This is a genomic window from Streptomyces sp. NPDC085524 (genome assembly GCF_044541755.1).
Taxonomy (GTDB): domain Bacteria; phylum Actinomycetota; class Actinomycetes; order Streptomycetales; family Streptomycetaceae; genus Streptomyces.
The window spans coordinates 277,027-334,240 of sequence record NZ_JBITTH010000007.1; the positions used below are offsets into that span (position 1 = coordinate 277,027).

The window sequence follows — 57,214 nt, forward strand, 5'->3', positions numbered from 1 at the left end:
CTGGCGGTGGGGGCCGTGGGCCTCGGCTGCATGCCGATGAGCTGGGCGTACGCGCCTTCGCGGCGGCGGGGGCAGGAATCGCTGGCCGCCGTGCACACCGCGCTCGACCTGGGGTCGAACCTGCTGGACACCGCCGACGTGTACGGGCCCTTCACCAATGAGCTGCTGCTCGGGCGGGTGCTGCGGGAGCGCCGCGCCGAGGCCTTCGTCTCGGCGAAGGTGGGGCTGCGGGCGGGCGATCAGCACGTGGTGGCCGACGGGCGGCCGGGGTATCTGCGGCGGGCCTGCGACGCCTCGCTGCGGCGGCTGCGGACCGACGTCATAGACCTCTACCAGCTGCACCGGGTGGATCCGGAGGTGCCCGTGGAGGAGACCTGGGGGGCGATGGCCGAGCTGGTGGGCGCGGGGAAGGTGCGTGCGCTGGGGTTCTGCGCGCTGGGTGCGGGGGCCGGGCCGGGGGCGGGGCGGCGCGGGGACCGGGCGTACGGGACGACGCTGGCTCATCTGGAGCGGGCACAGCAGGTGTTCCCGGTGAGCGCGGTGCAGGCGGAGCTGTCGGTGTGGTCGCCGCAGGCCGCGTGGCAGCTCCTGCCGTGGTGTGCGGCGCGGGGGGTGGGGTTCCTGGCGGCGATGCCGCTGGGCAGCGGGTTCCTCACCGGGACGCTGACACCGGGCGAGGGTTTCGAGTCGCAGGACGTGCGGGCCAGGCATCCGCGGTTCACGGCGCACGCGATGGCGTCGAACCAGGGGCTGGTGGCGGGCCTGCGGCGGGTGGCGCTGCGGCACGGGGCGGAGGTCACCGCGGCGCAGGTGGCGCTGGCGTGGGTGCTGGCGCAGGGGCCGCAGGTGGTGCCGGTGCCGGGGGCGGACCGGTCGCACTGGGCGGCGGAGAACGCGCTGGCGGCGGAGGTCCGGCTCTCGGCGGAGGACCTGGCCGAGATCGCGGCCCTGCCGGCGGCGGTGGGAGCCTGGGACTGACCGGTCCGGAGTCGGCCCGACAACCACTCGATCGAGTGTACGAAGGGTGGAACCCGGGGTACGGCCGGAGCTGTTGAGACAGGTGTAGGGCACGAGTGGTGCACGGGAGGGGAGCAGGGCGATGCGGTACGGATCGGGGATGTACGGGGGCGGGGGCGCGCGGCGCCGGAGTGTGCTGGCGGCGGTGGCGGCGGCCGGGTGCGGCGCCCTGCTGGCGGCCGGGTGCTCGCCTCCGGGCGGTGCCGTGGCCGGGCCGAGCGGCTCCCCACCGGGCGCGACCGCCGCGAGCCCGGGGTCGCCGGGCCCGTCGGGGAGCCCGTCCGGGTCGCCGGCGGTCTCCGGCCCCCCGGCGAAGGGGTCGGTGACGGTGTCCGGCGAGATCGCCAAGGGCCTGGAGGCTCCGTGGGGCGTGGCCCCGCTGCCCGGCGGTGACCTGCTCGTGGCCTCGCGGGACAAGGGGACGATCAGCAGGGTCGCGGTGGGCTCGGGCACGGTGACGGAGATCGGCGAGGTGCCGGGGGTGGCGCCGGGCGGAGAGGGCGGACTGCTGGGCCTCGCGCTGTCGCCGTCCTTCGCCTCGGACCGGCTGGTGTACGCGTACTTCACGACCGAGTCCGACAACCGCATCGCCCGGATGCGCTATGACGAGCACAGACCGCCCGGCCAGCAGCTGGGTGCTCCGGACACGGTGTTCCGGGGCATCCCCAAGGGCTCGATCCACAACGGCGGCCGGATCGCGTTCGGCCCGGACAAGATGCTCTATGCGGGGACGGGCGAGACCGGTGACACCGGGCTCGCGCAGGACAAGAAGTCGCTGGGCGGCAAGATCCTGCGGATGACGCCGGACGGGGATCCGGTGCACGGGAATCCCGAACCCGATTCGGTCGTGTACTCCTACGGGCACCGCAATGTGCAGGGTCTCGCCTGGGACAAGGACAAGCGGCTGTGGGCCGCCGAGTTCGGGCAGAACACGTGGGACGAGCTCAATCTCATCGAGCCCGGCGCGAACTACGGCTGGCCCGAGGCGGAGGGGAAGGCGGGCCGGCCGGGCATGCGGGATCCGGTGGCGGTCTGGCGGACCGACGAGGCCTCGCCGAGCGGGATCGCCTGGGCCCAGGGCTCCATATGGATGGCCGGGCTGAAGGGCGAGCGGCTGTGGCGGATTCCCCTGGCCGGTGCGGAACCGATCGCGGCGCCCGAGGCGTTCCTCGAGGGGAAGTACGGCCGGCTGCGCACGGTGGTGGCGCTCGGCGGGGACAGACTGCTGCTGGTCACGAGCGAGACGGATGGGCGGGGGTCGCCGGAAGCGGGCGACGACAGGATCCTGACACTGACGGTGCAGTAGCCGGTCCGGGCCCGGGCCCGGCCTGGCGGGGAAGGCACGGTGGGCACGGTGTTCAACATGATCGAGGAGCTGTTCAATCCGGGCCGCAGGCACACGGACGAGGAGAAGAAGCGGCTGGAGCTGTCCCGGGTCGACGCCAGCGACGGCGACCCGGGACGGGGCCCGATAGACCTGGACTCCGGCAAGGTGCTCATACGCCTCGAAGAGGAGCCTCCGGCCCCGCGCTGACGGGCACGGGCGGGGCGAAGAGCCTCAGCCGGTGGGCGAGGGCGGCGGCCTCGCCCCGGCCGGCGACGCCCAGCTTGGCCAGGATGTTCGAGACGTGCACGCTCGCCGTCTTCGGGGAGATGAACAGCTCCTCCGCGATCTTGCGGTTGGTGCTGCCGGCAGCCACCAGGCGCAGTACGTCCCGTTCGCGGCTGGTCAGGCCGAGCGCCTCGGCCGGGTCTGTCCGGGGTGCGGGGGTCGCCGGGTGCGCGTCGGCTGCGGTGAGGGGGAGCCGGGCGCGCTGTGCGAGCAGGGCCAGGTCCTCGCGCAGCCGGCGTGAGCCGAGCCGTTCGGCGGTGGCATAGGCCTCGCGGAGCAGGGCGGTCACGGACTCCCGGTCGCCGCCGGCGGCCAGCATGGCCTCGGCGAGCCGGTGGCGGGCGCGGGCCAGCAGGTACGGGCGGTCCAGCGGGCGGACGGCCTCCTCGACGGCGGTCCAGTCGGCGACGGTGTCCCGGGCCTCGGCCCGCAGCAGCTCGGCGCGGACGTACTCGGCGTGGGCACACCAGACCGGGGCCGGAGTCGACAGCTGACGGGCGGCCTGCCGCAGGACGTCCAGGGCGGCCTCCCGGCCGGCTTCGGCTGCGGGGAGTCCCCGGGCGTCGGCCTCCGCTGTGGCGGAGGCGAGCAGCACCGGCCAGGCGTAGCGGTGCTGCCCGAGCGGGAACCCGTAGGCGACGGCGGCGGCCGTCTCGGCGCGGACGTCGTCGATCCGGCCCTCCCCCGCGGCCACGCCGACCGCGAGGCGGTACAGCGGTATCCGGTGCTGGGGCTGCATGTCGTGGGTGCCGAAATGGGCATGGGCGGCAGCCAGCTGCTGGGCGGCCTCGGTCAACTCGCCCCGCGCCAGCGCCAGATAGGCCAGCCGGGAGGCGGCGGAGCCGCGCGGGGCGGCGCTCTGCCCGACGAGCAGGGTGCGCAGGGCGGCCTCGGTGGCCTCGTCCCAGCGGCCGAGGCTGTACAGGCTCTCCGCCATGTTGCCGCGCACCCAGGCCTCGGTGTCCAGCAGCCGGGACTTCCGGACCAGTTCGGCCCCTTGTTCGGCCAGTTCCACGGCTTCGCGGGACCGGCCCATTCCTTCCAGCTGAGAGGTGAGATTGATATGCGCACGTCCCGCGAGCACGATGAGGCCGAGTTCGGTGGCCCGTTCCCTGACCGCGTGGATCTCGGCCAGGCCCCGTTCGGGGTCGCCGGAGTCGGTGAGCAGGCTGCCGACGGTGATCCGGGCGTTGAGCTCGATGTCCTCGGCGCCGACCATCCGCGCGTACTCGACGGCCCGTTCGGCGGCGACGATGTTGCCGGGGCCGGGGTCGTGGAGCATGCCCCAGCCCGCGGCCCGGACGAGGACCTCGGCGTGCACCTGGGACGGGGGCAGCCCCTGCACCAGCTCCTGGGCCTTGGCGATCTCGTCCCATCCGTCGCCCCGCCCGAGGCTCGCGACGAGCCGGGAGCGCTCGGTCCAGAACCAGGCGGCCCGCAGCGGGTCGTGACCGTCGTCCAGCATGCGCACGGCCGTCTTGCAGAACTTCAGGGCCCGTTCGCGTTCACCGCCGTAGCGGGCCGCCACCGTCGCCTCGGCCAGCAGGTCGAGGCGCTGGAGCGGGGTGTCCGGGTCGCAGCCGCACGGCGGGTACACGTCGGTGTAGTCCGCGGGGCGGAGCTCCTCCCGGAGCGCCTCGGGGACGCTGTCCCACAGGTCCATGGCGCGCTCCAGCAGGCGCAGCTGCTCGGAGTAGGCGTGCCGGCGGCGGGCGGCCACGGAGGCGGACAGCACGGCCGGCAGCGCCTTGGAGGGGTCGTTGGCGTGGTACCAGTAGCTGGCCAGCCGGATGACCCGCTCCTCCGCGCGGATCAGGGAGCCGTCGGCCTCCAGGGCCTCGGCGTAGCGGCGGTTGACGCGGGCGCGCTCACCGGGCAGCAGGTCGTCGCTGACGGCTTCCCGGACCAGCGAGTGGCGGAAGCGGTAGCCGTCGCCGTCGGGGGTGGCGAGCAGGATGTTGGCGCCGACGGCGGCCCGCAGCGCGTCGATCAGCGCGTCCTCCCCCAGCCCGGCGACGGCGCGCAGCAGCGGGTACTCGACGGTGGATCCGCCTTCGGCGACGATGCGGACCACGCGCTGGGCCTCGTCGGGAAGGACCTCGACGCGGACGAGGAGGAGGTCGCGCAGGGATTCGGTGAGCCCGGCACGGCATCCGTTCTCCCGGGAGGCGACGAGTTCCTCGACGAAGAAGGCGTTGCCGTCGGACCGGTCGAAGACGGAGTCGACGAAGTCCTCGTCGGGCTGAGAGGCGAGGATGCCCTCGAGCTGGCGGCGGACCTCGGCGCGGTTGAAGCGGGGCAGTTCGATGCGCTGGACGGTGCGGAGCCGGTCCAGTTCGGCGAGGAGCGGGCGCAGCGGGTGACGACGGTGGACGTCGTCCGCACGGTAGGTGGCGACGACGACGAGCCGGCCGCCGGCGAGGGTGCGGAAGAGGTAGGAGAGCAGGTGCCGGGTGGAGGTGTCCGCCCAGTGCAGGTCTTCCAGGACGAGGACGACGGTGCGGTCGGCGGCGAGCCGTTCCAGCATCCGTGCCGTCAGTTCGAAGAGCCGGGCGGTGCTCTCCTCGTCGTGCGGGCCGCGCGGGGTGTCGCCGAGTTCGGGGAGGATCCGGGCGAGTTCGTCCTCCTGGCCGGCGGCCGCGGCGGCGAGCTCCTCGGGGAGTGCGCGGTGCAGGCTGCGCAGGGCAGTCGAAAACGGGGCGAAGGGAAGTCCCTCCGCCCCGATCTCCACGCAGCCCCCGACGGCGACGACGGCGCCGCGGCGGGCGGCCTCGCAGAGGAACTCCTCCGTGAGGCGGGTCTTGCCGACCCCTGCCTCTCCCCCGATGAGCATCGCCTGCGGCTCATGGCCGGCGGCTCGCGTCAGTGCGTCGGTGAGTACGGCCAGTTCGTCGGCTCGGCCGACGAACACCGGGCTGACAGATCTGGTCTCCACGTCGCCGAGCATGGCACATGCGTACGGCCCGGCGGCACTCGATTTCGTTGCGCTCCTCATCACGTGTCAGTCCACGGGTGTCGCGTCGTGGGTCACGCGGCGCGGGCGAAGCGGCTCCGGTGTGCGCTCACCGCCCCTTCGGCTTCCCCGCTTCGGGAGGCGGCGCGCCGCGCCTTCCTGGCCTCCCGGATCAGGCGGTACTCGTCGGCCTCGCGGATGAGGTCGGCGCGGCGGGCGGTGGCGATCTCGTACTCGAACATCTCGTACTCCCTGGTTGCTTTTCCCGGTCACCTCGTTCGGTGTGATCCGAGTTTCGCGTCCCAGGGGGTACCGGCACATCGGTCGCATGCCGCATCCGGGAGGGGCAGGGGGCCTTAGTCCCGGACCTGAGCGCCCTCGGCCGGGCCGAGGGCGCCTAAGGCGGTGCTTAGCCGGCGGCGGGGGGTGCCTAGCCCGCCGCCGGCGCCGGGATGGTGAGGAGGAGGTCGAAGTACATGAGGACGAAGAGCAGGACGCCGATGGCACCCAGGGCGACGCCCGCCCAGGAGACGGACCGGACCCAGGCGGGGAGGGTGCGCTGGGGGGAGCCGAGGGCGGGCAGGGCCAGCACGAGGATCCCGATGATCAGCGCGAGAGCGGAGAAGATGCCGTTCACCAGGGCGGTGGTGTGCCACGGGTCGACGAACTGGGCGGCGATCTGCGCGTTGACGTCGGCGGCCTGGCTCAGCTTCAGCTGGCTGGTGACGCGGGCGCGTTCGGCGACTATGCCACCGATCCAGCTTCCGCTGAGGGCAACGGCACCGAGGCCCGCGGCCACGACCGCGGAGGCCGCGGATCCGACGTGGCCCGGCTCCTCGGCGTCTTCCTGCTCGTCGGCGAACTCGTCGTCGGCCAGGTCCGCGTCGGTGAGCTCGGCGGCGGCCGGCTCGATGTCGGCAGGTTCGACGGCGGCGGGCTCGACGGCGGCGGGCTCGACGGCGGGTTCGGCCTTGGTCAGGTCGGCCGGGGTGGTCTCCGCCTCGGGGGCGTCGGGGGTCTTGGTGGTCTCCATGCGGGGCACCGTAGGTGCCTTGTCTGAGAGTTTTCTGAGAATCCGCAGGTCGTGGCCGTTTCGGGCCCCGCGGTCCTCGGGGCCCGTCCGGAAACGGGCCTCAGGCGGACCGGGCCGCGGCCCACTCGTCGGCGAGGACCGACCAGACCTCGGTGCTCTGGCGGACGCCCCGGTGCAGGTGGTTCTCGCGCATCACGCCCTCGCGGGTGAGGCCGAGGCGCTCGGCGACGGCGATGCTCTTCTTGTTCCCGGTGGCGACGTGCCACTCCACGCGGTGCATGCCCCGCCCGTTGAAGGCCCAGTCGATGAGCACCCGGCAGGCGGCGGTGACCAGTCCGCGGCCGGCCGCGGCCGGCTCCAGCCAGCAGCCGACCTCGCAGTTGCCCGCGGCGGCGTCGAAGGCCGGGTAGAGCACTCCGCCGACGAGGGTGTCGTCGACCCAGATGCCGAAGAACCGGGTGCCGTCGTTCGCCGCCTTCTCGGCGTTCGAACGGAGCAGCTCGCGCGCCGAGTCCAGGTCCGTGGCCCGGTCGGGGAAGCCGACGTACTGGCCGATGAATGCGCGGCCGCGGTCGATGTGGGCGAGGAATTCCTCCGCGTGCCACACCTCGAGGGGCCTCAGCTGGGCGTCTTCGGCCAGGTCTATCGCGAACATGAGTGTGGTCCTTACGGCTGGTCAGCTGGACACGGGTACGGAGTCAGCCGGCTCCGCGCTGTCTTCGCTCGGCCGCTGTTCCGGAAGTTTCCCATGCGGGTGCTGCTCCGGGGGCTCGATGCTGATCTTGGGCAGCCGCCGGTCGAGCCAGGCGGGCAGCCACCAGTTCGCGCCGCCGAGCATGTGCATCAGCGCCGGGACGAGGAGGGTGCGCAGCACGAAGGCGTCGAGGGCCACGGCCGCGGCGAGCGCGATGCCGAACATGGCGATGATCCGGTCTCCGCTGAGCACGAAGGCCAGGAAGACGGAGATCATGATGACGGCCGCCGAGTTGATGACCCGGCTCGTCTCGGCGAGGCCGACGCGGACGGCCCGCCTGTTGTCGCCGGTCTCCAGCCACTCCTCGTACATCCGGCTGACGAGGAAGACCTGGTAGTCCATCGACAGTCCGAAGAGGACGGACACCATGATCACGGGCAGGAAGGGTTCGATGGGGCCCGCACTGCCCAGGCCCAGCAGCTCGCTGCCCCAGCCCCACTGGAAGATCGCGACCACGACCCCGAAGGAGGAGGCGACGGCCGCGATGTTCATGGCCGCCGCCTTGAGCGGGATGCCGATGGAGCGGAAGGCCAGCAGCAGGAGGACGCAGCCGAGGGCGACGACCACCGCGACGAAGAGCGGCAGCTTGCCGACGACGACCTCGGCGAAGTCGTCGTAGCCGGCCGTCACGCCGCCGACGTGGGCCTCCATGGAGTTGCCGCGCTCCGCGCGAGGGACCACGTCCTCGCGGATCCGGTCGACGAGCTCGCTCGTGGCCCGGGACTGGGGGGCGGAGTCCGGGACGACCGTGATGACCGCGGTGTCGCCGCTGCGGTTGAAGACGGCGGGGCCGGCGGAGGCGACGCCCTTCGTCCTGCCGAGCGCCTCCGCCAGGTGCTCCACGGCGATCCGGTCGCCGGCCCCGTCGAGGCGGGCGACGACGGCGAGCGGGCCGTTGCTGCCGGAGCCGAAACCGTCCGCCAGCAGGTCGTAGGCCTGCCGGGTGGTGGACCCGGCCGGGTTGTTGCCCTGGTCGGAGGTGCCGAGGTGCAGGGAGAGCGTGGGCAGGGCCAGTACGACCATCACGGCGGCGGCGAGGGTGCCGAGCAGCTTCGGGTGGCGCTCCACGAAGGCGGACCAGCGGACGGCGAAGCCCGTGGTCTGCTCGGGCAGCGGGCCCTCCTCGGCGAGCCGGCGGCGTTCGCGGCGCGACAGGGCGCGCATGCCGATCCAGGAGAGGAGCGCGGGCAGCAGCGTGACCGAGGCGGCGACCGTCAGGACCACCGTCACGGAGGCGGCTATCGCGACGCCGTTCAGGAAGTTCAGCCGCAGGACCAGCATGCCGAGCAGCGCGATGCAGACGGTGGCTCCTGCGAAGACGACGGCCCGGCCGGTGGTGGCCACGGCGCTCTCGGCCGCCTCCCCGACCGGGACCCCGCGGGCGAGCGCCTTGCGGTGCCTGGTGACGATGAAGAGCGCGTAGTCGATGCCGACGCCGAGCCCGATGAGGGTGCCGAGCATCGGCGCGAAGTCCGCGACCGCCATCGCGTGCCCGAGGAGGGTGATCCCGAAATAGGCGGTGCCCACGCTGACGAGGGCGGTCGCGATGGGCAGCAGGCTCGCGGCGAGCGAGCCGAAGGCGAGGAAGAGGACCAGGGCCGCGACGACCACGCCGATGACCTCGGCGAGGTGGGTGGCGGGGGCCTCGGTCAGGCCGATGGCGCGGCCGCCGAGTTCGACCTGGAGGCCGCCGGCCTCGGTGGCCGGGTTCTTCGCCGCGTCGACCACGGCCTTCGCCTGGGCCTTGGGTACGGAGTCGGCCTGCCGGTCGAAGGTCACCACGGCGTACGCGGTGCGCCCGTCGGGGCTGATCTGCGCGGCGCTCTCGGGGCCGGAGCCGTAGGGGCCGGCCACCGACCCGACCCCGGGGAGGCCGGCGATGGTGTCGAGTGCGCGGGTCATGCGCTGCTCGATGTCAGGGGTGCGGGCGTTCTGATGCTCCGGGGCCCGCCACACGACGGTGTCGGTGTCGCCGCCCTGGCCGTGGAAGCCCTCGCGCAGGAGTTCGTGCGCCTTGCCGGACTCGGTGCCGGGGACCTCGTAGTCGTTGGAGAACGCCGATCCCGCGGTCCCGGCGGCCACCGCGGTCGCACCGAGGGCGAGCAGCCAGATGAGGACGGCGAGGAGACGGTGGCGGATGCACCACCGTGCTATTGCTGCCAACGGACGTGCTCCCTGGTGGTTCGGATCTTTACCGGGGACGGCCCGTCGCAAAGAACGCTGGAACTCGTGAAGGCCCGGCTGCGTGTTCGGGGGGTGGCCCCGGGGCGCGCCGAGATGGTCTGCAGGGCAACGATCGCAGCGTTTCGTGATCGTTGGCCCGTTTCGTGTGCATCGTCACAGACGTGCGGGGGCGTCACCGGGGTGCGGGACCGTCAGCGGGGTGCGGGACCGTCAGCGGGGTGCGGGACCGTTCGGTTCGCCGTCGCTTCCGCCGTCGGGTTCGTCCGCGCTCCCGCCGTCGGGTTCGTCGTCGGGTTCGTCGACCCGGTAGCCGGGGATCGAGGGCCAGCGGACCGTCAGGACCACGGCGTCCTCCTCCGCGTACCAGGAGTGGTCGACCCCTCGGCCCCACAGCACGTAGTCACCCTGTTCGGCGAGGACGACGGTCCGGCCGGGGAACTCCAGCCGGAACCGCCCGCTGATCAGGACCAGCAGCGCGGTGCGCTTCTCCGCGGTCGCCCACCGCTCCCGCGCCTCGCCCTTCGGGTGAACACCCCATTTGATCTCCACGTCCTCGCTGTGACGGGGATCGCCGGGGTCCTTGAAGTGGCCGAGGAGCCAGCCCCGGTCCACGGCGGCGTCCGGTCCGGCCTTGCCGGTGTGGATGATCGAGTCGTGGTTCACGGGCCGAGGCTAATGCAGTTGTGCGGTCCGCTCCGACACTGATGATCTGGGGTGATGACCATGGATCACGATGAACTGATGAAGGTGCGGGCCCGCTTCGACGCGGAGATGCGCGAGGGTGCACAGCCGGACGCGGCGCAGGCGCGCGTGGAGCGGGTGGGCCCGGTGGACGCCGCCGGCGCGGTGGTGCGGCAGATCATGCCGGGGCTCGGCTGGAGCGGTGTGCTCTGGTCGGACCTCGACGAGGAGACCGCGGACGCCGCGATCGCGGCCCAGGTGGCGTTCGCCGCGGAGTGCGGGGCGTCGGAGTTCGAGTGGAAGCTGTACGACTACGACCGGCCGGCGGACCTCGGGGACCGGTTGCGGGCGGCCGGCTTCGTGCCGGAGCCTCCCGAGACGCTGATGATCGGGCCGGTCGCCGAGCTCTCGCGGCTGCCGCTGGACCCGCCGGACGGCATCACCCTTCGGGTGGTGACGGACGAGGCGGGGGTGGACCTGATGATGGAGGTCCACGCGCGGGCCTTCGGGACCGAGCGGCCGCGGATCCGCGAGCAGATGCTGGGCCTGCTGCGGGACGAGCCGGAGACCATCGCGGCGGTGCTGGCGATGGCGGGCGACACCCCGGTGAGCTCGGCCCGCATGGAGATGCGGCCAGGCACGTCGTTCGCGGGCCTGTGGGGTGGCGGCACGGTCCCCGAGTGGCGCGGCCGGGGCATCTACCGGCTGCTGGTGGCCCACCGCGCCCGTATCGCGGCCGATCTGGGCATCCCGTACCTCCAGGTGGACGCCTCTGACGACAGCCGCCCGATCCTGGAGCGGCTGGGCTTCTCCCGACTGGGCGTCACGGTGCCGTACGTTCTGGCCGACCCGGCCGCCTGAGCCGCCGCCCGGCGCTTCGGCCGCAGCCCCCTTCCCGGGGCTCCGCCCAGGACCCCGCGCAGCGGCCCGCACCCGACGGGCCGCCGGGGCCGGGCGCGCGGTGTGCGTACGGGAGGGTTCCCCGGGGCGGGGGGCGAGGGGCAAGATCGTCGCATGGAACGAATCGACCCGCCCTTGGCAGGCGGCGAGCGCGAGACGCTGCGGGCCTACCTCGACTACCACCGGGCCACCCTCGCCCGGAAGTGCGAAGGCCTCACCGACGAAGAGCTGCGGCGTGCCTCGATGCCGCCGTCCACCCTGTCCCTGCTGGGGCTCGTCCGGCACATGGCGGAGGTCGAGCGGCACTGGTTCCGGCGGGTGCTGAGCGGTGAGGAGCTGCCGCACGTGTGGTCGGACTCCCACGACTTCCAGGCCGCCTACGACGCCTCCGGCTCCACCCGCGCCGAGGCGTTCGCCGCCTGGGAGGCCGAGATGGCCCACGCGCGCCGCATCGAGGCGGACGCGGAGTCCCTCGACGTGACGGCGTACGTGCCGAGCTGGAAGGAGGAGGCCTCGCTGCGGCTGCTCATGCTCCACCTCATCCACGAGTACGCCCGCCACAACGGCCACGCCGACTTCCTCCGGGAGGCGATCGACGGCACGACGGGGGCTTAGGCCCGCCAGTATCCGAGGGCGTTGACCCGCTGCTTCGGCAGCGCGAGCTCCTTGCGCAGGTACGCCGTCAGGGTGCGGGTCGTCGCCGTGTCGCAGGCCAGCCAGACGTACACCGAGTCCGGGTCCCCGGCCAGCGCCGGGAGCTCGGCCTTGACCCGGTCGACCAGCGCGGCACCGTCCCGCGGCACGCGCCGGACCTCGTGCCGGACCGGGTCCACCCGCAGCGGCAGGTCGGCGTCCGAGGCGTGCTGCGTCTCGAACCAGATGGTCGCCGGGGTCCGCGGGTAGGCGTCCAGCAGGGAGTTGACCGCCGGGAGGGACGCCGGGTCGCCGATGACCAGCAGACACTGCGGGGCGGGCTGCGGGGCGGTGAAGCCGGTGCCCTGCATGGTGGCGTCGATGGTGTCGCCGGGGCGGGCCGTGCGCGCCCAGGCGCTGGCGACCCCGTCGTGCAGGGCGAACTCGAAGCTGAACGTGCCCGCGGCGGGGTCCGGATCGACCAGCGTGTAGGCCCGCTGGTGGGGCCGGCCGGCGCCCTCGAACCAGACCCGTACCCACATCGTCGGGTGCGGGGCCTCCCCGGCCGCGGCCAGCAGCCCGCCGTCCGTGAAGGAGACGCGGCGGTAGTCCGCCGTGACGTCCTCCGCCCCCGTCACCGTGAACGTGAAGTCCTTGCCCTTCATGAGCTTGAGGACCACGCCCTCCCAGCCCTTGCCGCCGGCCATGTCCGAACCCCTCCCCCGACACCTCTATAGTTAGGTCAGCCTAACCTAATTCACGATCGGCTTCGGGGGAGAGTGTGAGCAGCGACAGCGGTGCGTACGAGGTCTTCCGCGACCCCTGGGGCATCCCCCACCTCCGCGCGGACGGCCACCTCCGGCTCGCCTACGCCCAGGGCCGCACCACCGCCTTCGACCGCGCCTGGCAGCTGCAGGTCGAGCGCCACCGCGCCCAGGGCTCCAGCGCCGCCTTCCTCGGCGCCGGGTCCGTTGCCTGGGACCGCTTCGCGCGCCAGTGCCGCCTCGCCGACACCGCCCGGCGGTGCCACGAGGCGCTGGACGCGGAGACCGCCGCCTGGGTGCGCGCCTACGTGGACGGGGTCAACGACGGGCTCGCCGCCGGCGCGGGCCGCGACGGGCGCTTCGCCCGCACCGGCCTGGCCCCGGATCCGTGGGAGCCGTGGGTTCCGCTGGGCATCTGGATCGCCACGCACATCCTGTTCGCCGGCTTCGCCACCAAGCTGTGGCGCGAGCGCGCGGCCCGCGCCCTCGGCGACGAGGCGGCCACCCTGTTCGCCACCGACGGTCCCGGCACCGCCGGCAGCAACGGCTGGCTGGTGCCGGGCGACCGGACCGCGACCGGTTCGGCGATCATCGCGGGCGACCCGCACCGGTTCATCGAGGACCCGGGCGTCTATCAGCAGATACGTCTCTCCTGCCCGGACTACGACGTCCTCGGCCTCGCCGTCCCCGGCGTCCCCGGCCTCGGCCACTTCGGGCACGCCGGCTCCGTCGCCTGGGCCATCACCAACGCGATGGCCGACTACCAGGACCTGTACGCCGAGGAGCTGCGCGGGTCGGGCTCCGCCGTGGAGGCACTGGGCCCGGACGGCGAGTGGGAGCCGGTGCACCGCCACACGGAGACCGTCCGCGTGGCCGGCGGCGGCGACATCGAGGTGGAGGTCCTGGAGACGGCCCGGGGCCCGGTGATCGTCCGGGGGCATGCGGCCGCCGCACCCGGAGCCGGGTCCGACGAGCAGGCGCTCTCACTCCGCTACCCGCCGCGGGTCCGCGAGGACCTCGGGTTCGCCGCCCTCCCCGCCCTGCTGCGGGCGCGGACCGTCGCCGACGTCGACCGGGCCCTCGACGGCTGGGCCGAACCCGTCAACGTCGTCCACGCCGCCGACTCCGAAGGCGGCCTGCTGCACCGGGTCGCGGGCGCCGTCCCGCTACGCGACCCCGCGAACCGGCTGCGCCCCGTCCCCGCGGGCGACCCGCGGCATGCCTGGCAGGGCTGGGCGGAGACCCCCGGCGAGCCGGTGCAGGGCTTCGCCGTGATGGCGAACGCGCGCGGGATCGCCTCCCCGCTCGGCGTGGAGTTCGCTCCCCCGCACCGCGCCAACCGCATCCGCGAGCTGCTCAGCGGCCGGACCCGGTGGTCCCCGAAGGCGATGGCCGACGTACACCGGGACACCTATCTGGGCTCGGCCGCACCGCTGCTCGGCCTGCTGCCCGGCTTCGCGGACCTGACCCCGGCGGCGCGGGCCCTGCGCAGCCGGCTGCTGGCCTGGGACCGGCACATGGACGCCGGCAGCGCCGACGCCACCCTCTTCGCGGCCTTCCGGACCGCGACCGTCCGCCGGCTCGCCGCCGATCCCGTCTTCGCCGGCCTGTGGGGCGCACCCGCCGGACCGGAGGTCTTCCACCCCTGGCTGTACCTGGTCCCCCGGATCGGTTACGCCCTGGAGGGTCTGCTGGCCAGCCCCTTGCTGCCCGGACTGGACCGCGCCGCGCACGTCCGCGCCGCGCTGGAGGAGACGGCGGCGGCCGCCGCCCCCGACACCCCGTGGTCCGAGGTGCACCGCCTGGCCCCCTGGTCGGCGCTGCCGGATCCGCAGGCCGGGTGGCCCGGTCTCGGCGGCGACCACGACTGCGTGAACGCGACCTCCTCGGTCCCCGGCCTCACCGACCTCACCGCCCGCGCCTCGGCGGCCCGTTACGTCTGGGACCTCGCCCGCCGCGAGGACAGCCTCTGGGCGGTCCCGCTGGGCGCGGACGGTGTCACCGGCTCGCCCCACCACCGCGACCAGCTGCCGCTGTGGGCGCGGTGCGAACTCGTCCCCGTCGTCACCGACTGGACCCTTCTCACCAAGGATTCGACATGAGCACCGCCTCCACCCGCCGCCCCGTGTACAGCCGCCCCGTCGAGGGCTTCGGCACGGTCACCATCACCCCCGTCGACCCGGCCGCCGACTCCGCCCTGATCCACGGCTGGGTCACCGAGGACCGGGCCCGCTTCTGGGGCATGCGCGAGGCCAGTCGCGAACTCGTGCAGGAGATCTACGAGGACGTCGACCGGCGTACGACGCACCACGCGTTCCTCGCCCGCCGCGACGGGGTGCCGGTCGCGCTGTTCCAGACGTACGACTGCGCCGAGGACCGGGTGGGAGAGTGCTATGAGGTGCAGCCCGGGGACGTCGGCGTGCACCTGCTGCTCGGCCCGGCGAACGGTGCGGCCGAGCACGGATTCACGGCGGCCCTGATGACGGCCTTCATCGGGTTCGTGTTCTCGGACCCCTCCTGCCGCCGTGCGGTCGCCGAGCCGGACGCCCGCAACGAGAAGGCCGTCTCCCTCCTGGAGCGCACCGGATTCGTGCTCGGACCCGAGATCGAGCTGCCCGAGATCGACCTGCCCGAGGTGTACCTGCCGGCGAAGCGGGCCCGCCTCGCCTTCATGGACGCACCGGCCTGAGTGGCGGTCGTATCGTCACGTCACCCTAACGGGATGCCGATTCCCATTGACCGTGCGTGCCCGCCGCCGGGAAGCTGATCCCCACTCAAACCATCGGCGCTGGGGGGAAATTGACCAGCCAGAACCTGCACATCGGGCCGGACGCGGCCGCCGACCGGTACCGGCTGCTCCGGTCGATCGGGCGCGGCGGGGAGGCCGTGCTCTATCTCGCGGAGATAGAGCTGGCCGGGGGATCCGAGCCCGTGGTCGTCAAGGTGCTCGATTCCAAGACGACCATCACCCCGGACGTCTTCGACCGGATCAGCCAGAAGTGGAACGAGCAGGCGGAGCTGCTGCGGTTCGTTCACCGGCCCGGCGTGGTGGGCGTACGGGAGCACTTCGAGGGCCCGCCGATCCACCGGCCCGGGGAGTCCGGGACGCTGACCGGGCGCGCGCTCGTCCTCGTCATGAACCACGTCGACGGACTCGACCTGCGGGACTGGCGGGCCGAGCGCACCCTCGCGACGGCCGCCGAGCGCCGCGAGGTGATGCGGACCCTGGAGCAGCTGGCCGACGTACTGGACTGGCTGCACTCGGGGAAGGCGACGCCGTCCGGGCGTCAGGTGATCCACGGTGACCTCTCCCCCGGCAACGTGATGGTCGACGCCCACGGGCAGGCCACGCTGGTGGACTTCGGACTCAGCAAGCTGACCGCCGACCACCAGACGGCCGAGGTGTGGTTCACCCCCGGCTACGCGGCGCCCGAGGTCTTCGACGGCAAGCGGACCCCGGGCACGGACCGGTACGCCTTCGGGGCCATCGCGTACTTCCTGCTCAGCGGGGAGTCCCCGCCCCCGACCCCCGAGTTGCTGGCGCGGGCCCTCGTCCAGCTGCCGCAGTTCGCCGTGCTGGACGCGGAGCAGCGGGCGCGGATCGCTTCGATCTACGCCGCCGATCCCGGGCAGCGGCCGGTGAACCTGGCGGGCTGGATGAAGGACATCCGGCACGCGGTGGTGTCCACGACCACATCCACCTCGCAGCGGGCCGTGCAGGACGCGGTCCCGGCGAAGCCGGTGCTGCCGCCCGCTCCGGCGACACCGCCGCAGCCGGCGACGCCTCCCCCGGCCTACACGCCGGCCCAGGCCGCGCCCGCCCAGGCCCCGCCGGCCCAGGCCCCGCCCGCCCAGGCCGCGCCGCCCGAGGTCCCGGCGACGGCCCCGGTGACGGTCCCCGAACCGGTCCGGCCGACCGTCCCGGAGGGGTACGGCCCGCCGCTCGCCCAGGGCCCGACCCACCCGGTGCCCGCGGCGACGCCGGTGCCCGCGCCCGCGCCGCCCGCGCCGCCCGCGAAGAAGCGGCGGACCGGGCTGATCGTGGGCTCGGTGGCGGCCGTGCTGGTCATCGCGGCGGCCGCGGTGGTCGGCGTACAGCTGCTGAACGGCAAGGACAAGGACAAGGGCACCCAGGCCGCGGGCGACACGGCGGGGGCGACCGCACCGGCCACGCCCGGGGCCCCGAGCCCGTCCGCGTCTCCGGCGCCCAGCGCCTCGGCGTCCTCGGGTGAGCCCCTGGAACAGCCCAGCGCCACCGCGTCGAAGCTCCCCAACGGCATCGCGCCGGGTGTCAACGCCGCCGATCTGACCGTCATGAACCCGGTGAACGGGCTGGGTGACTTCACGGTCGGGGCAGCGAAGATCAACACCAAGCAGTACGGTGCCGCGTTCATCGCCGACCTGGGCTGCAACGGCGACGCGATCGCGGAGTTCGACCTCAACCGCGAGTGGAAGTACCTGGACTTCACGGCCGGGATCGACGACGGCTCCACCCACGAGAAGGGCCGGGTCAGCATCTCGCTCGACGGCCAGCCGGCCGCCTTCTCCGAACTCGTCGAGCTCGGCAAGCCGATCACGAAGAGGGTGGAGGTCAACGGCGCCCTGCGCCTGCGCCTCAAGGTGGACGCCGGCTGCGACATGGGCAAGGTGGTCATCGCGGGCCCGCAGCTGACCCGCTGAGACGCGAGCGGCCCCGCACCGGGAATCCGGTGCGGGGCCGCTGTCCGTGCGTGCGGAGCGACTACTCCGAGACGCCCAGGCGCTCCAGGATGAGCTCCTTGACGCGGGCCGCGTCGGCCTGGCCGCGGGTGGTCTTCATGACCGCGCCGACCAGGGCGCCGACGGCGGCGACCTTGCCGCCGCGGATCTTGTCCGCGATGGCCGCGTTGCCCGCGATGGCCTCGTCCACGGCCGCGCCGAGCGCGCCCTCGTCCGAGACGACCTTCAGGCCGCGCTTCTCGACGACCTCGTCGGGGGTGCCCTCGCCGGCGAGGACGCCCTCGATGACCTGGCGGGCCAGCTTGTCGTTGAGCGAGCCGTCGGCGACGAGGGCCGCCACCCGGGCCACCTGGGCCGGGGTGATCGGCAGCTCGTCGACCGAGACGCCCTGCTCGTTGGCGTTGCGGGCCAGCTCGCCCATCCACCACTTGCGGGCGGCGACCGAGTCGGCGCCCTCCTCGATGGTGGCGACGATGGAGTCCACCGCGCCCGCGTTGAGGATCGACTGCATGTCGTGCTCGTTCACGCCCCACTCCTCGCGGAGCCGGTTGCGGCGCACGCGCGGCATCTCGGGCAGACCGGCACGCAGCTCCTCGACCCACTCACGGGCGGGGGCCACCGGGACCAGGTCGGGCTCCGGGAAGTAGCGGTAGTCCTCGGCGTTGTCCTTGATGCGGCCGGCCGTGGTGGAGCCGTCGTCCTCGTGGAAGTGCCGGGTCTCCTGCACGATCGAGCCGCCGGACTGCAGGACGGCCGCGTGGCGCTGGATCTCGAAGCGCGCCGCGCGCTCGACGGAGCGCAGCGAGTTGACGTTCTTCGTCTCCGAGCGGGTGCCGAATTCCTTGGTGCCGTTCGGGCGCAGCGACAGGTTCACGTCGCAGCGCATCTGGCCCTTGTCCATGCGGGCCTCGGAGACGCCGAGCGCCTTGATGACCTCGCGCAGCTCGGCGACGTACGCCTTGGCGACCTCGGGGGCACGCTCGCCCGCGCCCTCGATCGGCTTGGTGACGATCTCGATGAGCGGGATGCCGGCGCGGTTGTAGTCCAGCAGGGAGTGGGACGCGCCGTGGATGCGGCCGGTGGCGCCGCCGACGTGCAGCGACTTGCCGGTGTCCTCCTCCATGTGGGCGCGCTCGATCTCCACGCGGAAGATCTCGCCGTCCTCCAGCTGGACGTCCAGGTAGCCGTTGTAGGCGATGGGCTCGTCGTACTGGGAGGTCTGGAAGTTCTTCGGCATGTCCGGATAGAAGTAGTTCTTCCGGGCGAAGCGGCACCACTCGGCGATCTCGCAGTTCAGCGCGAGACCGATCTTGATGGCGGACTCGATGCCGATCGCGTTGACGACCGGGAGCGCGCCGGGCAGGCCCAGGCAGACCGGGCAGGTCTGCGAGTTGGGCTCGGCGCCCAGCTCGGTCGAGCAGCCGCAGAACATCTTGGTCCTGGTGCCGAGCTCGACATGGACCTCGAGGCCCATGACGGGGTCGTACATCGCGAGCGCCGCGTCGTACGACAGCAGTTCGGTGAAGGTGGTCACGGTGAAACTTTCCCTCTCAGCCCAGCAGGACGTCGTCGTCGCCCAGGCGCTTCAGCTCGCGGTACAGGATCGCGAGGCCGGTGACGATGGCGGCGGCGGACACCACGGCGTCGACCAGCTTCAGCGTGTCGTGCTCGACGCGGGCCTTCTTGACCTGCTTGATCACGCTGATGGCGCCGAAGGCGGTGGTGCCCATCGACAGGTAGGTGCCGGACTTGGACTTCTTGAAGCCCTTGGCCTTGGACAGTGCACTGGAACTCACAGCGACGGAGCCTCCTCGAGCAGCGGGTGGCCCCAGCGCTCGACGAAGGCGGCCTCGACGGCCGCGCCCACCTTGTAGAGGCGGTCGTCCTTCATCGCCGGGGCAATGATCTGCAGACCGACCGGGAGACCGTCCTCCGGGGCCAGGCCGCAGGGGAGCGACATGGCGGAGTTGCCGGCCAGGTTGGTCGGGATGGTGCACAGGTCCGCGAGGTACATGGCGAGCGGGTCGTCGGAGCGCTCGCCGATGGGGAAGGCGGTGGTCGGCGTCGTCGGGGAGACGATCACGTCGACCTTCTCGAAGGACTTCTCGAAGTCCTGCGAGATGAGGGTGCGGACCTTCTGGGCGGAGCCGTAGTACGCGTCGTAGTAGCCGGAGCTGAGCGCGTACGTGCCGAGGATGATGCGGCGCTTGACCTCGTCGCCGAAGCCGGCTTCGCGGGTCAGGGCGGTGACGTCCTCGGCGGACTTCGTGCCGTCGTCGCCGACGCGCAGGCCGTAGCGCATGGCGTCGAAGCGGGCCAGGTTCGAGGAGCACTCGGACGGCGCGATCAGGTAGTACGCGGCCATCGCGAGGTCGAAGGACGGGCAGTCCAGCTCGACGATCTCGGCGCCGAGCTCCTTGAGGAGCTCCACCGACTCGTTGAAGCGCTGGACGACACCGGCCTGGTAGCCCTCGCCGGCGAACTGCTTGACCACGCCGACGCGCATGCCGGCGACGGAGCCGTTGCGCGCCGCCTCGACGACCGGCGGGACCGGGGCGTCGATGGACGTGGAGTCCATCGGGTCGTGGCCGGCGATGACCTCGTGCAGGAGGGCCGCGTCCAGGACCGTACGGGCGCACGGGCCGCCCTGGTCGAGGGAGGACGAGAAGGCCACCATGCCGTAGCGGGAGACGCCGCCGTAGGTGGGCTTGACGCCGACGGTGCCGGTGACGGCGGCGGGCTGGCGGATGGAGCCGCCGGTGTCCGTGCCGATGGCGAGCGGGGCCTGGAAGGCGGCCAGCGCGGCCGCGGAGCCGCCGCCGGAGCCGCCGGGGATCCGGGTGAGGTCCCACGGGTTGCCGGTGGGGCCGTACGCGCTGTTCTCGGTGGAGGACCCCATGGCGAACTCGTCCATGTTGGTCTTGCCGAGGATGACGACGTCGGCTTCCTTCAGCTTGCGCGTCAGGGTGGCGTCGTAGGGCGGGATCCAGCCTTCGAGGATCTTCGAGCCGACGGTGGTCGGGACCCCGACGGTGGTGAAGATGTCCTTGAGGGCGAGCGGGACGCCGGCCAGCGGGCCGAGCTTCTCGCCGCGCTCGCGCTTGGCGTCGACGGCCGCGGCCTGGGCGAGGGCGCCTTCGCGGTCGACGTGCAGGAAGGCGTTGACCTTCTCGTCGGTCGCGTCGATGCGGGCCAGGTGGGCCTCGGTGACCTCGACGGCCGTGAGCTCGCCGGAGGCGATCTTCTCGGCGGTCCGGGCTGCCGTGAGCTTGATGATGTGGTCGGTCATGGCTGTTAGTCCTCCCCCAGGATCTGCGGCACCTTGAAACGCTGCTGCTCCTGGGCGGGAGCACCGGAGAGCGCCTGCTCGGGGGTGAGCGAAGGACGGACCTCGTCCGCGCGCATGACGTTCGTCAGGGGCAGCGGGTGGGAGGTCGGCGGTACGTCTCGGTCGGCGACCTCGGAAACGCGGGCGACCGCGCCGATGATGTCGTCGAGCTGTCCGGCGAAGTGGTCCAGCTCTTCGGCCTTGAGCTCCAGACGTGCCAGCCGAGCGAGGTGGGCGACCTCCTCGCGCGTGATGCCAGGCATGCAGCGATCCTCTGGGGGTGGTGAGTGTGTAGGTTTCGGGCCCAATCCTATGGGGCCCGGCCCCTGACCCGCTAAACGGTTAGCCACGAGTGCCGGGTGCGGTGCCGCTGCGCGGGGCCTTCCGGGCTCCGCCCGGACCCGCGCCTCAATCGCGGGCGGGGCTGGGATCGCCCTGTGGGCCATCCCAGCCCGCGCCGGGCGAGCTGCCCGCAGCAAACTCCAGCCCCGCCGGCGTTTGAGGCGCGGGGGCTCGGGGGCGGAGCCCCCGCAGCGGCGCCGTGCCCGGCGGCTCGGGGGGGCTCAGACGGCGTCGGCCTCGGCGGCGGCAAGTTCGGCCGTGATGTCGGCCGGGCGGCGCCAGCCGCGTTCGCCGCGGGCCAGCAGCCAGGCCGTGGCCTCCTGCGGCGGCATGGCCGCCGCCACCAGCCAGCCCTGGACCGCGTCGCAGCCCAGGTCCCGCAGGCGCTCCCAGGTCTCGTCGTCCTCCACGCCCTCGGCGACCACCAGCAGGCCCAGGGAGTGGGCCAGGTCCACCGTGCAGCGCACGATCTCCGCGTCCTGGGCGTCGACGGCGAGCCGGCCCACGAAGGAGCGGTCGATCTTCAGCTCGCTGACCGGCAGCCGCCGCAGGTGGACCAGGGAGGAGTAGCCGGTGCCGAAGTCGTCCAGGGACATCTTCACGCCGTGGCCGGTCAGCCCCGCCATCGTGTCGGCCGCCCGCTGGGGGTCCTCCAGCAGGACGTGTTCCGTTATTTCCAGCTGGAGACCGCTCGCGGGTACGCCGTGCCGGGCGAGGCGCGCCGCCACCGCACCGGCGAAGCCGGGGGTGTGGACGTCGCGCGGCGAGACGTTGACGGCGACCGGGACCTTCAGGCCCTGCGCGCGCCACCGGGCGACCTGGGCGAGGGCCGTCTCGAGGACGTACTCCGTCAGGTGCGGCATCAGACCGGAGGTCTCGGCGATGGCGATGAACTCGTCGGGGGGTACGCGGCCGCGCTCCGGGTGGACCCAGCGGACCAGGGCCTCGAGCCCCGCCACCTGGCCGTCGAAGCGGACCTTCGGCTGGTAGTGGAGTTCCACTTCGCCGGCGTCCAGGGCGCGGCGCAGATCGCCGAGGAGGCCGAGGCGGTCGGGCGTGTTGCTGTCCCGCTTGGACTCGTACACCTCCACGCCGGTCCGGTCGCGCTTCGCCTGGTACATCGCCACGTCCGCCCGCCGCAGCAGCCCCTCCGCGTCCAGCGCGTGGTCGGGGAAGACGGCGAGGCCGGCGCTGGCCTCCAGGACGAGGGTGAGGCCGTCCAGGTCGAGGGGGGAGCTGAGCTCGGCCACCAGGTGGCGGGCGATCCGCTGGGCGCTGGTGGTGGAGTCGGCCGTCGGGAGCAGGACGGCGAACTCGTCGCCGCCGAGCCGGGCCGCCTCGGCGTCCTCGGGCAGGGCCTGGCGCAGCCGCTCCGCGATCTGGAGGAGGAGCCGGTCGCCGGCGAGGTGGCCGAGGGTGTCGTTGACGGCGCGGAAGCGGTCCAGGTCGATCAGCACGAGGGCCGCCCGGGTGCCCAGACGTTCAGCCTCGTCCAGGGCGGTCCAGGCCCGCTCCAGCAGCCACTGCCGGTTCGGCAGCCCGGTCAGCGGGTCCCGCAGCTGCTCCTCCGCGCGCGCCCGGGCGATCCACAGGGTGGAGTCCAGCGCGATCAGCGGTACGGCGAACAGCGGCAGCAGCACCGGCTGGGTGACGGCGACGGCGCAGATCAGCGGCGCGATGCCGAGCAGCGCGACGGCGACCAGGGCCTGGCGGAGCAGGGCGGTGCGGGCGACGGTGGGCAGGCCGCCGCCGCGCGGGGCGAGCGCGGCCCACAGCAGGATCCGGGTGACGAGCAGGTAGGCGAGGGCGACGAGGATCACCTCGGGGACCGCGTCGAGCCCCCATCCGGTGGGCTTCCAGGGGGTCTCGACGGACGGCCGCTCGCCGAAGGCGGAGAGCACGAGGGCGCCGGCGCCGATGCCGAGGACGTCCACCGCGCCGTGCAGCAGTCCCTGCCGCCACCGGTGCCGGCGGGCGGCCCCGACCAGGGAGACCACGGCGAGGGAGACCAGCCCGGCCGGAACCCATCCGTAGAGGATGAGGACGCCGAGGGTGAGCGCGGCGCCCGAGCCGGTACCGCCCCACCAGCGGTCGCGGCCGAGCGCGACGAGGTGGCCGACGATGATGCCGGTGAGCAGGGCCAGGGCCCAGCCGACCGAGCCGCCGGGGAACAGTGCCTGACGGCTGGTCAGTGCGGAGACGATGCCCGCGGCGAGGAGCACGGCGGAGAGGCCCACGATGAGGAAGGGCAGCACGTTGCCCCGCCCCTGCCCGCCCGCACCCGTGTCGAGCGGTCGGGTCTCCGGTGTCCTGGCACCCAGGACACCGAGCCGGCCCGCCCGCATGGACGGGATGTCCCCGCCGAATTCAGGTGACGGGTCGGCGCTTTCGGTGGGTTTCATGCCCGTCCCTCTCACAGCCGGCGATGCCGATGTCACGCGATGGCCCCGATGTCATGCCATCACGGCCGGAAACGCATCCCGCTGCCGTGCACGACTGGCGCACCCCTCAACAGTAGGACGCGGGAGGCTTCCAGGGGCAGCCGTCGGCAGTGGTTGCCCGAATGCGTCCCAGCCATCCTCATCAGTACGGTATCCGCCGAACGGGTGAGTTTGGACCAGGACCCCCTGCTCACCCATCCGATGATCCGACAGGTCACCGCCCTGCGACCAGCCTTGTACCAGCCGTTTACCACCGACGGTCGCGCCTGGCGTGCGCCCGCCCGGACGGCCGCACGCCATGCATCCGTTCGCCTTCGCTACTCCGTCCTTACTCCTCGGCGGCTCCGCCGTCCACCGGGAGGGCGGCTTCGCGTGCCGCGTCCGGGCCCTGTTCCAGGAGTACCGCGAATCCTGCGTCGTCGAGGATGGAGAGCTTCAACTGCACGGCCTTGTCGTACTTGGAGCCGGGATTGTCCCCGACGACGACGAAGGAGGTCTTCTTCGAGACGGATCCGGTGACCTTGGCGCCGCGGCTCTGCAGGGCCTCCTTGGCCCCGTCCCGGGTGTGGCTCTGCAAAGTGCCGGTGACCACGACGGTCAGCCCCTCCAGCGGGCGCGGACCGGTCTCCTCGGCGGAACCTTCCTCCTCCATCCGGACACCGGCCTCACGCCACTTGCGCAGGATCTCCCGGTGCCAGTCGACGGCGAACCATTCCTTGAGGGAGGCCGCGATGATCGCGCCGACCCCGTCGGTGGCGGTGAGTTCCTCCTCGGTGGCCTGCTCGATGCGCTCGATGGACCGGAACTCGCGGGCGAGCGCCTCGGCGGCGACCGGGCCGACATGACGGATCGACAGGCCGTTGATGAACCGGGCGAGCGGGCGCTCCTTGGCGGCCGCGATGTTCTCCAGCATCGCCAGGGCGTTCTTCTTCGGCTCGCCCTTCTGGTTGGCGAAGACCGTGACGATCTTCTCCTCGCCGGTCTTCGGATCCCGCTTGGGCAGACCGCTGTCCTGGTCGAGGACGTACGCCTTGATGGGCAGGAGGTCCTCGATCGTGAGGTTGAAGAGGTCGCCCTCGTCGAGCAGGGGCGGCCGGGCCGGCTCCAGCGGGCCGGTGAGGGCGGCGGCCGCGACCATGCCGAAGTTCTCGATGTCCAGACTCTGGCGCCCGGCCAGGTAGGCGACCCGTTCGCGCAGCTGCGCGGGGCAGGTCTGCGCGTTGGGGCACCGGACGTCGATGTCCCCTTCCTTCATCGGCCGCAGCTCCGTCCCGCATTCGGGGCAGACGGCCGGCATGACGAACTCGCGCTCGCTGCCGTCGCGCAGATCGACGACGGGGCCGAGGATCTCGGGGATGACGTCGCCGGCCTTGCGCAGGACGACCGTGTCCCCGATGAGCACGCCCTTGGCCTTGACGACCTCCTGGTTGTGCAGGGTCGCGAACTCCACCTCGGAGCCGGCCACCGTCACCGGCTCCACCTGCGCGTACGGGGTGACGCGCCCGGTGCGGCCGACCCCGACCTTGATGTCGATCAGCTTGGTGTTGACCTCTTCGGGGGCGTACTTCCAGGCGATAGCCCAGCGCGGGGCGCGCGCCGTGGAACCGAGCCTGCCCTGGAGGGCGATCTCGTCGAGCTTGACGACGACACCGTCGATCTCGTGCTCCACCGAGTGCCGGTTCTCGCCGAAGTGGGTGATGAAATCGCGGACTTCGGCGAGCGAGGAGACCACCTTGTTGTGCTGGGCGGTGGGCAGGCCCCATTCGTGGAGCAGTTCGTACGCCTGCGACTGGCGCTCGATCTCGAAGCCCTCGCGGGCGCCGATGCCGTGGACCACCATGTGCAGCGGGCGGCTCGCGGTGACCTTGGGGTCCTTCTGCCGCAGCGAACCGGCCGCGGCGTTGCGCGGGTTGGCGAAGGGCTTGCCCTCGGCCTCGACGAGGCGGGCGTTGAGCTCCTCGAACTTCTCCATCGGGAAGTAGACCTCGCCGCGGATCTCGACGAGGGCCGGGATCCGGTCGCCCTTCAGGCGGTCCGGGATGTCGGCGATGGTGCGGACGTTGGGCGTGATGTCCTCGCCGGTGCGGCCGTCGCCGCGGGTTGCGGCCCGGGTGAGGCGGCCGTTCTCGTAGGTGAGGTTGACGGCGAGGCCGTCCACCTTCAGCTCGCACAGGTAGTGGAAGTCCGGGGTGTTCACGTCCCGCGCGACGCGCTCGGCCCAGGCGGACAGTTCCTCGTCGTCGAAGGCGTTGTCGAGGGAGAGCATGCGCTCCCGGTGCTCGACCGAGGCGAAGTCCGTCTCGTACGCCCCGGCCACCTTCTGGGTGGGCGAGTCGGGAGTGCGCAGCTCGGGGTACTGCTCCTCCAGCGCCTCCAGCGAGCGCAGCAGCTTGTCGAACTCGGCGTCGCTGACGACCGGCTGGTCGTTCACGTAGTACCGGAAGCGGTGCTCCTCGACCTGCTCGGCGAGCAGCTGGTGCTGCTCACGCACCGCCGCCGGTACTGCCGTGTCCTGCTGTTCGGCTGCCATGCCGTGTCCTCCCGTGCCCCGTCTCGACCGTCACTCAGGGTTGTCGGCGAGCGACCTCGCCGCTCTGACGCAATGCGCCTGCGCCGCGCGGGCGTAGGCGGGTGAAGCGCCCGCCAGACCGCACGACGGAGTGACCACGACGGACTCCGCCAGAGTCCCCGGGGCCAGTCCCAGCCTGCGCCAGAGCTTCCTGACACCCATGACGCTACCGGCAGGGTCCGACAACGGACCGTCGGTGCCCGGCACCACTCCGGCGAAGAGTTTCGCACCGCCTTCGACGGCCTCCCCGATGGCGTCGTCCTCGCGCTCGGTGAGCAGGGAGAAATCGAACGACACGCCCGTGGCGCCGGCCCGGCGCAGCAGCCCGAAGGGCACATCGGGCGCGCAGGAGTGCACGACGACCTCTCCGTCGTGCACCGCGAAGAGGTCCCGCAGCGCGCCCTCGACGACCTGCCGGTCGACGGCGCGGTAGGTCCGGTACCCGCTCGCGGACCGCACCCGGCCGAGCAGGACGGCGGTCAGCGACGGCTCGTCGACCTGCAGGACGATGTCCGCCCCGGGGATCCGCTTGCGCACGTCGGCCAGGTGCTCGCGCAGCCCTTCGGCCAGCGATCCGGCCAGGTCACGGCAGGCACCGGCGTCCTGGAGCATGGCCTCGCCGCCGTGCAGCTCCAGGGCGGCGGCCAGCGTCCACGGCCCCACGGCCTGGACCTTGAGCTTGCCGGTGTACCCCTGGGTGAACTCCTCCAGGGCGTCGAGGTCCTCCCCGAGCCAGGACCTGGCCCGCCGCGTGTCGCGTCCGGGGCGGTCGCTGATCCGCCAGCCGCTGGGCTCGACGTGCGCGTACATGTCGACGAGCAGGCCGAGGGAGCGGCCGATCATGTCGGCGCCGGGCCCCCGGGCGGGCAGTTCGGGGAGGTAGGGGAACTCCTCGAAGGATCCGGTGGCGGTCTTGGCGGCCTCGCGGGCGTCGCCGCCGGGCAGTGAGCCGACGCCGGTGGCGCTCGCGCTCATCGTCCGGGCCTGACGGTCAGGTCGTTGACCTCCGCGTCGCGGGGCAGGTCGACGGCCATGACGATGGTGGTCGCCACCGACTCGGGGTCGATCCAGGCGGTGGGGTCGTACTCCTTGCCCTCCTGGGAGTGCACCTTGGCCTGCATGGGGCTGGCGGTGCGCCCCGGGTACACGGAGGTGACGCGGATGCCGTTGGGCTTCTCCTCCGCGCGCAGCGAGTCGGCGAGGGCCTTGAGCCCGTGCTTGGAGGCGGCGTAGGCGCTCCAGTCGGCGTGGGCGGTGAGGCCGGCGCCGGAGTTCACGAAGACGACGGTGGCCTTGGAGGCGCGCAGGGTGGGCAGCAGCAGCCGGGTCACCTCGGCGGGGGCGATCAGGTTGACGTTGAGCTGCTGGTGCCAGGTCTTGGGCCGCAGCTCGCCGACGGGGCCGAGGTCGACGATGCCCGCGATGTGCAGGAGGGAGTCGATCCGCTCCGGCATCGCCTGCTTGGAGAAGGCCCAGGAGAGCCGGTCGGGGTCGGAGAGGTCGCCCACGAGCGCCCGTGCGCCGGGGAAACGCTCGACGAGCTGCTTGCCGCGGGCGGCGTCTCGGGCGAGCAGGACGAGGTCGTCGCCGCGGGCGTGCAGCCGGGCGGCGACGGCGGCGCCGATGCCGGAGCCGGCACCGGTGATCAGGTGAGTAGCCATACCGCCATGCTCGCACCCCGCCGGTGCGCGTCAGCCCCCGGCGGCCCTTCCGTACGCCGCCTCGATCGCGGCCCGCGCGGTGGCCGCACGCCGGTCCGTGACGGCGGGGGCGAAGGCGCTGCCGAGCACGATGTGCGGGTGCGCCGCCGCGAGCCGGGCCCGGGCGTCGCCCCGCGGCCCGGCCCACCGCTCCAGCGCCTCGTCCCGTACGGCGGCCAGCGCGGCGGCGCGGTCGGGGGCGGGCGGGTCGAAGCGGCCGCCGGAGGCCCGCCGGTGCTCCTCCCAGCGGTCCTCCCAGAACTCCACGGTCCAGCCGGGCCAGCGCGGGGCGGCCGGACGGGACCGGGCCGTGTTCAGCCACCAGCCGACCCGGCGCCGTCCGGCGTCCACGTGTATCCCCGCCTCCGCCCCCAGCCGGTGGCTCCCGTGGTCCGGGGCGTCGCGGAGCCGGTCCAGCAGGGCGGGTCCCTCCTCGACCGGGTGGTCCTCGATGTCGGCCAGGACGTGGCAGCGCCCGTCCCCGGTGGTCACCACGGCCACCATCGGATCCGGGTCGAGGATCTCCTCGTGGCCCGGCTCCAGCGCCGGGCCGGGGTACACGGCGGCGGCCTCCTCTCCGGGGTCGAGGCCGAGGTGGGCGCGCAGCCCGCGCTGGCCGTCGTACAGCCAGCGCACCTCCCACCCGGGCCAGGCGCCCCGCAGCAGTTCCAGGGCGGCGGCCCGGGTGCGCGGGGAGGCGGTCGGCCCCTCCCACGCGAAGAGCAGGAGCAGCCGGCGGGCCGGGTCGGCGAGGACGCCCGCCTCGACCATGTCGTCGGGGTACCAGCCCTCTTCCAGGGCGTGGTCGCGCAGGAAGGGCAGTGCCGCCTCCGGCCCGCCGAGCAGGTCGAGCGTCAGGTCGACCGCCCCGAAGGAGGAGCGGTGGCGGGTGTGGCCGCCGGGCCCGGCGATGACGAAGACGGCGCGGTTGCCCATCGTCAGAGACCGGCGGCTTCGCGCATCGCCGCGGCCGTCCGGGCCGCGTCGTAGCCGGCCGGGACGCCCTCGACCAGGATGACCTCGCCCGCGATGTGGCGGGTGCGCTGCGGCAGGATCGCCTGGTAGGCGTCCGAGGCGTACCAGGCGCGGGCGCGCTCGATGTCCGGGAAGCCGATCACGACGACGGAGCCGGGGAAGGGGCCCTCCAGGACCTCGACCTCCTTGCCGTGGACGAGGAAGCGGCCCTCGAAGGGGTCCATCGTGGACTGGACCCGCTCCATGTAGTCCAGGATCTCCTCGTTCATCGTCTCGGGGCGCAGGTGGCCGATGGCGTAAGCGGTCATGGCGTTTCCTCCACAAGTTCCTCGGGCGATCGGCTTGTTGAGCCGATCTTGTCAAGGAAGGACCGCGGTGGCGATTACCTCAGGAGTCATGTCCCGGGCCTGGAAGGTACGCCGGTAGCCGATCGGGGAAACGCCGAAGGCGGTGCGCATGTGCTGGCGCAGGGAGTTGCCGGAGCCGAAGCCGGAGCGGTGGGCGACCAGGTCGACGGCGAGGTCCGTGGTCTCCAGCAGATGGCGGGCGGCTTCCAGGCGCTGGCCGGTGAGCCACTGGACCGGGGTCATGCCGACCTCGTCGCGGAAGCGCCGGGTGAAGGTGCGCAGGCTCATCCGGGCGTGGGCGGCCAGCTCGGCGAGGGTCAGCGGTTCGTCGAGGTGGTCCAGGGCCCAGGCACGGGTGGCGGTGGTGGTGGCGACGGTGGGTTCGGGGACCGGCCGGTCGATGTACTGGGCCTGGCCGCCGTCACGCCAGGGCGGTACGACGCACATGCGGGCGGCGCGGTTGGTGACGGCGACGCCGTGGTCGCGGCGGATCAGGTGCAGGCACAGGTCGACCCCGGCGGAGACCCCGGCGGAGGTCAGGACGTCGCCGTCGTCGACGAAGAGGACGTCCTCGTCGATGCGGACCCGGGGGTAGGCGCGGCGGAACTCTGCGGCGAGGTTCCAGTGGGTGGTCGCGGGGCGGCCGTCGAGGAGCCCGGCGGCGGCGAGCACGTAGGAGCCGGAGCAGATCGAGACCAGGCGGGTGCCGGGGCGGATGCCGGCGATGGCCGCGGCCACCGTGGGCGGCAGCGGGCCCCCGTCGGCCAGCTCGGGCATGGCGTGGGTGGGCGGAACGATCACGGTGTCCGCGGTGGCGAGTACCTCGGGCCCGGCGGCCGGCTGGAGGGTGAACCCGGAGTCGCTGAGCACGGGGCGGCCGTCGGCGGTGCAGACGACGACCTCGTACAGCTCCTCGCCGGCCTCGTCCACGGCACTGCCGAAGACGCGGGAGGGGATGCCCAGCTCGAACGGGGGGAAGCCGGGCAGGGCGAGCACCGCGATCCGGTGCCGGTCCCGTCCGCCGGCCCGCTGCGCAGCCGCTGTACCGGCTGTCGCACCGGCTGTCGCACCGGCTGTCGCGCCTGCCGTCGGATCGGTCGTACCGATATCACCCGTTTCACCCATGGCCAGATTCTGTCACATAGTGGCCATCCGGCCAACACCACCAGGTGCCGCGCTGCCCGAATCTGGGACGTGTCGCCGGGGAAGGCTCCGGCGCCGACGTAGTCGAACGGAACGAGGAGACAGACATGCGCGCGATCGTCGTGAGCGAGTGGGGCGGCCCCGAGACCCTGGTCGAGCAGGATGTCGAGCGGCCCGAGCCGGGCCTGAACGAGATCCTGGTGCGCGTCCACGCGGCCGGCGTGAACCCGGTCGACTGGAAGACGCGGGCCAGCGGCGGCCTGATCGCCTGGGGCGAGGTCCCGATCGTCGGCTGGGACGTCTCGGGCACCGTGGAGGCGGTCGGCCCCGGCGTGACCCTCTACTCCCCCGGTGACGAGGTGTACGGGATGCCGAGCTTCCCGCGCCAGGCGGGCGGCTACGCCGAGTACGTGGTGGGCGCGGCCCGCCACTTCGCCCGCAAGCCCGCCTCGCTGGACCACGTGCAGGCGGCCGCGCTGCCGCTGGCGGCGCTGACCGCCTGGCAGGCACTGGTGGACACGGCCGGGGTCTCGGCCGGACAGCGCGTGCTGGTGCACGCGGCGGCGGGCGGCGTCGGCCACCTCGCCGTGCAGATCGCCAAGGCCCGGGGCGCGTACGTGATCGGCACCGCGAGCGCGGGCAAGCACGACCTGCTGCGCGAACTGGGCGCCGACGAACTGATCGACTACCGCGCCACGGAATTCGAGGACGCCGTGACCGACGTGGACGTCGTGATCGACGCACTCGGCGGGGACCACGGGCAGCGCTCGCTGAAGGTCCTGAAGCCCGGCGGGCACCTGATCACCCTGCCCGCTCCGGACGGCCTGCCGGCCGACCCGCAGGACGTGCGGGCCTCCTGGGTGCTGGTGGAGCCCGACCTCAAGGGGCTGGAGGAGATCGCGGCGCTCGCCGACAAGGGCCTGCTCCGCCCGCTGATCGACACGGTGCTGCCGCTGGAGCAGGCTGCGGAGGCCCACGAGATCGGCGAGCGGGGCCGCACCACCGGCAAGATCGTCCTGACCGTCGGTTAGACGACCTGGCACCGGGGGCGGAGCCTCACACGGAGGCGGCCGTGGCCCGGGTGGTCGTGGCGATGGTGGCGGAGCCGACCACGCGGGTGCCGTCGTAGAGCACGATCGCCTGGCCGGGGGCCACGCCGCGGACCGGCTCGGTGAAGGAGACGCGCAGCTCGCCGTCGACGAGCTCGGCGAAGACCTCGGTCTCGCCGCCGTGGGCGCGCAGCTGGGCGGTGTACGTGCCCGCCGCGGCGGCCGTGGAACCGCACCAGCGGGGGCGGATCGCGGTCAGGGCGGTGACGTCGAGGGCCTCGGCGGGGCCGACGGTGACGGTGTTGTTCACCGGGGAGATGTCGAGGACGTAGCGCGGCTTGCCGTCGGGGGCCGGGTGGCCGATGCGCAGGCCCTTGCGCTGGCCGATGGTGAAGCCGAAGGCGCCGTCGTGGGTACCGACCTTCTCGCCGGTCGCCTCGTCGACGATGTCGCCCTCGGCCTTGCCGAGGCGCTTCGCGAGGAAGCCCTGGGTGTCGCCGTCGGCGATGAAGCAGATGTCGTGGCTGTCGGGCTTCTTCGCCACGGCCAGGCCGCGGCGCTCGGCCTCGGCGCGGATCTCGTCCTTGGTGGTGACCGTGTCGCCGAGCGGGAAGAGGGCGTGGGCCAGCTGCTTCTCGTCGAGGACGCCGAGGACGTACGACTGGTCCTTGGCCATGTCGGAGGCGCGGTGCATCTCGCGGGTGCCGTCCTCCTTCTCCACGATCGTCGCGTAGTGGCCGGTGCAGACGGCGTCGAAGCCGAGGGCGAGGGCCTTGTCGAGCAGCGCAGCGAACTTGATCTTCTCGTTGCAGCGCAGGCAGGGGTTGGGGGTGCGCCCGGCCTCGTACTCGGAGACGAAGTCCTCCACCACGTCCTCGCGGAAGCGGTCGGCGAGGTCCCAGCAGTAGAAGGGGATGCCGATGACGTCGGCCGCACGGCGGGCGTCACGGGAGTCCTCGATGGTGCAGCAGCCGCGGGCGCCGGTCCGGAAGGACTGCGGGTTCGCGGAGAGCGCCAGGTGGACGCCGGTCACGTCGTGCCCGGCTTCGACCGCGCGGGCGGCGGCGACGGCGGAGTCCACTCCGCCGGACATGGCGGCCAGGACGCGGAGGGGGCGGGCGGTGCGCGGCAGGTTCTCAGTCATAGCACCGTCCAGGGTACGGGGAACCGCAAGGGGTCACAGCGCGTTATCGGCTGTGGGGGGGGGTGCATCACATGGTGAAGCAGGACAGCGGGGGGAAGAAGCCTCCGGGCGGGACCCGCAGGGCGGTGCTGTTCGGGGGGCTCGGGATCTTCACGGTGGCGGCGATCGCCGGGCGGGACGAGATCCGCCGGGCCTGGTGGCTGGTGCCCGGGGTGGCCAAGCCGCGCAAGGAGGGCGAGCTCGACCACGCGGGCGCGAGCTGGACGGCGGCGTCGCCGGCGAACTGGCGGATGGCGGACCGGCCGGACGACTACCGGGTGGACCGGATCGTCGTACACGTCACGCAGGGCGGCTTCGAGACCTCGGTGGACGCCTTCAAGAACCCGTGGCACAAGGCGTCGGCGCACTACATAGTGCGCGGGGACGGCCATGTGGAGCAGATGGTGCGCGAGCTCGACGTGGCCTTCCACGCGGGCAACCGCTCGATGAACGAGCGCAGCGTCGGCATCGAGCACGTGGGCTACGTGGACCGGCCGAAGGACTTCACGGACGCGATGTACGAGGCCTCGGCCGTGCTGGCGGCCGACATCTGCCACCGCTACGGCATACCCGCGGACCGCAGGCACATCCTGGGCCACTCCGAGGTCCCGGGCGCGGACCACACGGATCCCGGCCCGCACTGGGACTGGGACCGGTACATCGCCCTCGTGCGGTCGCACATACCGTCGTGAAGCCCGGGGGCCTCAGCTGAGGCCCGCCGTGCGGGCGCGTTCCACCGCCGGGCCGATGGCTGCGGCCAGGGCCGCCACGTCCTCCTCGGTCGAGGTGTGGCCCAGGGAGAAGCGCAGGGTGCCGCGGGCGAGCTTCGGGTCGGTGCCGGCGGCCAGCAGGACGTGGCTGGGCTGGGCCACGCCTGCGGTGCAGGCGGAGCCGGTGGAGCACTCGATGCCCTGGGCGTCGAGGAGCAGCAGCAGGGAGTCGCCCTCGCAGCCCGGGAAGCTGAAGTGGGCGTTGGCCGGGAGCCGGTCGTCGGGGTCGCCGCCGAGGACGGCGTCCGGGACGGCCGCGCGGACGGCGGCGACGAGCTCGTCGCGCAGGGCGCCGATCTCCGCGGCGAAGCGCTCGCGCCGTTCGGCGGCGAGTACGGCCGCCACCGCGAAGGAGGCGATGGCGGGCACGTCGAGGGTCCCGGAGCGCACGTGCCGCTCCTGGCCGCCGCCGTGCAGGACGGGTACGGGGGTCTGGTCGCGGCCGAGGAGCAGGGCGCCGATGCCGTAGGGGCCGCCCACCTTGTGGCCGCTGACGGTCATCGCGGCGAGCCCGCTGTCGCCGAAGCGGACGTCGAGCTGCCCGAAGGCCTGGACGGCGTCGGAGTGCAGCGGGATCCCGTACTCGCCCGCGACGTCGGCGAGTTCGCGGACCGGCATGACGGTGCCGATCTCGTTGTTGGCCCACATGACGGTGGCCAGGGCCACGTCTTCGGGGTTCCGCTCGACGGCCTCGCGGAAGGCCTCGGGGTGCACGCGGCCGTAGCGGTCCACGGGCAGGTACTCGACCTGGGCGCCCTCGTGCTCGGCGAGCCAGTGGACCGCGTCGAGCACGGCGTGGTGCTCGACCGGGCTGGCGAGGACCCGGGTGCGGGCGGGGTCCGCGTCGCGCCGGGCCCAGTAGAGGCCCTTGACGGCGAGGTTGTCGGCCTCGGTGCCGCCGGCGGTGAAGACCACCTCGCTCGGGCGTGCGCCGATCGCCTCGGCGAAGGCCTCGCGGGCCTCCTCGACGGTGCGACGGGCCCGGCGGCCGGCGGCGTGCAGGGAGGACGCGTTCCCCGTCGCGGAGAACTGCGCGGTCATCGCCGCGGCGGCCTCCGGCAGCATCGGGGTGGTTGCGGCGTGGTCGAGGTAGGCCATGATCCGCGATTCTACGAGTCCCCGGGCGGGGTTCCGCCCGCGCGGGTGCGGCCGGGGGGCGGGCGCGGTACCGCCGGAGGGGCGGGCGCGGATGTACGCGGGGCGGGGCGGGGGCCGCTGCGCGGAGCCGGTCCCCGCCCCGCCCTTTCTCCGATTCCCTGGGCTCCGCCCCGGACCCCGGTCCTCGAACGCCGGACGGGCTGGAGGACCTCGGGGGCTCCGGCCTGGTCAGGCCTGGCGCGGGGCGCGGGCCAGTTGGCGGGACTGGGCGACCAGGTGGTCCGCGGAGTCCCAGACCTCGGCGTCCTCCTCCAGGAAGCCGCCGGCCAGGTTCCGGGTGGTGATGGAGACCCGGAGCGGGCCGGGGGCGGGGCGGCGGCGGATGTGGGTGGTGAGTTCCACCGTCGGGGCCCAGCCGATCAGGCCCAGGTCGAACACGGTCGGCGGCAGCGCGTCCACCGCGAGGAGCATGGACAACGGGTCGGCGTCGCGGCCGTCGGCCAGCTCGAACCAGGCCCGCATCTCGCCCTTGCCCGAGGGCGCGCCGACGGCCCAGCCCGCGGTCGCCGGGTCCAGGCGCAGCCGGAGCCGGTCGACGATCGCGGAGCTGCCGGGGATCGGGGCCGAGCCGGCCTCGGCGCCGAGGCAGTCCTCGTAGGCCGGCATCACGGGCAGGGTGGCGGTGGTGCGGACGTCCTCGGGGAGCGAGGCGAGGTCGCCGTAGGAGGCGAGGACGCGGATGCGCTCGACCTCGGCGCCGTTCTCGTCGTACTGGAAGAGGGACGCCTGGCCGGTGGAGAGGGTGCGGCCGATGCGGACGACCTGCGTGCGGATCACGGCGGGGCCGGGCACCGAGGACGTCAGGTAGTGCGCGGATACGGTGAACGGGTCCGGGTGCGGCAGGGCTGCCGACAGGGCCCGGCCGACGAGGGCCAGCAGGTAGCCGCCGTTGACGGCGGTGATGATCGTCCAGCCGGCGGAGAGTTCCGCGTCGTACACCCCGGGCTCGTCCGCGCGGGCGGTGACGGTGGTGTCGCGGTCGAACTCGCTGTCGCCGATGGTTGCCTTGGCAGCTGCATGTGACATGAAACCGACGGTACACCCGCTTACTACTAAGCGGTAGCTTTGTTTGGTTGCGGCTGCCGTTACGGCTCTTCGGCCACGGACGAGCGGCGGTTCCAGGCCAGCGGGGCCCGCCAGTGGTAGCGCATCGCGAGGAGCCGCAGGACGAACGTGGTGACGATCGCCAGGCCGGTGGTGAAGGCGTTGAGGACTTCGAAGCGGATGCAGAGGGCGACCATCGAGGCGCCGACCAGGGCGGGGACGGCGTACATCTCACGGTCGCGCAGCAGCGAGGGCACCTCGTTGACGAGCACGTCGCGCAGCACGCCGCCGCCGACGGCGGTCGCCACGCCCAGCGCGGCGGAGGCGGTGAGGCCGAGGCCGAAGCCGTAGGCCTTGGTCGTGCCCGTCACGCAGAACAGGCCGAGGCCGGCCGCGTCGAAGACGTTGATGGCCCGGTTGATCCGCTGGACCTCGGGGTGCAGGAAGTAGACGATGCCGGCGGCGACGAGCGGGGTGATGAAGAAGCTGAGCTCGCCGAAGGCGGACGGGGGGACGGCGCCGATGACGAGGTCGCGGAAGAGGCCGCCGCCGAGGGCGGTGACCAGGGCGAGCACGGCGATGCCGAAGACGTCGAAGTTCTTGCGGACTGCGAGCAGGGCGCCGGCGGTGGCGAAGACGAAGATGCCGGCGAGGTCCAGGGCATGCTGGATCTCCGCCGGGAAGAGATCGTGGGGCACCGGCCCATTGTCGCCCGACGGGGGACGGGGGCTCGCCGGGGGCGCCCCGTGCCGCGCGGCGCCCCGGCGTGATGCGCGTGCGGCCCCGCCGCCGGGCTCCGCCCGAACCCTCCCCCCAGCTACCGCTGGGAGGTGCCCCCCTGCTCAAACGCCGGAGGGGCTGGATTTTTCCCCCGCGGCGGAGGAGAAGCGCAGGGCGCGCCGCAGGAAGGCGGGAACGGCCGGAGCCGCGGCTCACCGCGCAGCGGCAAGGACCGCGACAGCGGGAACGCCGCGCAGCGGGGGCGGGCCCCGTGGCGGGGGCGGCTGCGGCTGCCGTGGGGTGGACCGGAGGGGCTCCGCGCAGCGGGACCGGCGGGGTCGGGGGTCGCCCGGCCCCGCCGGATTTCGGCCGCTACTCCGAAACCGTGTCCACCGCGTCCGACGCTCCCGGCAGCGGCTTGTCGCCCGGGGCCTGGTCGGGGGCGTTCTCCGGGTGGTGGCAGGCCACCTGGTGGCCCGTCTTCAGGGCCACCAGCGGCGGCTCCTGCGTCGTGCAGATCTGCGTCGCCTTCCAGCACCGCGTGTGGAAGCGGCAGCCGCTCGGCGGCGAGATCGGCGACGGCACGTCGCCCTTGAGCAGGATGCGGCCGCTCTTCGCGCCGCGCCGGCGCGGGTCCGGGACCGGCACCGCCGACATCAGGGCCGTCGTGTACGGGTGCATCGGCGCGTCGTACAGCGACTTGTTGTCGGCCAGCTCGACGATCTTGCCGAGGTACATCACCGCGATGCGGTCCGAGACGTGCCGGATGACCGACAGGTCGTGCGCGATGATCACGTACGTGAGGCCGAGCTCTTCCTGGAGGTCGTCCAGCAGGTTGACCACCTGGGCCTGGATGGAGACGTCGAGCGCCGAGACGGGCTCGTCCGCGACCACCAGCTTCGGCTTGAGCGCGAGCGCACGGGCGATGCCGATGCGCTGGCGCTGACCGCCCGAGAACTCGTGGGGGTAGCGGTTGTAGTGCTCCGGGTTCAGACCCACCAGGGACAGCAGTCGCTGGACCTCCGCCTTCAGGCCGCCCTCCGGGGTGACCTTCTGCAGCTTGAACGGCGCGCTGATGATGGTGCCGACCGTGTGGCGCGGGTTCAGCGAGCCGTACGGGTCCTGGAAGATCATCTGCACGTCGCGGCGCATCGGGCGCATGCCCGCCACGCCCAGGTGCGTGATGTCCTTGCCCTCGAACTCGACGGTGCCGCCGGTCGGTTCGAGCAGCCGCGTGATCAGCCGGCCCATGGTGGACTTGCCGCAGCCGGACTCGCCGACGACTCCGAGGGTCTCCCCGCGCCGGACGTCGAAGTCGATGCCGTCGACGGCCTTGACCGCGCCGGCCTGCCTGCGCAGCAGTCCCTTGGTGATCGGGAAGTGCTTCGTCAGCCCGGTGACCTTGAGCAGCACCTCGGGAGCGGCGACGGCTTCGGGGGAGCCCGTGGCCTGCGCCGGGATGGACGCGGTGGCCGTCTTCTTCTTGTCAGGCGTGTCGGTCACAGCTTCGGCGCAATCTCTTCGGTCCAGATCCGGGTCCGCTCCTCCGCCGACATGTGGCAGGCGGACCAGTGGCGGCTGCCGTCCTCTTCGACCAGCTCCGGCCGTACCGTGCGGGTCACGTTGCCCTTGGGCACGTCGGCGTACGGGCAGCGCGGGTTGAAGGCACAGCCGCTCGGGATGTTGATCAGGCTGGGCGGCGAGCCCTTGACCGGGATGAGGCGCTCGGTCTGCTCGCGGTCGATGCGCGGCATCGAGCCCAGCAGGCCCCAGGTGTACGGGTGGCGGGGCTCGTAGAAGACCTTCTCGGCGGTGCCCCGCTCGACGCACCGGCCGCCGTACATCACGAGGAGTTCGTCGGCCATCTCGGCGACCACGCCGAGGTCGTGCGTGATCATGATGACCGCGGAGCCGAACTCCTTCTGCAGATCCCGGATGAGGTCGAGGATCTGGGCCTGGACGGTGACGTCCAGGGCGGTCGTCGGCTCGTCCGCGATGAGCAGTTCGGGGTTGTTGACCAGCGCCATCGCGATCATCGCGCGCTGGCGCATGCCGCCGGAGAACTCGTGCGGGTAGCTGTCGACCCGCTTGTGCGGCTCGGGGATGCCCACGCGGTCGAGGAGCTCGATCGCCCGGGTGCGGGCGACCTTCTTGTCGACCTTGTGGTGGACCCGGTAAGCCTCGGCGATCTGCTTGCCGATGGTGAAGTACGGGTGCATCGCGGACAGCGGGTCCTGGAAGATCATCGCGATCTCCCGGCCGCGCAGCTTGCGCACCTCGTCCTCGTCGGCGGAGAGCAGCTCCTTGCCGTTGAGCCAGATCTCGCCGGAGATCTGCGCCCGCTGGCGGCCGTACTGGCCCACGCGGTGCAGGCCCATGATGCCCAGCGAGGTGACGGACTTGCCGGAGCCCGACTCGCCCACGATGCCGAGGGTCTTGCCCTTCTCCAGCGAGAAGGAGAGTCCGTCGACCGACTTGACCAGGCCGTCCTCGGTCGGGAAGTGCACCTTGAGGTCGCGGACCTCGAGGAAGGAGCCGGAGGGCTCCCCCAGGCCGCCGACGGGCTCGTTGAGAGCTCCGGTCTTGGTCAGTTCGGTCATGACAGCCTCACTCGGGGGTCGATCACCGCGTACATGAGGTCAACGATGAGGTTCGCCGCGACGACGAAGAAGGCGGAGATCAGGGTGATGCCGAGGATGACCGGCAGGTCGTGGTCGCTGATGGCGCGGACGGCGCTGTAGCCGAGGCCGTGCAGCGAGAACGTGGACTCGGTGAGCACCGCGCCGCCCATCAGGGCGCCGAGGTCCAGGCCGAGGACGGTCAGGATCGGGGTCATCGTCGAGCGCATCGCGTGCTTGCCGATGACGACCGGTTCCGTCAGGCCCTTGGCGCGGGCGGTGCGGATGTAGTCCTCGTTGAGGACTTCGAGCATGGTCGCGCGGGTGAGCCGCGCGTACATCGCCGCGTAGAGGAAGGCGAGCGAGACCCACGGCAGGACCATGCCGTTGAACCACTTGCCGGGATCGTCCGCGAAGGCCGCCTCGGGCCTGCCGAACCAGCCGAGCTGGTCGGAGAAGAGGGCGATGAAGAGCATGCCCGTGAAGTAGATGGGGAGGGAGACGCCGGCGAGGGCGACGCCCATCGCCGAACGGTCCAGGACCGTACCGCGCTTGAGGGCGGAGACGACGCCGGTGGCGACGCCGCCGATGACCCAGAGCACGACGGCACCGGCCGCGAGCGAGAGGGTGACCGGCAGCCAGTCCAGCAGCAGCGGCCAGACCTCCTGCTCGGTCTTGAAGGAGTAGCCGAAGCAGGGCGCGGCGCATTGCGTGACGTCGGAGCCGTTGGCGTACGTACGACCCGCCACCAGCCCGACGACGAACTTGCCGAACTGGACGAGGATCGGGTCGTTGAGACCCATCTTCTGCCGGATGCCCTCGATCGCGGCGGGGTCGGACTGCTTCCCGACGAAGTACAGAGCCGGATCGGTCCCGATCAGCTTCGGGAAGAGGAAGAAGATTCCGAAGGTCACCAGCGTGATGACCAACAGCATGACGATGACGGCGAACATCCGTCGGGTGAGATATGCAAGCACTGCGCTCGGCCTGGCTGCGGCCCGGGGGCGCCCCCTTCTGGAGGGCGCCCCCAAGCCGTAACCGCGGCCATCACCTGCCCTTCGTGCCTAGCGGGTGTGGCACTGGAACACTGGAAACTGGAACTGAACCTGGTCTGACGGGTGTTACTTGGTGACGCCGAGGGACGCGTAGTCGTAGCGGCCGTTGTAGGCGTCGGAGGTGTAGGCGTTCGTCAGACGGGTGGAGCGCCAGGTGATCGTCTTGTCGTAGACGAAGGGAAGGTAGACCGCGGCCTCGGAGACCTTCTGGTTCATCTGCTTGTAGATCTCGCCGGCCTTGACCGGGTCGGTCTCCGCGATCGCCTGGTCGAACAGGGCGTTGATCGCCGGGTCGTTCAGCTCGGAGAAGTTGTTGTTACCGCTCTGCAGGATGAAGCGGCCGTCGACCAGCGGCTGGGAGAAGCCCTGACCGGTCGGGAAGTCGGCGCCCCAGCCCATGATGATGATGCCGTAGTTCTTCTCCTTGACGACCTTCGGCGAACCGATGATGCCGGAGGTCTGGGCGCCGTCGAACTGGTCGACGTCGGCCTCGATGCCGACCTGCTTCAGGGCGTTCTGCAGCGAGACGGCGGTGGCGACCTCGACCGGCTTGTTGTTGCGGACCGCGATCGTGGTCTTGAAGCCCGACTCCTTGCCACAGGCCTTCAGCGCGGCCTTGGCCTTCTCGGCGTCCGGCTTGCCGTCGTTCTTCAGGACACCGTACGGGTCGTACGACGGGTCGGCGCCCTTGATGCCCGCCGGGAGCATGTTCGGGGCGATGTCGCCACCGGCCTGCGGGCCGCCGCGGGCGGTCTGCAGGGACTTGTGGTCGGCCGCGTAGATGACGGCCTTGCGGCACTCGACGTTGTCGAACGGCGCGACGGTCGTCGGCATGACGGCGTACCGGATGAAGCCGGTCTGGCCGTTGTCGAGGTTGCCCTTGTGGTCCTTCAGCGCGGTGGCGCGGGCCGCCTGGCCGATGCCGGTCGCGTTGAGGTCCAGGTCGAACTCGCCGTTCATCAGGCGCTTGTCCATGTCGTCCGCGTTCGCCATGAACGTGACCGAGATGGAGTCCGGGAGCGCCTTGCGGATGGTGTCCGACTCGGGCTTCCAGTTCTCGTTGCGCGAGAGCTTCATGCTCTTGTTGGGCTCGTACGAGTCGATCTTGTACGGGCCGTTGGAGAAGGGCTTCAGGCCGTACTTGGCCGCCGTGTCCTTCTCCGCCTTGACCGGGCTCGCCGCCGGCATGGCCAGCATCTGCTCGAAGTCACCGTTGGGCGCCGGGAGCTTGAAGATGATGGTCTTCGCGTCCGGGGTCTCGATCGCCTTGAGGCCGAGCTTGTCCGGGGCGGTGTCCTTGTACGGGCCCTGGTACTCGGTCTTCGGGTCGAGGGCCTGCATCAGGTAGACCGGGCCGCCGGAGATGACGTCCTGGGCCCAGGTGCGCTCGATGCCGTACTTGACGTCCTGGGCGGTGACGGGCGTGCCGTCCTCCCAGGTCACGTTGTCCTTGAGGGTGTACTTGTAGGTCTTGCCGCCGTCGGTGATCTCGGCCTTCGCGGTGGCGAGGTCGGGCACCAGCTCGGTGCTCTGCTCACCCGGGGCCGCCTTGTAGCTGACCAGCTGACGCGCGTAGTAGCGGGAGAAGTCCCACATGAAGCCGTAGTAACCGCGCTGCGGGTCCCACGAGTCGGCTTCCTGGGTGCCGACGAACTTGAGCTCGCCGCCCTTCTTGTCCGACGCGTTGGCGATCTTGCCTATGCCCGCGTTGAATCCTGCGGCGCCGGCGGGCTTGTCGTCCTTCTTGTCGTTGCCGCCACAGGCGGTGGCGGTGAGCATGGCCGCGAGCACGACGGCCGTGCCAGCGGCAAGCCTGCGCTTCGACGTGCGATGGGTAGTCACGATGCTCGCAACCCTCCGTTGTAGTTCCGGTGTACTGGTTACTGACGGCTCGAAACTCGAAGCCGGGATCTGGTGTGCGCCCTGCGGTGGCTAGCGGGAGCCCTTCGGGTCGAGGGCGTCACGGACGCCGTCGCCGAAGAGGTTGAAGGCCAGCACGGTGATGAAGATCGCTACGCCGGGGAAGATCATGAAGAGCGGATCGTCCTCGTAGGTCCGCACTGCCGTGGAGAGGGTCTCTCCCCAGGACGGCGTGGGCGGCTTGACGCCGACTCCGAGGAAGCTCAGGGCGGCCTCGGTCAGCACGTTGGTGGGGATCATCAGCGTCGAGTAGACGGTGATGGGCGCCACCAGGTTCGGAAGCAGTTCGCGGAAGAGGATGTACGCGCGGCCGGCGCCGAGGCTGCGGGCCGCTTCGACGTACTCGCGTTCGCGCAGCGACAGGGTCTGCCCGCGGACGATGCGGCCGATGTACGGCCACCCGAAGAAGCCGATGACCAGCACCAGCACCGCGATGCGCAGGCCCGATCCCTCGAAGCCCCACAGCTTGCTGGGGACCACCGAGATCAGCGCGATGATGAAGAGCAGCTGCGGGAAGGCCAGCAGCAGGTCCATGACGCGGCTGATGGCCGCGTCGACCCAGCCGCCGAAGTATCCGGCGATGATGCCGAACACGGTGCCCAGCGAGACCGCCACGAAGGCGGACAGGAAGGCCACCAGCAGCGAGATCCGGGCGCCGTAGACGATCCGGCTGAAGACGTCGCGGCCGTTGACCGGCTCGATGCCCAGCAGGAAGTCGCCGTTCATGCCGCCCCAGTCGCCGGCCGGCAGGCCGAGCAGCGGGTCCAGCAGGTCCTCGTGCAGCTCCTCCGGCGGGTGGCCGAAGGCCTTGACGATCAGCGGCGCGAAGATCGCGACGAGGATCAGCAGGAGCACGATCACACCGCCGGCCAGGGCGACCTTGTCACGCTTGAGGCGCAGCCAGGCGATCTGCCACGGCGAGCGCCCCTCGATCGCCTTCTGCGGAACTTCCGGGGCGGCCACGGCTGCGGGCTCGGCCGCGCTGGTGTCGTGCAGTGGTGCCGTCATCGTGGTGGGGACCCCTCTCGGCCGACTGTGGCCGGCCCATGCCCGCCGCTGTGGCGGCTTGGTTCTATCGGCGTCGCTGATGGTGCGATTGGCGCGAAATGCGTCTGAAGTGCACGTGAAGAGCTGGTGATTGCGGGACTGACCTGCCTTCGGTGGGGGGAGTCTTCAACGGCGTCTCGATCGGCCGCCAGACCCGCCGGGGATGTGATGCGCAACCGTGATCTGCGCCTACACCTTCCGTTATCCGAACGGCAAGATCTGTTGAGCGGTGAAAGACCGCCCCTTCTGCGCGGAACGGACATCCCGCCCAACTGCCATTTCAGGCAGGGATCTTGGGTTGATTCGGCGGATATGACGAAGGCCGCACCGATGGGATCGGTGCGGCCTTCGAGACGGATGTCTCAATATGCGGATGTACGGAAGCCGGGCGGGCACCCGTCAGTACGCGGGTGCCTGGCCCTCGCGGTCGTAGAAGGGGCGGGTCTGCGCGCGCAGCCACATCGCGACGGGGTCGTGCTCGTCCGCGAGCGCCACCGTGCACACGGGCACGCCCTCGGGGACGACGCCGACCGACTGGCGCATCATCTCCCGTACGGACTCCAGCGCGGGCGCGGAGGCGTCGTACAGGTCGAGCCCCACCGCGAGGTACGGGGACCCGAGCGCGGGCTGCACCCAGGCGCGGCGCAGCGAGCGGACGGCGGGCGTCCGGTGGGCGTGCTGGGTCAGCAGCCCGTAGAACTGCGGGAGCTCGATGGCCGGCTCGGACAGCCGCAGCGGGCCGGCCGGCATCCGGTCCAGGCCGGTGGCGATCCGGCGCAGGTCCGCCCACGGGATGCCGAGGCCGCCGCCCTGGGCGTGCGGGTTGAGCCAGAGCCCCCAGCGGTCGGGATACAGCGCGCGGGCGATGTCCCGGCCGGTGACGACCTCGTAGCCCCGGCCCCAGCCGCTGGCGGCCAGTTCCTGCGGGGAGGTCACGCAGGGCGCGTATCCGAGGCCCTCGACCTCCATGCCGCCGTACTGGGCGTCCGGCGAGCCCGACTGCCCCTGCCACAGCAGCATCCACAGCCGGCCCTCGGCGAGGGCGTGCAGGAGCGACTCGTAGCTTTCGTAGCGCCCGGGAGTCACCTGGCGCAGCATGTGCTCGACCTGCCCGGCCGCGGCCGTGCCTGACGCACTCACCCGGTACCCCTCTTCGTCTCTTCTTCCGCCCGACGTCAACGCGAGAACAGCTTAAGCCGCCCTACGGGAGGTAGAAGGGGCGTACGCGCTCACGAATCCACTCCGTGACCGGGTCCTCGGCGGCGTCCAGCAGGATCAACTGCACCGGCCAGGGCGCCGGTACACGGGTCAGGGCCCGTCCCAGGGCGTCCATCGGCGCGTTCCGGGTCTCCGGCTCCCATCCCACCAGTCGGACACCGATGAACAGTTGCGGCTCCCCTCCCTCGATGCTCGCGAGACAGCGGTACGCGGCGGAGACCACCCCGGTCGCCCGGAACTCCTCCGCGGCGGCGGTCAGGAAGTCCACCGGGTCCTCCTGCCAGTCGGGCTCGTAGAGCCGGACACGGCCGCCCGCGGCGGGGCCGTCGAGGGGGGTCCGGCCGCTGCGGCAGAGCTCCGCGACGGCCTGCGGGGGGAGGGGGACGCCGACGGCGCCCTCGGGGTTGAGCGCGATGCCGAGCTGCGGGGGAAGGCCGCGGGCGAACTCGACCGCGGGGGCCACCGCGAAGTCCGTGCCGGGGCCGACGCAGGCGAGGAACTGGGCCTCCGAGCTGTAGACCGGGACGTACGCGGCGCCGCCGATGTCCATGGTGGGGAGGGTCAGGCCCTCGGCGCCGCCCCGTTCGGTGCCGGCGCCGGCGGGCAGGGGCACCCACACCTGGCTCCGCCCGAGCACCTCCAGGATCCGCCCGCCGGCGTCCGGCTGCCCGAGCGCCGCCCCGAGCACCTGCTCGAGCTCATTCCCCGGCCAGCCGCCGCCGCTGTGCATGTACGTGCCTCCGTGATCCCGCGTTTCGTCGCCCCGCAGGGTACCGGCCCCCACCGACAGGGCTCCGCCGGGGTGCGGTGGTACGGAACGTGCCGCGCCGCTCCCGGGGCTACGGGTGGAACGCGATGCGGGTCACCGCGGCGGCGGAGCGGCGGTCCAGGAGGACGGCCGAGGCGCAACCCGCCGGGGGGCGGCCGGCTTCCGCTTCGCGCAGGAGGCGGCCCACCGCACCCCGGTGGCGGGCGAAGGCGTAGGACGAGACCCCCCGCCCCCGGGCCCGCTGGCCCGACAGCGCCTCCTCGGGGCTGCTGTCCAGCAGGAGGAGGTGCAGCGCACGCCCCCGCCGCCGCGCGGCCGCCGCGAGCAGCCCCCGCACCCAGCTCTGGGTACCGCAGTCGTGGACGACGAGGGAGCGCCCGGAACGCAGGTGCCGCCACAGCCCCCAGTAGTGCGCGGCCCGCACCAGCGGCCGGTACACCGCGTACGGCAGCGCCCCCGGCATCCGGCGTTCCCAGCGCTCGCGGGTGTCCTGGGAGTCGATGGCGCCGCCCTCCGCCCCGCCCTCGGCGGCCGCCCGCTTGATCAGCGTGCTCTTGCCGCCGCCCGGCAGGCCGGACACGACCACGATGTCGCCCTCGGCGAAGCGGAGCCGCTGCGGGCCCCGCACGCCCGGGCCGCGCAGGTCCCGTACGGGCCCGGCCCCGTGCCCGCGCGGGCGCGCGGGCGCACCGGCGCGCTGCGCCGGTACCGCACCCACGGTCCCCGTGGTTGCCGCCACACCTACGAATCTCCGCACAGTGTTCGCCTCCCCCGAATCGGGTCACCAGGACCCTTGCCCACTGAGTGTAAAGAGACGGTAATCCGGCGGCTTCGGTTCCGGTCCGGCCCCGTCCACCCCCTGGACACCCGGCAGGATCTTTCGGGCCCGCCCGCCCGATCACCACCATGGCGTGCAATGATGTGCGCCATCTGGACCAACCGCATCACCAACTGCATACCGGCCGCTTGAATCCGCGCGGGAGAGTCCCGGCACGCCGCAAGGCGGTGCGTGGGCGCCGAAGGAGCAAGAACCTCCCTTGAATCTCTCAGGCCCCGTACCGCGTGGATGAGGCAGATCTGAAAAGCGAGCTGTTCGGCAGCTCCACCCAAGGTGCAAGCCGGAGATTCCCGACGTGTCAGGAACTCTCGGCGAACCTCTCAGGTTCCGATGACAGATGGGGAGGACCCCTCCTCGTCATGTCATGCCCTGGGACCCGGGAGCCACACCCATGAGCACTGCCCCCCGCCTGACCGCCCTCGATGCGCTGCACCGTTCCCTCGGTGCGACCATGACCGACTTCGCGGGCTGGGACATGCCCCTGCGGTACGCGAGCGAGCGCGACGAGCACAACGCCGTCCGCACCAAGGCCGGTCTCTTCGACCTCTCCCACATGGGCGAGATCACCCTGACCGGGCCGGAGGCCGTCAAGGCCCTGGACTACGCCCTGGTCGGCAACATCTCCACCGTCGGCGTCGGCCGCGCCCGCTACACCCACATCTGCCGGGAAGACGGCGGCATCGTCGACGACCTGATCGTCTACCGCCTCGGCGAGACCGAGTACATGGTCGTCGCGAACGCCTCCAACGCCCAGGTCGTCCTCGACGCCCTGACCGAGCGCGCCGCCGGCTTCGACACCGAGGTCCGCGACGACCGCGACGCCTACGCGCTGATCGCGGTGCAGGGCCCGGAGTCCCCCGGCATCCTCGCCTCCCTCACCGACGCCGACCTGGACGGGCTGAAGTACTACGCCGGCCTGCCGGGCACCGTGGCCGGCGTGCCCGCGCTGATCGCGCGTACGGGCTACACCGGCGAGGACGGCTTCGAGCTGTTCGTCTCCCCCGAGCACGCCGTGGAGCTGTGGCAGGCGCTGACCAAGGCCGGCGAGGGCGTCGGCCTGGTCCCGGCCGGCCTGTCCTGCCGCGACACCCTGCGCCTGGAGGCGGGCATGCCGCTGTACGGGCACGAGCTGAGCACCTCGCTGACCCCGTTCGACGCGGGTCTGGGCCGGGTCGTGAAGTTCGAGAAGGAGGGCGACTTCGTCGGCCGCGCCGCCTTGGAGGCCGCCGCCGAGCGCGCCGCCACGAACCCGCCGCGCAAGCTGGTCGGCCTGGTCGCCGAGGGCCGCCGCGTCCCGCGCGCCGGCTTCCCCGTCGTCGCCGACGGTCAGGTCATCGGCGAGGTCACCTCCGGCGCCCCGTCCCCGACCCTGGGCAAGCCGATCGCGATGGCTTACGTCGACGCGGCGCACGCCGCGCCCGGCACCTCCGGCGTCGGCGTCGACATTCGCGGTACGCATGAGCCGTACGAGGTCGTCGCTCTGCCGTTCTACAAGCGGCAGAAGTAGTCCTTGTAGTCAGGCCTGCCGCCCGGGTGCCCCGTGCGGCGATGTCGCAGTACCCAAGACCACTGTTCGTTTCCACCCCCGCGCATCCAGGAGAATCAGGCCATGAGCACCCCCCAGCAGCTGCGTTACACCAAGGAGCACGAGTGGCTGTCGGACGTCGTTGACGGCGTCGCGACGGTCGGCATCACCGAGTTCGCGGCCAACGCGCTCGGTGACGTCGTCTACGCACAGCTCCCCGAGGTCGGCGACACCGTGACCGAGGGCGAGACCTGTGGCGAGCTGGAGTCGACGAAGTCGGTCAGCGACCTGTACTCCCCCGTCTCCGGTGAGGTCGTCGAGGCCAACCAGGACGTCGTCGACGACCCGTCCCTGGTGAACTCCGCCCCCTTCGAGGGCGGCTGGCTGTTCAAGGTGCGCATCTCGGAGGAGCCCAAGGACGTGCTCTCCGCCGAGGAGTACGCCTCCCTCACCGCCGGTAACTGACCCCAGGGGATCCTGATGTCCGTACTGAACACCCCTCTTCACGAACTCGACCCCGACGTCGCCGCAGCCGTCGACGCCGAGCTCGTGCGCCAGCAGTCGACCCTGGAAATGATCGCGTCGGAGAACTTCGCTCCGGTCGCCGTCATGGAGGCCCAGGGCTCCGTCCTCACCAACAAGTACGCCGAGGGCTACCCCGGCCGCCGTTACTACGGCGGCTGCGAGCACGTCGACGTCGTCGAGCAGATCGCGATCGACCGGATCAAGGCGCTGTTCGGCGCCGAGGCCGCGAACGTGCAGCCGCACTCCGGTGCGCAGGCGAACGCCGCCGCGATGTTCGCGCTGCTGAAGCCGGGCGACACGATCATGGGCCTGAACCTGGCCCACGGCGGTCACCTGACCCACGGCATGAAGATCAACTTCTCCGGCAAGCTCTACAACGTGGTCCCGTACCACGTCGACGAGACCGGCCAGGTCGACATGGCCGAGGTCGAGCGCCTCGCCAAGGAGTCCAAGCCGCAGCTGATCGTCGCGGGCTGGTCCGCCTACCCGCGCCAGCTGGACTTCGCCGCCTTCCGCCGCATCGCGGACGAGGTCGGCGCGTACCTGATGGTCGACATGGCGCACTTCGCCGGCCTGGTCGCCGCGGGCCTGCACCCGAACCCGGTGCCGCACGCCCACGTCGTCACCACCACCACGCACAAGACCCTCGGCGGTCCGCGCGGCGGTGTCATCCTGTCGACGCAGGAGCTGGCCAAGAAGATCAACTCCGCGGTCTTCCCGGGTCAGCAGGGCGGTCCGCTGGAGCACGTGATCGCGGCCAAGGCCGTCTCCTTCAAGGTCGCGGCCTCGGAGGAGTTCAAGGAGCGCCAGGTCCGCACCCTCGAGGGCGCGAAGATCATCGCCGAGCGCCTGGTGCAGCCCGACGTCACCGAGGTCGGCGTCTCCGTCCTCTCCGGCGGCACGGACGTGCACCTGGTCCTCGTCGACCTGCGCAACTCGGAGCTCGACGGCCAGCAGGCCGAGGACCGGCTCCACGAGATCGGCATCACGGTCAACCGCAACGCCATCCCGAACGACCCGCGGCCCCCGATGGTCACCTCGGGTCTGCGGATCGGTACGCCGGCCCTGGCCACGCGCGGTTTCGGCGCCGAGGACTTCACCGAGGTCGCCGAGATCATCGCGGCCGCGCTGAAGCCGGCCTACGACAGCGAGGGCCTCAAGGCGCGCGTCTCCGCGCTCGCCGCGAAGTTCCCGCTGTACCCGTCGCTCTAGGCAACGGCCTGAGAGGGCCCGGCCTTGGTTTCCACAGGGCCGGGCCCTTCTCATGACCAAAGCCCCAGGCGGATGCGGCCCATTGCCACTGAACCCACCAAAAATTGGCAAATAGGGTCCGAATAAGAGAAGTACGGCATCCCCTGGCAGGACGGAAACGCACCTCATGGACATGAGCGCAGCCAACAAGAAGGGACTCAGTCTCTTCGCGCTGGTCATGATCGGCATAGGCTCGATCTTCGGATCGGGCTGGCTCTTCGGCGCCGGCACGGCGGCCCAGGTCGCCGGACCCGCAGCGCTCGTGGCCTGGGTCATCGGCGCGGTCTTCATCGGCATGATCGCCATGTCCTACGCGGAGGTGGGCGCCGCCTACCCGATCCCCGGCGGCATGGCCCGCTACGGATCGATCTCGCACGGCCCGGTGCTCGGCTTCGTCACGGGCTGGGCGGTGTGGATCGCGGTCGCCTCGCTGATCCCGATCGAGTCGATCGCGGCCACGCAGTACATGTCCTCCTGGAGCTTCGGCTGGGCCGCGGACCTGGTGGACGCGCAGTCCCACCAGCTGACCGGCTTCGGCATGGCGGTGGCGCTGGTCCTGACCGTGCTGCTGTGGCTGTCCTGCTACTGGTCGGTCCAGCTGCTGGCGAAGATCAACTCGCTCCTCACCCTGGTCAAGTTCGCGATCCCAGTGCTCGCCGTCGTCGCGCTGATCGCCTCCGGCTTCCACACCTCCAACTTCACCGCCCACGGCGGCTTCGCTCCGAACGGCTGGACCGCCGTCCTGACCGCGGTCACGACCTCCGGCGTGGTGTTCGCCTTCAACGGCTTCCAGGCCGTCGTGAACCTCGGCGGCGCCGCCAAGAACCCGGGCCGGGCCATCCCGGTAGCCCTGGTCGGCGCGCTCGCGCTGGGCCTGGTCATCTACCTCGCCCTCCAGGCGGCCTTCCTGGGCTCCGTCCCGCCGGAGCACCTGGCGCAGGCCGGCGGCTGGTCGGGCGTGAACTTCAACTCGCCGTTCGCCGAGCTCGCCAAGCTGCTGATGATCCACTGGGTGGTGGTGATGCTCCAGTTCGGCGCCTTCATCTCCCCCGCCGGCTCCAACATCGCCAACGTGGCCTCGGCCGCGTACATGGTCCAGAACCTCTCCGAGACCGGCTTCTTCCCGAAGAGGCTCGCCCGGACCCATCCCGTGTACGGGACCGCGCGCCCGGCCATGTGGATGAACCTCGGCTTCTCGGTCCTGCTGCTGGTCACCGTCGGCCACAGCTGGAAGACCCTGGCTCCGATCATCTCGGCCGCCATGGTGATCTCGTACCTGATCGGTCCGGTCGCGGTGGGCGTCTTCCGCCGTACGAAGCCCGGTCTGCCCCGCCCGTTCCGCCTCCCGGCGGCGAGGATCCTGTGCCCGCTCACTTTCGTCTTCGCAGCCTGCGCGCTGTACTGGTCGAAGTGGCCGAACACCGGCATCGTCACCGCCCTGACCCTGCTGGCCGCCCCGATCGCGGCGCTGGTGCTCTCCCGCAAGGGCGAGCGGAACCTAGCGCAGCAGTTCGCCCCCGCCTGGTGGATCGTCTTCTTCCTCGGCTCCCTGTCCCTCCTCTCCTGGCTCGGCTCCGCCGACTTCGGCGGCCGCGGCGCCATCCCGGGCGGCGTGGACATCGCCCTGGTGGCGGCCATGGCCCTCGGTACGTACTTCTGGGCCGTGCGGGCGGGCGTACGCGCCCACCGCGCGGGCCTGGCCGGCCCCGACCCGCTCCTCGACGCCGACACGGCCGCACGCGGCGACGTACCGGCTCCGGAGCGTGAACTGACACCCGCCTGACCCGTCCGCGTAACGCACACCACCTCGTCCGGCAGACCAGCCGTTCACCTCACCGCGATAAGCTCGCCTGCCGGACAAAATCCGCAATACACCTCTCCTGCCCCCTCCCACCCCACGAGCAGACAAGGGAGTCCGCCAGTGGCCATCTCCGTCTTCGATCTCTTCTCCATCGGCATCGGCCCCTCCTCCTCCCACACGGTCGGTCCGATGCGCGCGGCGCGCATGTTCGTGATGCGGCTGAAGAAGGACGGCGTACTCGCCCAGACGGCGTCCGTGCGCGCCGAGCTGTTCGGCTCCCTCGGCGCGACCGGCCACGGCCACGGCACCCCCAAGGCGGTGCTGCTGGGCCTGGAGGGCCACTCCCCCCGCACGGTGAACGTGGAGACGGCGGACGACGAGGTCGAGCGCATCCGCAAGAGCGGCCGCCTGCGCCTCCTGGGCACGGAGATAGGCGAGGTCCACGAGATCGACTTCGACGAGCCGAACCAGCTGATCCTGCACCGCCGCCGCTCGCTGCCGTACCACGCGAACGGCATGACCCTCTTCGCGTACGACGAGGCCGGCACCCCGCTGCTGGAGAAGACGTACTACTCGGTCGGCGGCGGGTTCGTCGTGGACGAGGACGCGGTCGGAGAGGACCGGATCAAGCTCGACGACACGGTGCTGAAGTACCCCTTCCGCTCCGGCGACGAGATGCTGCGCCTCGCGAACGAGACCGGCCTGTCGATCTCCTCCCTGATGCTGGAGAACGAGAAGGCCTGGCGCACCGAGGAGGAGATCCGCGAGGGCCTCCTGGAGATCTGGCGCGTCATGCAGGCGTGCGTCGCCCGCGGCATGTCCCGCGAGGGCATCCTGCCGGGCGGCCTGCGGGTCAAGCGCCGGGCCGCCTCCACGGCGCGCCAGCTGCGCACCGAGGGCGACCCGATGATGCACCGCAGCGAGTGGACGACGATCTACGCGATGGCGGTCAACGAGGAGAACGCGGCGGGCGGCCGGGTCGTGACGGCCCCGACGAACGGCGCCGCGGGCGTCCTCCCGGCGGTCCTGCACTACTACATGAACTTCGTGCCGGGCGCGGACGAGGACGGCGTGGTCCGCTTCCTCCTCGCGGCCGGTGCGATCGGCATGCTCTTCAAGGAGAACGCCTCCATCTCCGGCGCCGAGGTCGGCTGCCAGGGCGAGGTCGGCTCGGCCTGCTCGATGGCGGCGGGCGCGCTGGCCGAGGTCCTGGGCGGCACCCCGGAGCAGGTCGAGAACGCGGCCGAGATCGGCATGGAGCACAACCTGGGCCTGACCTGCGACCCGGTCGGCGGCCTGGTGCAGATCCCGTGCATCGAGCGCAACGGCATGGCGGCGGTCAAGGCCGTCACGGCGGCGAAGATGGCGATGCGCGGCGACGGCAGCCACAAGGTCTCCCTGGACAAGGTCATCAAGACCATGAAGGAGACCGGCGCCGACATGAAGATCAAGTACAAGGAAACGGCCCGCGGCGGCCTGGCGGTCAACGTCATCGAGTGCTGACCTTTCATTCCGCGTAACCCCGCTCGACGCCGATGGGGCGTGACTCGAAGAGTCACGCCCCATCGGGTTTTCCGGCCTCAGGCCGATTTACGGAGGGACATCAGCGGCAAACTGATCTCACAGCTCCTGGAGGAAGCGACGGACGCGTTCCTGATGGTCGGCGATCCATCCGTCTTCGAAGACGATCGGGATGCGTACGGTCACCATCGAGATGGACTCGTCTTCCACCACGACCTCCTGACAATCCCGCTCGCCTTCGAGCTGAATGGTCACGGTAGGACCTCGGTCCGACTCCATCCACACGACGTCTTGTCCGAGAGACAGCCTCTCCAGCGCCTGGACCCATGCCTCGATCTTGGGACGTGACAGGACGAGGAGGGTGCTGCCCTTCACGAACATGCTGGTCACCTCGATCCTGGCTTCCCAGAACGTGGAGTCCATGGGTGACAGCACTACGATCCTGACCTCGTTCTCGAAGTCGGTCAGCCGGACTAGCTCAAACGGATACATGCACTGATCCTTTCACCCGACCAGGAACTGGGCGGCGGTGGACCAGCCATTGTCGTCGAAGGCATGGATGTCGACCCTGAAGGGAACATTCGATCCCGGCAGATATCGGGGTGTGGCCTGGAACAGAATGGTGTTTCCCTTCGCCACGTGCGCAGCGATCGAGTCGCCGAACGCCGCCATCGCCCCGTTGTCCGTCTTCGACTTCGTCTTGACCAGATTGGCGGCTATTCTCCCGTTGCCACCGAGGGACTGAGGCAGGAGGTGTCCCCTGGTGTGGCCAGGAGTGTTCTTCACGAAGCCAGGGGGAATGATGGCACGACTGGCCTTGAACCCCTTGACCGTGGCCGGCGTGACAATGGCTACGACACCCGTCCGACGTCCGTCCGCAAGGACCTTTCCATAGTCGACGTCACAGTTGTGGACAAGGACAGGAGCCGTCCCCGCGAACACGTAGTACGTGTGGAATTCATCGACGGTGAGGTTGTGCGTGGTGACCGCGTGCGCGTAGGAACGCGTCGCCGCCACCGTGAGGGTCGTGCCGTCCGGCTGACGAAGTTCTTCACCGACGGTGAGTTCGCCCGCATCGGTCCACTGGTGGCGGGTTTCGCTCCAGTAGGGGTGGTGGTAGGTAGAGGTGATCTTCGCGGGCGGGCCGCGGGGAGCTGCCTCGTCGGTAAGGGTGAGGTCCGTGAATTCCTTGTCGTCGGGGGTGGTGATGGTGGTGGTGACGGTCTTGGGACGCGTTTCGCCGGTCTGCGGGTCGGTGGCCATGACCACGTCGCCGTCCTTGACGTCCTCGATGGACTTGGCCGTGCCGTCGGCCATCAGGACCTGCACACCCGTGGGGAAGCTATTGCACTTGGTCACGCCCGATGCGGCCTCACCCCCACTGCCCCTGGCGTCGGCGCCGTCACCCTTCTTCGCGAGGTCGGCTTCGTCGGCCACTGATTTCGCCTGGGTGCCCGCGCTGTCGCTCGCCGATTCCTTGGCGGCCTTCTCCGATGCCGACTGGGCTGCCTTGGCCTCGGCGTCACGGGCCTCCTTCGCCGCCTTCTTCGCCGTGCTGTAGGCATCCGCGGCCTTGGCCGCTCCCCGTTCGGCTTCGTGGACGGCGTCGTAGGCCTTGTTGACCTCCTTGTAAATCTTGAAGGCCTTGATGCCGATCTTGACGGCCTTGAAGAGCTTGCCCCAGGGGACGAAGTTCAGGGCCGTGTTGATGCAGGCCATGACGTCGCCCTTGGTGAAGCAGTCGCGGGCGTCGTTGTATCCGATCAGGTCCCCGACCATGTCGACGACTTCGTCGATCAGCTTGTCGCGCTTCTTCTTGGCGTCGGAGACCTTCTTCGTGGACTCCTTGAGCTCCGTGTCCGACGGCTCGTCGTCGTCATTGCCGCCGTGCTTTTTGTCGTAGTCCGGGTCGAAGGTGGAGCCAAGGTCCGTTCCGTTGCTGCCCGAGCAGTAGGCGACTCCGTAGCAGCTCTCCAGGCCCGTCGGGTCGGAGGTGTTGATCGGGCTGTTGGTGGAGTAGGCGTAGGCGTTCCACTGCTGTGGGTCACCCGCGTCCGTGATGGGGTCGGGGCTGATGAAGCGGCCGGTGGCGGGGTCGTACTCGCGGGCGCCGAGGAGGGTGAAGCCGGTGGACTTCTCCTTGGTGCCGCCGACGAATCCCTTGTCTCCGGCCCAGGTTCCGGGGGCGGGCTGAGTACCACGCTCGTTGCCGAACGGATCCGATGCGCGGCGGATGTGGCTGAGGTCGGAGGCCTTGAACTGGACCCCGCCGGTGCCCTGGTGGTCCGAGCTCTGGTAGGTGAACGCGGAGCCGCTGCTGGTGCTGGTGGTGCGGGTGACGGAGAGGCCGCCGGGGGCGCCGTAGGTACGGACGTTGGAAACCTTGCCGCTGGCGGTGTCCAGGGTGATCTGGTCGGTACCGAGGTTCAGCGTGGTGCTGGCAGGATCGCGACGAATGAGCTGTCTGCCACCGGTGTCGTAGAGGTAGCTGGTTCCGGCGCTCTCACCGGTTCCGACGATCTTGTCGAGCTTCCCCTGGCCGTCCCAGGTCAGGGACTTGGTGCCGGCGGTGTTGGTGATGCCCGCGGTGTTTCCGACCGCGTCGTAGGTGTAGGAAGTGACCTTGGTTCCGGACGGGCCGGTTTCCGTGGACTTCATCAGCGCGTGCGGCCCGCCCGTGCCGCCGCCCGTCTGCGGGTCGGTGGACGGGACGTTGGGCCCGGCACCGAACGTCTGCGTGATGGTGACGTCCTTCGACGCGTTGCCGGTGACGTCCTTCTTCACCAGCTTCTTGCGGTTGCCGATCGCGTCGTACTCGTACTGCTGCCAGTAAGGGGTGGGACCGCCCACGCTGGGCTTCCCGGTGCCGTCGACGGCGGGGCCGGCTGCGTTGGTACAGCCGCCGATGCCGCGGACGCTGGGCGCGGCAGCCGTGGTCTGGGTGCCGGTGTCCGTCCAGGCCTGGGTCAGGCGGCCCAGGTAGTCGTGGGTGAAGCACTGCAGGTCGCGGCCGGTGCCGTCCTGGGTGTCACCGATCGAGGTGATCTGGCCGACCTTGTTGTAGGTGTAGTCCAGGACATCGACGCTCGCGGTCGCGGCGGTCTGCTTGTCCAGGGTCGAGCGGACCGGACGACCGCTGCCGGCGTCGTAGTCCGTCGTGGAGACGACCTGCATGCCGGTGTCACCGATCGTGCTGCGAATGGCCCGCCCGTAGGGGTCGTAGCGCATGTCCACGAGGTACGGGGTCCTGGTGAGCCCGATCTTGCCGCCGATGGAGGTCAGGTTCCCCGCGACGTCGGTGCCGTAGGTCACCGTCTCCACGCCCAGGCCGGCCTTGGGGATGCCGGGCATGGTCGTGGTTTTCAGCTGCCCGTAGGCGTCATACGTGTTGGTCGTCTCGTAGGTACCGGCCAGCTCCTTCTCGACGGCCGGGATGGTGACCTTAGTGCCGAGGGGGCGGTAGCCGCCGTCGTAACCGGTCACCTCCGAGACGTAGGCGCTGCCCGTCTTGCCACCCACGTAACGGGTGGTGGTGTCGGGCTTGCCCAGCAACTTCGCGTCGTAGGTGAACGCGCCGACCTGCTTGGCCGGGTCGACGGCCGTACCCTCGTACGTGGCGACGGCGCGGCCGAGGATGTCGACGACCGTCGTGGCGCTCTTGAGGCGGGCGTCCGTGGCGGTGACGAGGTTCTTCTTGTCGTCGTAGACCGTGGTGCTGGTTCCGGCATCCGGGTCGGTGGTCTTCACCACGCGGCCCAGGAGGTCGTAGGTGAAGGTCCACTCGTTGCCGGCGGAGTCCTTCCGGGACAGCTCCTGGTCTCGGCCGTTGGACAGGTAGGTCGTCTCGTCGTACGCACCAGTGGGCGTGTTGGCCTTGTACTGGCGCAGGATCGATGTGGTGCCGTTGGTGATCGTCGCCGTGGCGAAACCACCGGCCGGCGGGGTGTGACGCACCTCGTCCGCGCCCGGGTACTCGGTCTTGGAGCGGGACTGCTCCACGCCGAAGGACTGGCTGATCGTGTCGGTGACGCGGCCGAGGCCGTCGAAGACCTGGACGGTCTGGGACGGAATCTTACTGTCGGGCTGGACACCACCGTTGGGCAGGAACACTGCCGCCGACGGCGAGCCCTGGTCCGTGTAATAGGCCGAGCTGGTCTTGACCTGCCGACCATGGGAGTCGAACAGTGCGTCCGTGATCATCCGGCCGGCCACGCCCGAGGGGGGCGTCGCCTGGGTCTGACGAACACGGCCCAGGCCGTCGTAGATGGAGTAGCTGGAGGTGTAGGTGTTGTCGTTCATGAGCGCCTGGCTCAGAACGGCGGACGGCGCGTTGGTGCCGTTCATCATGTACGAGAACTTGCGGACCGGCAGGTCGCTCGTCGAGTCCTGGCCGGGCTGCCAGATCGACACGACCCGCCCCAGCGCGTCGTACGTGCGCTCCGTGACGCGACTGTTCTCATCGGTGATCTTCAGCGGCTGCGAGCGGCCGATGTCGAAGGTCGTGACCGACTTCCAGCCCAGCGGGTTGGTGTGGGTAATGGTGTCCGGCAGGACGCCGGTGGGCGGGGAATACGCGGTCGCGGTGACGGCGCCGCCCGGGTGGGCGGTGTCGGTGCGGACCTTGTTGGTGTTGCTGGTGACGCGGCCGTAGGCGTCGTAGGTGGAGGTGGAATTGAGACGGTAGACCGGCTTGCCGGCACTGTCGTACTGCTCCAGAACCTCGGTGCCCGTGCCGTCGGCGGTGGCTCCGACCTGGCCGTAGGCCAGACCGTCGAAGTACGAGCGCGTGTCACCGACGGTGTTGGCGGCGGTCGGCGTCTGGCCGCAGGTTCCGGAAATGACCAGGGTGCGGGAGGCCAGTTCGGTGACCGCGCCGCCGGGGCCGGTCGGGTACTCGAAGGTGGTGCACAGACGCTGGTCCGTGCGGGAGATGTCGCTGTTGTCGTCGACCTGGAGGGGCCGGGTAACGAGCGTCGTGTCGTAGGTGGACTTGCGCTCGCTCGTGCGCCAGCTGCCGTTGGCGAGCTTCGCGCGGGTGGTGACCTGAGCCGTGTTCAGCGCACGGGCTGTGATCGGCGGCATGCCCGCGGACTGGTTGCGGGTCGCG

Annotated in this window: 47 protein-coding genes and 1 riboswitch (2 of these 48 running past the window's edge); of the genes, 15 read left to right on the plus strand and 32 right to left on the minus strand. The window is 71.6% G+C overall.

Annotated elements, in window-relative coordinates:
* The 3 genes from ACIGFK_RS13600 to ACIGFK_RS13610 form a co-directional block, all read left to right on the plus strand.
* On the plus strand, positions 1-978 hold the 3' portion of the coding sequence (locus ACIGFK_RS13600; protein ID WP_376656532.1) for an aldo/keto reductase. The gene continues 30 nt to the left of window position 1, outside the view; the window shows 978 of its 1,008 coding nt (coding positions 31-1,008); the start codon falls outside the window, past its left edge; the stop codon is at positions 976-978.
* Between the two features lie 139 nt (positions 979-1,117).
* The gene (locus ACIGFK_RS13605) at positions 1,118-2,323 is read left to right on the plus strand and encodes a PQQ-dependent sugar dehydrogenase (protein WP_400051739.1); all 1,206 of its coding nucleotides are present in this window, start codon (positions 1,118-1,120) and stop codon (positions 2,321-2,323) included.
* A 39-nt stretch (positions 2,324-2,362) separates the two neighbouring features.
* Positions 2,363-2,551 (plus strand): DUF6191 domain-containing protein, encoded by a 189-nt coding sequence (locus ACIGFK_RS13610; RefSeq protein ID WP_376656531.1) that lies wholly within the window; start codon positions 2,363-2,365, stop codon positions 2,549-2,551.
* Here the strand turns inward: ACIGFK_RS13610 and ACIGFK_RS13615 are convergent.
* The 6 genes from ACIGFK_RS13615 to ACIGFK_RS13640 all read right to left on the minus strand — a co-directional run bounded on the left by ACIGFK_RS13615 (position 2,514) and on the right by ACIGFK_RS13640 (position 10,216).
* Entirely contained in the window at positions 2,514-5,576 is a 3,063-nt protein-coding gene (locus tag ACIGFK_RS13615) for an AAA family ATPase (protein WP_400051703.1), read from the minus strand. The genes ACIGFK_RS13610 and ACIGFK_RS13615 overlap by 38 nt on opposite strands.
* Before the next feature lie 80 nt (positions 5,577-5,656).
* Positions 5,657-5,824, minus strand: a complete 168-nt coding sequence (locus ACIGFK_RS13620) for a hypothetical protein (RefSeq protein WP_376656529.1) — start codon at positions 5,822-5,824, stop codon at positions 5,657-5,659.
* Positions 5,825-6,012: 188 nt separating this feature from the next.
* Entirely contained in the window at positions 6,013-6,615 is a 603-nt protein-coding gene (locus ACIGFK_RS13625; RefSeq protein ID WP_376656528.1) for a hypothetical protein, read from the minus strand.
* 100 nt (positions 6,616-6,715) lie between these two features.
* Positions 6,716-7,270, minus strand: coding sequence for a GNAT family N-acetyltransferase (locus ACIGFK_RS13630; protein ID WP_376656527.1), 555 nt, complete (start codon positions 7,268-7,270; stop codon positions 6,716-6,718).
* Positions 7,271-7,291: 21 nt separating this feature from the next.
* The gene (locus ACIGFK_RS13635) at positions 7,292-9,532 is read right to left on the minus strand and encodes an MMPL family transporter (protein WP_400051706.1); all 2,241 of its coding nucleotides are present in this window, start codon (positions 9,530-9,532) and stop codon (positions 7,292-7,294) included.
* Positions 9,533-9,763: 231 nt separating this feature from the next.
* The gene (locus ACIGFK_RS13640) at positions 9,764-10,216 is read right to left on the minus strand and encodes a signal peptidase I (RefSeq protein WP_376656525.1); all 453 of its coding nucleotides are present in this window, start codon (positions 10,214-10,216) and stop codon (positions 9,764-9,766) included.
* Between the two features lie 60 nt (positions 10,217-10,276).
* Between ACIGFK_RS13640 and ACIGFK_RS13645 the strand changes: the two genes are divergently transcribed.
* A complete protein-coding gene (locus ACIGFK_RS13645) occupies positions 10,277-11,095 on the plus strand; it encodes a GNAT family N-acetyltransferase (protein WP_376656524.1) in 819 nt (272 codons plus the stop codon).
* A gap of 153 nt (positions 11,096-11,248) precedes the next feature.
* Positions 11,249-11,749 (plus strand): DinB family protein, encoded by a 501-nt coding sequence (locus ACIGFK_RS13650; RefSeq protein ID WP_376656523.1) that lies wholly within the window; start codon positions 11,249-11,251, stop codon positions 11,747-11,749.
* Here the strand turns inward: ACIGFK_RS13650 and ACIGFK_RS13655 are convergent.
* A complete protein-coding gene (locus ACIGFK_RS13655) occupies positions 11,746-12,474 on the minus strand; it encodes a siderophore-interacting protein (RefSeq protein WP_400051709.1) in 729 nt (242 codons plus the stop codon). The two genes, ACIGFK_RS13650 and ACIGFK_RS13655, sit on opposite strands and share 4 nt — an antisense overlap.
* Before the next feature lie 74 nt (positions 12,475-12,548).
* Between ACIGFK_RS13655 and ACIGFK_RS13660 the strand changes: the two genes are divergently transcribed.
* The 3 genes from ACIGFK_RS13660 to ACIGFK_RS13670 all read left to right on the plus strand — a co-directional run bounded on the left by ACIGFK_RS13660 (position 12,549) and on the right by ACIGFK_RS13670 (position 17,211).
* A complete protein-coding gene (locus tag ACIGFK_RS13660; protein ID WP_400051711.1) occupies positions 12,549-14,633 on the plus strand; it encodes a penicillin acylase family protein in 2,085 nt (694 codons plus the stop codon).
* Positions 14,630-15,220 carry a GNAT family N-acetyltransferase gene (locus tag ACIGFK_RS13665; protein WP_376656520.1) on the plus strand — a complete coding sequence of 197 codons (591 nt, stop codon included), beginning with the start codon at positions 14,630-14,632 and terminating at the stop codon, positions 15,218-15,220. Before ACIGFK_RS13660 ends, ACIGFK_RS13665 begins: the two co-directional genes overlap by 4 nt.
* Positions 15,221-15,330: 110 nt before the next feature.
* The gene (locus ACIGFK_RS13670; protein WP_400051713.1) at positions 15,331-17,211 is read left to right on the plus strand and encodes a protein kinase; all 1,881 of its coding nucleotides are present in this window, start codon (positions 15,331-15,333) and stop codon (positions 17,209-17,211) included.
* Positions 17,212-17,272: 61 nt separating this feature from the next.
* Here ACIGFK_RS13670 and gatB read toward each other — a convergent pair whose 3' ends face one another.
* The 11 genes from gatB to ACIGFK_RS13725 form a co-directional block, all read right to left on the minus strand.
* Positions 17,273-18,784, minus strand: coding sequence for an Asp-tRNA(Asn)/Glu-tRNA(Gln) amidotransferase subunit GatB (gatB, locus tag ACIGFK_RS13675; RefSeq protein WP_400051714.1), 1,512 nt, complete (start codon positions 18,782-18,784; stop codon positions 17,273-17,275).
* A 16-nt stretch (positions 18,785-18,800) separates the two neighbouring features.
* The gene (locus ACIGFK_RS13680; protein ID WP_376662366.1) at positions 18,801-19,046 is read right to left on the minus strand and encodes a hypothetical protein; all 246 of its coding nucleotides are present in this window, start codon (positions 19,044-19,046) and stop codon (positions 18,801-18,803) included.
* Positions 19,043-20,539: an Asp-tRNA(Asn)/Glu-tRNA(Gln) amidotransferase subunit GatA gene (gatA, locus tag ACIGFK_RS13685; protein WP_376662367.1), complete on the minus strand. Its 1,497-nt coding sequence runs from the start codon at positions 20,537-20,539 to the stop codon at positions 19,043-19,045. Before gatA ends, ACIGFK_RS13680 begins: the two co-directional genes overlap by 4 nt.
* A 5-nt stretch (positions 20,540-20,544) precedes the next feature.
* Positions 20,545-20,841, minus strand: coding sequence for an Asp-tRNA(Asn)/Glu-tRNA(Gln) amidotransferase subunit GatC (gatC, locus tag ACIGFK_RS13690; RefSeq protein WP_376662368.1), 297 nt, complete (start codon positions 20,839-20,841; stop codon positions 20,545-20,547).
* A gap of 300 nt (positions 20,842-21,141) precedes the next feature.
* Positions 21,142-23,322, minus strand: a complete 2,181-nt coding sequence (locus ACIGFK_RS13695; RefSeq protein ID WP_376657671.1) for a putative bifunctional diguanylate cyclase/phosphodiesterase — start codon at positions 23,320-23,322, stop codon at positions 21,142-21,144.
* Positions 23,323-23,689: 367 nt separating this feature from the next.
* Positions 23,690-25,891: an NAD-dependent DNA ligase LigA gene (gene ligA, locus ACIGFK_RS13700; protein WP_376657670.1), complete on the minus strand. Its 2,202-nt coding sequence runs from the start codon at positions 25,889-25,891 to the stop codon at positions 23,690-23,692.
* A 30-nt stretch (positions 25,892-25,921) separates the two neighbouring features.
* A complete protein-coding gene (locus ACIGFK_RS13705; protein WP_376657669.1) occupies positions 25,922-26,905 on the minus strand; it encodes a methionine synthase in 984 nt (327 codons plus the stop codon).
* Positions 26,902-27,591 (minus strand): SDR family oxidoreductase, encoded by a 690-nt coding sequence (locus tag ACIGFK_RS13710; RefSeq protein ID WP_386464666.1) that lies wholly within the window; start codon positions 27,589-27,591, stop codon positions 26,902-26,904. Before ACIGFK_RS13710 ends, ACIGFK_RS13705 begins: the two co-directional genes overlap by 4 nt.
* A gap of 30 nt (positions 27,592-27,621) precedes the next feature.
* Positions 27,622-28,566: a hypothetical protein gene (locus ACIGFK_RS13715; protein WP_376657667.1), complete on the minus strand. Its 945-nt coding sequence runs from the start codon at positions 28,564-28,566 to the stop codon at positions 27,622-27,624.
* Between the two features lie 2 nt (positions 28,567-28,568).
* Positions 28,569-28,913, minus strand: a complete 345-nt coding sequence (locus ACIGFK_RS13720) for a DUF1330 domain-containing protein (RefSeq protein WP_376657666.1) — start codon at positions 28,911-28,913, stop codon at positions 28,569-28,571.
* A gap of 51 nt (positions 28,914-28,964) precedes the next feature.
* Positions 28,965-30,077, minus strand: a complete 1,113-nt coding sequence (locus ACIGFK_RS13725; RefSeq protein WP_400051718.1) for a GlxA family transcriptional regulator — start codon at positions 30,075-30,077, stop codon at positions 28,965-28,967.
* Between the two features lie 125 nt (positions 30,078-30,202).
* Between ACIGFK_RS13725 and ACIGFK_RS13730 the strand changes: the two genes are divergently transcribed.
* Positions 30,203-31,126 (plus strand): NADP-dependent oxidoreductase, encoded by a 924-nt coding sequence (locus tag ACIGFK_RS13730; protein WP_376657664.1) that lies wholly within the window; start codon positions 30,203-30,205, stop codon positions 31,124-31,126.
* 25 nt (positions 31,127-31,151) lie between these two features.
* Here the strand turns inward: ACIGFK_RS13730 and mnmA are convergent, their stop codons facing one another.
* Positions 31,152-32,288: a tRNA 2-thiouridine(34) synthase MnmA gene (mnmA, locus tag ACIGFK_RS13735; protein ID WP_376657663.1), complete on the minus strand. Its 1,137-nt coding sequence runs from the start codon at positions 32,286-32,288 to the stop codon at positions 31,152-31,154.
* Positions 32,289-32,359: 71 nt separating this feature from the next.
* Between mnmA and ACIGFK_RS13740 the strand changes: the two genes are divergently transcribed.
* Positions 32,360-33,019 carry an N-acetylmuramoyl-L-alanine amidase gene (locus tag ACIGFK_RS13740; RefSeq protein WP_400051721.1) on the plus strand — a complete coding sequence of 220 codons (660 nt, stop codon included), beginning with the start codon at positions 32,360-32,362 and terminating at the stop codon, positions 33,017-33,019.
* Positions 33,020-33,031: 12 nt separating this feature from the next.
* Here ACIGFK_RS13740 and ACIGFK_RS13745 read toward each other — a convergent pair whose 3' ends face one another.
* The 11 genes from ACIGFK_RS13745 to ACIGFK_RS13795 form a co-directional block, all read right to left on the minus strand.
* On the minus strand, positions 33,032-34,195 hold the full coding sequence (locus ACIGFK_RS13745) for a cysteine desulfurase family protein (protein ID WP_376657661.1): 1,164 nt from the start codon (positions 34,193-34,195) through the stop codon (positions 33,032-33,034).
* 228 nt (positions 34,196-34,423) lie between these two features.
* Positions 34,424-35,281, minus strand: a complete 858-nt coding sequence (locus ACIGFK_RS13750) for a thioesterase family protein (protein ID WP_376657660.1) — start codon at positions 35,279-35,281, stop codon at positions 34,424-34,426.
* Between the two features lie 59 nt (positions 35,282-35,340).
* Entirely contained in the window at positions 35,341-35,997 is a 657-nt protein-coding gene (locus ACIGFK_RS13755) for a trimeric intracellular cation channel family protein (RefSeq protein ID WP_376657659.1), read from the minus strand.
* A 394-nt stretch (positions 35,998-36,391) separates the two neighbouring features.
* Complete coding sequence (locus tag ACIGFK_RS13760; protein WP_376657658.1) at positions 36,392-37,522, minus strand: ABC transporter ATP-binding protein; 1,131 nt, start codon at positions 37,520-37,522, stop codon at positions 36,392-36,394.
* Entirely contained in the window at positions 37,519-38,619 is a 1,101-nt protein-coding gene (locus ACIGFK_RS13765) for an ABC transporter ATP-binding protein (RefSeq protein ID WP_376657657.1), read from the minus strand. Before ACIGFK_RS13765 ends, ACIGFK_RS13760 begins: the two co-directional genes overlap by 4 nt.
* The gene (locus tag ACIGFK_RS13770) at positions 38,616-39,614 is read right to left on the minus strand and encodes an ABC transporter permease (protein WP_376657656.1); all 999 of its coding nucleotides are present in this window, start codon (positions 39,612-39,614) and stop codon (positions 38,616-38,618) included. Before ACIGFK_RS13770 ends, ACIGFK_RS13765 begins: the two co-directional genes overlap by 4 nt.
* Before the next feature lie 144 nt (positions 39,615-39,758).
* Positions 39,759-41,534 carry an ABC transporter substrate-binding protein gene (locus ACIGFK_RS13775; protein WP_376657655.1) on the minus strand — a complete coding sequence of 592 codons (1,776 nt, stop codon included), beginning with the start codon at positions 41,532-41,534 and terminating at the stop codon, positions 39,759-39,761.
* A gap of 90 nt (positions 41,535-41,624) precedes the next feature.
* Positions 41,625-42,620 (minus strand): ABC transporter permease, encoded by a 996-nt coding sequence (locus ACIGFK_RS13780; protein ID WP_376657654.1) that lies wholly within the window; start codon positions 42,618-42,620, stop codon positions 41,625-41,627.
* A gap of 438 nt (positions 42,621-43,058) precedes the next feature.
* A complete protein-coding gene (locus ACIGFK_RS13785) occupies positions 43,059-43,799 on the minus strand; it encodes an enhanced serine sensitivity protein SseB C-terminal domain-containing protein (RefSeq protein WP_376657653.1) in 741 nt (246 codons plus the stop codon).
* A gap of 61 nt (positions 43,800-43,860) precedes the next feature.
* Positions 43,861-44,607: an enhanced serine sensitivity protein SseB gene (locus ACIGFK_RS13790; RefSeq protein WP_376657652.1), complete on the minus strand. Its 747-nt coding sequence runs from the start codon at positions 44,605-44,607 to the stop codon at positions 43,861-43,863.
* A 109-nt stretch (positions 44,608-44,716) separates the two neighbouring features.
* A complete protein-coding gene (locus ACIGFK_RS13795; protein WP_376657651.1) occupies positions 44,717-45,385 on the minus strand; it encodes an AAA family ATPase in 669 nt (222 codons plus the stop codon).
* Positions 45,386-45,613: 228 nt separating this feature from the next.
* A riboswitch (glycine riboswitch) is annotated at positions 45,614-45,717 on the plus strand.
* Positions 45,718-45,875: 158 nt separating this feature from the next.
* Between ACIGFK_RS13795 and gcvT the strand changes: the two genes are divergently transcribed.
* From gcvT to ACIGFK_RS13820, 5 genes are all read left to right on the plus strand, one after another.
* Positions 45,876-46,991 (plus strand): glycine cleavage system aminomethyltransferase GcvT, encoded by a 1,116-nt coding sequence (gcvT, locus tag ACIGFK_RS13800; RefSeq protein ID WP_400051725.1) that lies wholly within the window; start codon positions 45,876-45,878, stop codon positions 46,989-46,991.
* 102 nt (positions 46,992-47,093) lie between these two features.
* Positions 47,094-47,474 (plus strand): glycine cleavage system protein GcvH, encoded by a 381-nt coding sequence (gcvH, locus tag ACIGFK_RS13805; RefSeq protein ID WP_376657649.1) that lies wholly within the window; start codon positions 47,094-47,096, stop codon positions 47,472-47,474.
* A 15-nt stretch (positions 47,475-47,489) separates the two neighbouring features.
* Positions 47,490-48,746, plus strand: a complete 1,257-nt coding sequence (gene glyA / locus ACIGFK_RS13810) for a serine hydroxymethyltransferase (protein WP_376657648.1) — start codon at positions 47,490-47,492, stop codon at positions 48,744-48,746.
* Positions 48,747-48,912: 166 nt separating this feature from the next.
* Positions 48,913-50,568 (plus strand): APC family permease, encoded by a 1,656-nt coding sequence (locus tag ACIGFK_RS13815; protein WP_400051727.1) that lies wholly within the window; start codon positions 48,913-48,915, stop codon positions 50,566-50,568.
* Positions 50,569-50,706: 138 nt separating this feature from the next.
* The gene (locus ACIGFK_RS13820) at positions 50,707-52,089 is read left to right on the plus strand and encodes an L-serine ammonia-lyase (protein WP_376657646.1); all 1,383 of its coding nucleotides are present in this window, start codon (positions 50,707-50,709) and stop codon (positions 52,087-52,089) included.
* Between the two features lie 117 nt (positions 52,090-52,206).
* On the opposite strand, the gene ACIGFK_RS13825 is transcribed toward ACIGFK_RS13820, so the two are convergent.
* Together ACIGFK_RS13825 and ACIGFK_RS13830 are read right to left on the minus strand one after the other, a co-directional pair.
* Positions 52,207-52,599, minus strand: coding sequence for a DUF5959 family protein (locus ACIGFK_RS13825; protein ID WP_376657645.1), 393 nt, complete (start codon positions 52,597-52,599; stop codon positions 52,207-52,209).
* 12 nt (positions 52,600-52,611) lie between these two features.
* Positions 52,612-57,214, minus strand: the 3' portion of a protein-coding gene (locus tag ACIGFK_RS13830) for a polymorphic toxin-type HINT domain-containing protein (protein WP_376657644.1). Its footprint extends 2,333 nt past the window's final position; only the last 4,603 of its 6,936 coding nucleotides appear in the window; the start codon falls outside the window, past its right edge — the gene reads right to left on this strand; it ends in the stop codon at positions 52,612-52,614.

Coding starts and splice junctions, on each gene's coding strand:
- ACIGFK_RS13750 (WP_376657660.1), bottom strand. CDS start 35,281: ATGTCACATGCAGCTGCCAAGGCAACCATCGGCGACAGCGAGTTCGAC.
- ACIGFK_RS13715 (WP_376657667.1), bottom strand. CDS start 28,566: ATGGGCAACCGCGCCGTCTTCGTCATCGCCGGGCCCGGCGGCCACACC.
- ACIGFK_RS13665 (WP_376656520.1), top strand. CDS start 14,630: ATGAGCACCGCCTCCACCCGCCGCCCCGTGTACAGCCGCCCCGTCGAG.
- gcvT (WP_400051725.1), top strand. CDS start 45,876: ATGAGCACTGCCCCCCGCCTGACCGCCCTCGATGCGCTGCACCGTTCC.
- ACIGFK_RS13705 (WP_376657669.1), bottom strand. CDS start 26,905: ATGAGCGCGAGCGCCACCGGCGTCGGCTCACTGCCCGGCGGCGACGCC.
- ACIGFK_RS13615 (WP_400051703.1), bottom strand. CDS start 5,576: ATGCTCGGCGACGTGGAGACCAGATCTGTCAGCCCGGTGTTCGTCGGC.
- ligA (WP_376657670.1), bottom strand. CDS start 25,891: ATGGCAGCCGAACAGCAGGACACGGCAGTACCGGCGGCGGTGCGTGAG.
- ACIGFK_RS13740 (WP_400051721.1), top strand. CDS start 32,360: ATGGTGAAGCAGGACAGCGGGGGGAAGAAGCCTCCGGGCGGGACCCGC.
- ACIGFK_RS13695 (WP_376657671.1), bottom strand. CDS start 23,322: ATGAAACCCACCGAAAGCGCCGACCCGTCACCTGAATTCGGCGGGGAC.
- gatC (WP_376662368.1), bottom strand. CDS start 20,841: ATGCCTGGCATCACGCGCGAGGAGGTCGCCCACCTCGCTCGGCTGGCA.
- ACIGFK_RS13655 (WP_400051709.1), bottom strand. CDS start 12,474: ATGGCCGGCGGCAAGGGCTGGGAGGGCGTGGTCCTCAAGCTCATGAAG.
- ACIGFK_RS13630 (WP_376656527.1), bottom strand. CDS start 7,270: ATGTTCGCGATAGACCTGGCCGAAGACGCCCAGCTGAGGCCCCTCGAG.
- ACIGFK_RS13790 (WP_376657652.1), bottom strand. CDS start 44,607: ATGCACAGCGGCGGCGGCTGGCCGGGGAATGAGCTCGAGCAGGTGCTC.
- ACIGFK_RS13815 (WP_400051727.1), top strand. CDS start 48,913: ATGGACATGAGCGCAGCCAACAAGAAGGGACTCAGTCTCTTCGCGCTG.
- gcvH (WP_376657649.1), top strand. CDS start 47,094: ATGAGCACCCCCCAGCAGCTGCGTTACACCAAGGAGCACGAGTGGCTG.
- ACIGFK_RS13625 (WP_376656528.1), bottom strand. CDS start 6,615: ATGGAGACCACCAAGACCCCCGACGCCCCCGAGGCGGAGACCACCCCG.
- ACIGFK_RS13730 (WP_376657664.1), top strand. CDS start 30,203: ATGCGCGCGATCGTCGTGAGCGAGTGGGGCGGCCCCGAGACCCTGGTC.
- ACIGFK_RS13765 (WP_376657657.1), bottom strand. CDS start 38,619: ATGACCGAACTGACCAAGACCGGAGCTCTCAACGAGCCCGTCGGCGGC.
- ACIGFK_RS13745 (WP_376657661.1), bottom strand. CDS start 34,195: ATGGCCTACCTCGACCACGCCGCAACCACCCCGATGCTGCCGGAGGCC.
- ACIGFK_RS13620 (WP_376656529.1), bottom strand. CDS start 5,824: ATGTTCGAGTACGAGATCGCCACCGCCCGCCGCGCCGACCTCATCCGC.
- mnmA (WP_376657663.1), bottom strand. CDS start 32,288: ATGACTGAGAACCTGCCGCGCACCGCCCGCCCCCTCCGCGTCCTGGCC.
- gatA (WP_376662367.1), bottom strand. CDS start 20,539: ATGACCGACCACATCATCAAGCTCACGGCAGCCCGGACCGCCGAGAAG.
- ACIGFK_RS13605 (WP_400051739.1), top strand. CDS start 1,118: ATGTACGGGGGCGGGGGCGCGCGGCGCCGGAGTGTGCTGGCGGCGGTG.
- ACIGFK_RS13650 (WP_376656523.1), top strand. CDS start 11,249: ATGGAACGAATCGACCCGCCCTTGGCAGGCGGCGAGCGCGAGACGCTG.
- glyA (WP_376657648.1), top strand. CDS start 47,490: ATGTCCGTACTGAACACCCCTCTTCACGAACTCGACCCCGACGTCGCC.
- ACIGFK_RS13710 (WP_386464666.1), bottom strand. CDS start 27,591: ATGGCTACTCACCTGATCACCGGTGCCGGCTCCGGCATCGGCGCCGCC.
- ACIGFK_RS13825 (WP_376657645.1), bottom strand. CDS start 52,599: ATGTATCCGTTTGAGCTAGTCCGGCTGACCGACTTCGAGAACGAGGTC.
- ACIGFK_RS13780 (WP_376657654.1), bottom strand. CDS start 42,620: ATGACGGCACCACTGCACGACACCAGCGCGGCCGAGCCCGCAGCCGTG.
- ACIGFK_RS13720 (WP_376657666.1), bottom strand. CDS start 28,913: ATGACCGCTTACGCCATCGGCCACCTGCGCCCCGAGACGATGAACGAG.
- ACIGFK_RS13725 (WP_400051718.1), bottom strand. CDS start 30,077: ATGGGTGAAACGGGTGATATCGGTACGACCGATCCGACGGCAGGCGCG.
- ACIGFK_RS13645 (WP_376656524.1), top strand. CDS start 10,277: ATGGATCACGATGAACTGATGAAGGTGCGGGCCCGCTTCGACGCGGAG.